51 protein-coding genes and 2 pseudogenes (2 of these 53 only partly in view) are annotated in these 57,207 nt (G+C 71.4%); 16 read left to right on the top strand and 37 right to left on the bottom strand.

Annotation, left to right across the window (positions count from 1 at the left end; genetic code table 11):
• The 3 genes from CUT39_RS01660 to CUT39_RS01670 form a co-directional block, all read right to left on the bottom strand.
• A protein-coding gene (locus tag CUT39_RS01660) for a pectate lyase family protein (protein ID WP_100444201.1) crosses the window boundary here: on the bottom strand, positions 1-808 show its 5' portion. 497 nt of this gene lie to the left of the window's left edge; only the first 808 of its 1,305 coding nucleotides appear in the window; the start codon lies at positions 806-808; the stop codon falls past the left edge of the window.
• Positions 809-984: 176 nt separating this feature from the next.
• The gene (locus tag CUT39_RS01665) at positions 985-1,449 is read right to left on the bottom strand and encodes a peroxiredoxin (protein WP_100444202.1); all 465 of its coding nucleotides are present in this window, start codon (positions 1,447-1,449) and stop codon (positions 985-987) included.
• Between the two features lie 55 nt (positions 1,450-1,504).
• On the bottom strand, positions 1,505-1,921 hold the full coding sequence (locus CUT39_RS01670; RefSeq protein ID WP_232805520.1) for a DUF3052 domain-containing protein: 417 nt from the start codon (positions 1,919-1,921) through the stop codon (positions 1,505-1,507).
• A gap of 419 nt (positions 1,922-2,340) precedes the next feature.
• On the opposite strand from CUT39_RS01670, the gene aceE reads away from it, so the two are divergent.
• Positions 2,341-5,073, top strand: coding sequence for a pyruvate dehydrogenase (acetyl-transferring), homodimeric type (aceE, locus tag CUT39_RS01675; protein WP_100444204.1), 2,733 nt, complete (start codon positions 2,341-2,343; stop codon positions 5,071-5,073).
• A 47-nt stretch (positions 5,074-5,120) separates the two neighbouring features.
• On the opposite strand, the gene CUT39_RS01680 is transcribed toward aceE, so the two are convergent.
• Positions 5,121-6,596 (bottom strand): PDR/VanB family oxidoreductase, encoded by a 1,476-nt coding sequence (locus CUT39_RS01680; protein ID WP_198586789.1) that lies wholly within the window; start codon positions 6,594-6,596, stop codon positions 5,121-5,123.
• 138 nt (positions 6,597-6,734) lie between these two features.
• Complete coding sequence (gene trxA, locus CUT39_RS01685; protein ID WP_100444206.1) at positions 6,735-7,118, bottom strand: thioredoxin; 384 nt, start codon at positions 7,116-7,118, stop codon at positions 6,735-6,737.
• Positions 7,119-7,236: 118 nt separating this feature from the next.
• On the opposite strand from trxA, the gene CUT39_RS01690 reads away from it, so the two are divergent.
• From CUT39_RS01690 to CUT39_RS01725, 8 genes and pseudogenes are all read left to right on the top strand, one after another.
• The gene (locus CUT39_RS01690; protein ID WP_100444207.1) at positions 7,237-8,406 is read left to right on the top strand and encodes a PucR family transcriptional regulator; all 1,170 of its coding nucleotides are present in this window, start codon (positions 7,237-7,239) and stop codon (positions 8,404-8,406) included.
• 93 nt (positions 8,407-8,499) lie between these two features.
• A pseudogene (locus CUT39_RS01695) lies at positions 8,500-9,399 on the top strand (ACP S-malonyltransferase); the annotation flags it as partial.
• A 14-nt stretch (positions 9,400-9,413) separates the two neighbouring features.
• Positions 9,414-10,367, top strand: coding sequence for a beta-ketoacyl-ACP synthase III (locus tag CUT39_RS01700; protein WP_100444209.1), 954 nt, complete (start codon positions 9,414-9,416; stop codon positions 10,365-10,367).
• A gap of 26 nt (positions 10,368-10,393) precedes the next feature.
• Positions 10,394-10,630 (top strand): acyl carrier protein, encoded by a 237-nt coding sequence (locus tag CUT39_RS01705; protein WP_100444288.1) that lies wholly within the window; start codon positions 10,394-10,396, stop codon positions 10,628-10,630.
• A 1-nt stretch (position 10,631) separates the two neighbouring features.
• On the top strand, positions 10,632-11,849 hold the full coding sequence (fabF, locus tag CUT39_RS01710) for a beta-ketoacyl-ACP synthase II (RefSeq protein WP_100444210.1): 1,218 nt from the start codon (positions 10,632-10,634) through the stop codon (positions 11,847-11,849).
• Positions 11,850-12,079: 230 nt separating this feature from the next.
• Positions 12,080-13,231 (top strand): DUF418 domain-containing protein, encoded by a 1,152-nt coding sequence (locus tag CUT39_RS01715; protein WP_157930424.1) that lies wholly within the window; start codon positions 12,080-12,082, stop codon positions 13,229-13,231.
• A 77-nt stretch (positions 13,232-13,308) separates the two neighbouring features.
• Complete coding sequence (locus CUT39_RS01720; protein WP_100444289.1) at positions 13,309-13,965, top strand: response regulator; 657 nt, start codon at positions 13,309-13,311, stop codon at positions 13,963-13,965.
• Complete coding sequence (locus tag CUT39_RS01725; protein ID WP_100444212.1) at positions 13,962-15,128, top strand: sensor histidine kinase; 1,167 nt, start codon at positions 13,962-13,964, stop codon at positions 15,126-15,128. Before CUT39_RS01720 ends, CUT39_RS01725 begins: the two co-directional genes overlap by 4 nt.
• On the opposite strand, the gene CUT39_RS01730 is transcribed toward CUT39_RS01725, so the two are convergent.
• Positions 15,109-15,942: a phosphoribosylaminoimidazolesuccinocarboxamide synthase gene (locus CUT39_RS01730; RefSeq protein ID WP_100444213.1), complete on the bottom strand. Its 834-nt coding sequence runs from the start codon at positions 15,940-15,942 to the stop codon at positions 15,109-15,111. The two genes, CUT39_RS01725 and CUT39_RS01730, sit on opposite strands and share 20 nt — an antisense overlap.
• 133 nt (positions 15,943-16,075) lie before the next feature.
• Here CUT39_RS01730 and lipA point away from each other — a divergent pair, with 133 nt between their 5' ends.
• Both lipA and CUT39_RS01740 read left to right on the top strand, forming a co-directional pair.
• On the top strand, positions 16,076-16,984 hold the full coding sequence (gene lipA / locus CUT39_RS01735) for a lipoyl synthase (protein ID WP_198586797.1): 909 nt from the start codon (positions 16,076-16,078) through the stop codon (positions 16,982-16,984).
• Between the two features lie 30 nt (positions 16,985-17,014).
• Positions 17,015-17,710 carry a DUF4191 family protein gene (locus CUT39_RS01740; RefSeq protein ID WP_100444215.1) on the top strand — a complete coding sequence of 232 codons (696 nt, stop codon included), beginning with the start codon at positions 17,015-17,017 and terminating at the stop codon, positions 17,708-17,710.
• A 75-nt stretch (positions 17,711-17,785) separates the two neighbouring features.
• Here CUT39_RS01740 and CUT39_RS01745 read toward each other — a convergent pair whose 3' ends face one another.
• From CUT39_RS01745 to CUT39_RS01760, 4 genes are all read right to left on the bottom strand, one after another.
• Positions 17,786-18,196: a DUF3040 domain-containing protein gene (locus CUT39_RS01745; protein WP_100444216.1), complete on the bottom strand. Its 411-nt coding sequence runs from the start codon at positions 18,194-18,196 to the stop codon at positions 17,786-17,788.
• 191 nt (positions 18,197-18,387) lie between these two features.
• Positions 18,388-19,545: a DNA polymerase IV gene (gene dinB / locus CUT39_RS01750; protein ID WP_232805523.1), complete on the bottom strand. Its 1,158-nt coding sequence runs from the start codon at positions 19,543-19,545 to the stop codon at positions 18,388-18,390.
• Positions 19,546-19,688: 143 nt separating this feature from the next.
• Positions 19,689-20,855 (bottom strand): alkaline phosphatase family protein, encoded by a 1,167-nt coding sequence (locus CUT39_RS01755; RefSeq protein ID WP_100444218.1) that lies wholly within the window; start codon positions 20,853-20,855, stop codon positions 19,689-19,691.
• A gap of 54 nt (positions 20,856-20,909) precedes the next feature.
• Positions 20,910-23,045, bottom strand: coding sequence for an MMPL family transporter (locus CUT39_RS01760; protein WP_198586791.1), 2,136 nt, complete (start codon positions 23,043-23,045; stop codon positions 20,910-20,912).
• Positions 23,046-23,167: 122 nt separating this feature from the next.
• Here CUT39_RS01760 and CUT39_RS01765 point away from each other — a divergent pair, with 122 nt between their 5' ends.
• On the top strand, positions 23,168-23,434 hold the full coding sequence (locus tag CUT39_RS01765; protein WP_232805524.1) for a type II toxin-antitoxin system VapB family antitoxin: 267 nt from the start codon (positions 23,168-23,170) through the stop codon (positions 23,432-23,434).
• On the opposite strand, the gene CUT39_RS01770 is transcribed toward CUT39_RS01765, so the two are convergent.
• From CUT39_RS01770 to hisI, 14 genes are all read right to left on the bottom strand, one after another.
• Positions 23,401-24,063, bottom strand: coding sequence for a response regulator (locus CUT39_RS01770; RefSeq protein WP_100444220.1), 663 nt, complete (start codon positions 24,061-24,063; stop codon positions 23,401-23,403). The two genes, CUT39_RS01765 and CUT39_RS01770, sit on opposite strands and share 34 nt — an antisense overlap.
• A 34-nt stretch (positions 24,064-24,097) precedes the next feature.
• Positions 24,098-25,246: a sensor histidine kinase gene (locus CUT39_RS01775; RefSeq protein ID WP_100444221.1), complete on the bottom strand. Its 1,149-nt coding sequence runs from the start codon at positions 25,244-25,246 to the stop codon at positions 24,098-24,100.
• 57 nt (positions 25,247-25,303) lie between these two features.
• Entirely contained in the window at positions 25,304-26,083 is a 780-nt protein-coding gene (locus tag CUT39_RS01780) for a methyltransferase domain-containing protein (RefSeq protein ID WP_100444222.1), read from the bottom strand.
• A gap of 20 nt (positions 26,084-26,103) precedes the next feature.
• A complete protein-coding gene (locus CUT39_RS01785; protein WP_100444223.1) occupies positions 26,104-26,868 on the bottom strand; it encodes a WecB/TagA/CpsF family glycosyltransferase in 765 nt (254 codons plus the stop codon).
• A 4-nt stretch (positions 26,869-26,872) separates the two neighbouring features.
• Complete coding sequence (locus tag CUT39_RS01790; protein WP_100444224.1) at positions 26,873-27,856, bottom strand: NAD-dependent epimerase/dehydratase family protein; 984 nt, start codon at positions 27,854-27,856, stop codon at positions 26,873-26,875.
• Between the two features lie 93 nt (positions 27,857-27,949).
• On the bottom strand, positions 27,950-28,819 hold the full coding sequence (locus CUT39_RS01795) for a hypothetical protein (RefSeq protein WP_157930425.1): 870 nt from the start codon (positions 28,817-28,819) through the stop codon (positions 27,950-27,952).
• The gene (locus CUT39_RS01800) at positions 28,816-29,310 is read right to left on the bottom strand and encodes a GNAT family N-acetyltransferase (protein WP_100444226.1); all 495 of its coding nucleotides are present in this window, start codon (positions 29,308-29,310) and stop codon (positions 28,816-28,818) included. Before CUT39_RS01800 ends, CUT39_RS01795 begins: the two co-directional genes overlap by 4 nt.
• A gap of 18 nt (positions 29,311-29,328) precedes the next feature.
• Complete coding sequence (locus tag CUT39_RS01805; RefSeq protein ID WP_100444227.1) at positions 29,329-30,483, bottom strand: FAD-dependent oxidoreductase; 1,155 nt, start codon at positions 30,481-30,483, stop codon at positions 29,329-29,331.
• Between the two features lie 37 nt (positions 30,484-30,520).
• Complete coding sequence (gene lgt / locus CUT39_RS01810; RefSeq protein ID WP_100444228.1) at positions 30,521-31,516, bottom strand: prolipoprotein diacylglyceryl transferase; 996 nt, start codon at positions 31,514-31,516, stop codon at positions 30,521-30,523.
• Between the two features lie 23 nt (positions 31,517-31,539).
• Entirely contained in the window at positions 31,540-32,328 is a 789-nt protein-coding gene (gene trpA, locus CUT39_RS01815) for a tryptophan synthase subunit alpha (RefSeq protein ID WP_100444229.1), read from the bottom strand.
• Positions 32,328-33,521, bottom strand: coding sequence for a tryptophan synthase subunit beta (gene trpB / locus CUT39_RS01820; RefSeq protein ID WP_100444230.1), 1,194 nt, complete (start codon positions 33,519-33,521; stop codon positions 32,328-32,330). Before trpB ends, trpA begins: the two co-directional genes overlap by 1 nt.
• Positions 33,522-33,534: 13 nt before the next feature.
• Complete coding sequence (gene trpC / locus CUT39_RS01825; protein WP_198586792.1) at positions 33,535-34,341, bottom strand: indole-3-glycerol phosphate synthase TrpC; 807 nt, start codon at positions 34,339-34,341, stop codon at positions 33,535-33,537.
• Entirely contained in the window at positions 34,342-34,878 is a 537-nt protein-coding gene (locus CUT39_RS01830; protein ID WP_100444231.1) for a Trp biosynthesis-associated membrane protein, read from the bottom strand. It lies immediately after the preceding gene.
• Positions 34,875-35,219, bottom strand: a complete 345-nt coding sequence (gene hisI, locus CUT39_RS01835; RefSeq protein ID WP_100444232.1) for a phosphoribosyl-AMP cyclohydrolase — start codon at positions 35,217-35,219, stop codon at positions 34,875-34,877. Before hisI ends, CUT39_RS01830 begins: the two co-directional genes overlap by 4 nt.
• Positions 35,220-35,286: 67 nt before the next feature.
• Here hisI and CUT39_RS21610 point away from each other — a divergent pair.
• Both CUT39_RS21610 and CUT39_RS21615 read left to right on the top strand, forming a co-directional pair.
• A pseudogene (locus CUT39_RS21610) lies at positions 35,287-35,940 on the top strand (RibD family protein); the annotation flags it as partial.
• 93 nt (positions 35,941-36,033) lie between these two features.
• Positions 36,034-36,996 (top strand): quinone oxidoreductase family protein, encoded by a 963-nt coding sequence (locus CUT39_RS21615; protein ID WP_198586798.1) that lies wholly within the window; start codon positions 36,034-36,036, stop codon positions 36,994-36,996.
• An 848-nt stretch (positions 36,997-37,844) separates the two neighbouring features.
• On the opposite strand, the gene CUT39_RS01845 is transcribed toward CUT39_RS21615, so the two are convergent.
• Both CUT39_RS01845 and CUT39_RS01850 read right to left on the bottom strand, forming a co-directional pair.
• On the bottom strand, positions 37,845-39,623 hold the full coding sequence (locus tag CUT39_RS01845) for an ABC transporter ATP-binding protein (protein ID WP_100444234.1): 1,779 nt from the start codon (positions 39,621-39,623) through the stop codon (positions 37,845-37,847).
• Entirely contained in the window at positions 39,620-41,395 is a 1,776-nt protein-coding gene (locus tag CUT39_RS01850; protein ID WP_100444292.1) for an ABC transporter ATP-binding protein, read from the bottom strand. The genes CUT39_RS01845 and CUT39_RS01850 overlap by 4 nt, the downstream gene beginning before the upstream one ends.
• A gap of 284 nt (positions 41,396-41,679) precedes the next feature.
• Between CUT39_RS01850 and CUT39_RS01855 the strand changes: the two genes are divergently transcribed.
• Positions 41,680-42,285 (top strand): response regulator transcription factor, encoded by a 606-nt coding sequence (locus tag CUT39_RS01855; RefSeq protein ID WP_100444235.1) that lies wholly within the window; start codon positions 41,680-41,682, stop codon positions 42,283-42,285.
• On the opposite strand, the gene CUT39_RS01860 is transcribed toward CUT39_RS01855, so the two are convergent.
• The 9 genes from CUT39_RS01860 to CUT39_RS01900 all read right to left on the bottom strand — a co-directional run bounded on the left by CUT39_RS01860 (position 42,264) and on the right by CUT39_RS01900 (position 54,413).
• On the bottom strand, positions 42,264-43,913 hold the full coding sequence (locus CUT39_RS01860) for an ATP-binding cassette domain-containing protein (protein ID WP_100444236.1): 1,650 nt from the start codon (positions 43,911-43,913) through the stop codon (positions 42,264-42,266). The genes CUT39_RS01855 and CUT39_RS01860 overlap by 22 nt on opposite strands.
• On the bottom strand, positions 43,910-45,607 hold the full coding sequence (locus CUT39_RS01865; RefSeq protein ID WP_232805527.1) for an ABC transporter transmembrane domain-containing protein: 1,698 nt from the start codon (positions 45,605-45,607) through the stop codon (positions 43,910-43,912). Before CUT39_RS01865 ends, CUT39_RS01860 begins: the two co-directional genes overlap by 4 nt.
• Positions 45,565-45,693 carry a SapB/AmfS family lanthipeptide gene (locus CUT39_RS01870; protein ID WP_100444237.1) on the bottom strand — a complete coding sequence of 43 codons (129 nt, stop codon included), beginning with the start codon at positions 45,691-45,693 and terminating at the stop codon, positions 45,565-45,567. Before CUT39_RS01870 ends, CUT39_RS01865 begins: the two co-directional genes overlap by 43 nt.
• Positions 45,694-45,715: 22 nt before the next feature.
• Complete coding sequence (lanKC, locus tag CUT39_RS01875) at positions 45,716-48,316, bottom strand: class III lanthionine synthetase LanKC (protein ID WP_100444238.1); 2,601 nt, start codon at positions 48,314-48,316, stop codon at positions 45,716-45,718.
• A gap of 133 nt (positions 48,317-48,449) precedes the next feature.
• Positions 48,450-49,226, bottom strand: coding sequence for an imidazole glycerol phosphate synthase subunit HisF (gene hisF, locus CUT39_RS01880; protein ID WP_100444239.1), 777 nt, complete (start codon positions 49,224-49,226; stop codon positions 48,450-48,452).
• A 133-nt stretch (positions 49,227-49,359) separates the two neighbouring features.
• The gene (locus CUT39_RS01885) at positions 49,360-49,770 is read right to left on the bottom strand and encodes an SCO5389 family protein (protein WP_100444240.1); all 411 of its coding nucleotides are present in this window, start codon (positions 49,768-49,770) and stop codon (positions 49,360-49,362) included.
• Between the two features lie 97 nt (positions 49,771-49,867).
• Positions 49,868-50,836: an ATP-binding protein gene (locus tag CUT39_RS01890; RefSeq protein WP_100444241.1), complete on the bottom strand. Its 969-nt coding sequence runs from the start codon at positions 50,834-50,836 to the stop codon at positions 49,868-49,870.
• A gap of 137 nt (positions 50,837-50,973) precedes the next feature.
• Positions 50,974-53,289 carry a TRAP transporter permease gene (locus tag CUT39_RS01895; protein WP_100444242.1) on the bottom strand — a complete coding sequence of 772 codons (2,316 nt, stop codon included), beginning with the start codon at positions 53,287-53,289 and terminating at the stop codon, positions 50,974-50,976.
• A 137-nt stretch (positions 53,290-53,426) separates the two neighbouring features.
• A complete protein-coding gene (locus CUT39_RS01900) occupies positions 53,427-54,413 on the bottom strand; it encodes a TAXI family TRAP transporter solute-binding subunit (protein ID WP_100444243.1) in 987 nt (328 codons plus the stop codon).
• Between the two features lie 225 nt (positions 54,414-54,638).
• On the opposite strand from CUT39_RS01900, the gene lipB reads away from it, so the two are divergent.
• Entirely contained in the window at positions 54,639-55,295 is a 657-nt protein-coding gene (lipB, locus tag CUT39_RS01905) for a lipoyl(octanoyl) transferase LipB (RefSeq protein WP_100444244.1), read from the top strand.
• A 3-nt stretch (positions 55,296-55,298) separates the two neighbouring features.
• Here lipB and CUT39_RS01910 read toward each other — a convergent pair whose 3' ends face one another.
• Positions 55,299-56,672, bottom strand: coding sequence for an alpha/beta hydrolase (locus CUT39_RS01910; RefSeq protein ID WP_100444245.1), 1,374 nt, complete (start codon positions 56,670-56,672; stop codon positions 55,299-55,301).
• A 64-nt stretch (positions 56,673-56,736) separates the two neighbouring features.
• Positions 56,737-57,207: the 3' portion of an ABC transporter ATP-binding protein gene (locus CUT39_RS01915; protein ID WP_408611086.1), read on the bottom strand. Its footprint extends 330 nt past the window's final position; only the last 471 of its 801 coding nucleotides appear in the window; its start codon lies off the right edge, out of view — the gene reads right to left on this strand; it ends in the stop codon at positions 56,737-56,739.

Below are 57,207 nucleotides of genomic sequence, written 5' to 3' on the forward strand. Positions count from 1 at the left end.
GGCTCCACGACACGGTGACCAGGTCGGAGGCCCGCACGATGTCGATGGCGCCGTCGAGGCGCTCCAGGCGGGCGTCCCAGATCACCGGCGCCTCGTAGTCGTGGGTGGACCCGTCGGTGACCGTCAGGTGGTCGAGCCACACGTGGGTGGAGCCGGTGACCTCGAAGTTGTCGAACTCGGCGTCCCAGGCGTCGCCCTCCCACTGCGGGAAGCAGTCGTAGGCCTCGTGGACGCCCAGGTTCCGGACGATCACGTTGTCGGCGTTGCCGATGTAGAACGAGCCGTGCGTGACCGAGGCGTCGCCCTCGCCCACGATGGTGGTGTTGGAGCCGATGCGCAGCAGGATGTGCTCGCGGAACGCGTCGTAGGAGCGGTCGCGGGCCTCCTCGACCGGTCCCGATGCCTCGTTCCAGCCCCACACCTCGGGGTCGAACGTCTCCAGGTACAGGTCCCAGCTGTACTCGGGGTCGTTGAAGTCTTCGCAGCTCAGCGCGTTGCCGTCGGCGTCGGTCCAGGCGTCGATGTCGCCCTCGACGTAGACGATCTTGGGCTCGTCGCCCTTGACGGCCTCCTTGAGGCCGGCCCAGTTGTCGACGGTGTGGACGTTCTCTTCGGCGGCGTCGGAACCGCCGGTGGTGCCGCCTTCGGCGGCGGCCCAGCCGTCGTTGGCTTTGAGGGTCTGCCGTCCGAGGTCGTCGTCCTTGTCGGAGGGTTTGGCCTCCGCGGTCGTCGCCAGGGCCGAGGCGGTCAGCGCGGCGGCGGCGAGCGCCGCGCCGGCGGCCGCGAGGCGTCGTTTAGGAGCGTTCATCTTCGAATGCGTCCTTTCGGGGGTTGATTGCAAGCGGTTGCACGGGCAACCGATTGCACTAGCCTGCCGCATCCATCCGAAGATGTCAATGCCTAGCTTTGGGAGGCTCCCGGAGCAGGTCGCGGCGCACGGAAAGGCCGCCGGGGCATCCCCCGGCGGCCCCGAAAGCCGGTCTCCTAACCGGCGACCTCGTCCAGCGCCTTGCGCCAGGCGGCCGGGTCGCGGGCCTTCCCCGGCGGGTTGACCTCGCTGAAGCGCACCACGCCGCCCTTGTCGATGACGAAGGTGCCGCGGTCGGCGGTGCCCCTGTCCTCGTCGAAGACCCCGTAGGCGCGCGCGACCGCGCCGTGGGGCCAGAAGTCGCTCAGCAGCGGGAACCCGAAGCCCTCGCGCTGCGCCCACACCTTGTGGGCGAGCGGGGAGTCGACCGAGACGCTGAGCACCTGGACCTCGTCGTTCTGGAAGGCGCCGAGGCCGTCGCGGATCCCGCACAGCTCGCCCCCGCACCTGCCGGAGAACGCCAGCGGGTAGAACACCAGCAGCACGTGCCGGTCGCCGCGGAAGTCCGCGAGCGATACCTCCTGCATGTTCTGGTCCTTGAGCGTGAAGTCCGGAGCGGTGCTCCCGGATCCGATCGGCATGGAGGCTCCTCGCTGGCCCCGCCGGGGCGGCGTTCGGTGGTCTGACGGGGCGACGTTAGCGCCGCGCCACCACCATCCGCGAGGCGACCCAGTCGGGAGAGACGTTCAGCGTCTTGGTGGGCTGCAGGCCCGCCAGCGTGGCCGACTCCTCGATGGTGACCGGGTCGATGTGCCCCTCGCGCCCGGACTTGGGGGTCATCAGCCAGACCGTCCCGCCGTCCGCCAGGGGGTCTCGAGCGTCCAGCAGCAGGTCGACCAGGTCGCCGTCCTCCTCCCGGCACCAGAGGAGCACGACGTCGACGATCTCGTCGGAGTCCTCGCCGAGCAGTTCGCCGACCGATTCGATCACGGCGGTGCGCAGTGCGGCGTCGACGTCGGTGTCGAAGCCGATCTCCATGACGGCGTCGACGCCGTCGAGTCCGAGTCGTTGGGCCACGCTGCTCGCGTCCACCGGGCTGCCCGGAGCGTTCACGTCGTCGCCTCCATCCGTGTGCCTCCTGTCTGAGCTTGTCCACAGCATATGGAATAGAGCATATGAGGTGCAGCATATGTGGCGCTTGCGCGCCTCTGAGGAAGCCTCGCATCTTACCGGCCCGCGGCGGAAGGCGGCTCAACTCCGGGCGTCCGGAAGGTGAGCACACGTTCACCGGTTTGTGATCTTTGATCTCCGGGAGCTCTCTGCGATGGTGCAGGTGAACGGCGTACCAGGTTGCGCGGAGTGTGGGCGTGGTCGCTCCGGGCCGGGTGGGCCGGTGACGCGCGCGGTAGATTCGATGGAAGATGGTAAGAAATCCGATAACACTCTGCGTTCATGCCTTCATGGCGACGCCTGCGGAGCCATAGATCAGCCCTGCTCAAACCAACGCGCAGCCTTAGAACGAGGGATCGCCCGTGACCACGGAACAGAACCGGCCGCCCATCAGTGACGGATTGCCGACCCAAGTACCGGACACTGACCCCGAAGAGACCAGCGAATGGCTGGAGTCTCTCGACGGCCTCCTTGACAGCGGCGGGCGAACTCGAGCCCGTTACGTCGTCCAGCGGCTGCTGGAGCACGCCAACCGGCGGCAGGTCGCCGTTCCGCCGTCGACCAGCACCGACTTCGTCAACACGATCCCTGTCGAAGCCGAGCCGCACTACCCCGGCGACGAGGAGATCGAGCACCGCATCCGCGCCTTCATCCGGTGGAACGCCGCGATGACGGTGCACCGCGCGCAGCGTCCCGGCATCGGCGTCGGCGGCCACATCTCCACCTACGCGTCGGCCGCGAACCTCTACGAGGTCGGCCACAACCACTTCTTCCGGGGCCGTGACCACCCCGGCGGCGGCGACCAGGTGTTCTTCCAGGGCCACGCCTCCCCCGGCATGTACGCCCGCTCGTACCTCGAGGGCCGCCTCACCGGGGATCAGCTCGACGGCTTCCGCCAGGAGGTCTCCCGCGAGCAGGGCGGCCTGCCCTCCTACCCCCACCCCCGCCTGATGCCCGACTACTGGCAGTTCCCCACCGTGTCGATGGGGCTGGGCCCGATCAACGCGATCTACCAGGCGATGTTCAACCGGTACATGCAGGACCGGGGCATCAAGGACACCTCGCAGCAGCAGGTATGGGCCTTCCTCGGCGACGGCGAGATGGACGAGGTCGAATCGCGCGGCGCCCTCCAGTTCGCCGCCGGCGCCGAGCTCGACAATCTCACCTTCGTGATCAACTGCAACCTGCAGCGGCTCGACGGCCCGGTCCGCGGCAACGGCAAGATCATCCAGGAGCTGGAGTCGTACTTCCGCGGCGCCGGCTGGAACGTCGTCAAGGTCATCTGGGGCCGCGAGTGGGACCCGCTGCTCGCCGCCGACTCCGACGGCGCCCTGGTGAACCTCATGAACACCACCCCCGACGGCGACTTCCAGACGTTCAAGGCCGAGAACGGCGCCTTCGTGCGCGAGCACTTCTTCGGCCGCGACAGCCGCACCAAGGCCCTGGCGCAGCACCTGTCGGACGACGAGATCTGGGACCTGCGGCGCGGCGGCCACGACGACCGCAAGATCTTCGCCGCCTACAAGGCCGCGATGGAGCACCGGGGCCAGCCCACGGTCATCCTCGCGCACACCATCAAGGGCTACCGGCTCGGATCGTCCTTCGAGGGCCGCAACGCCACCCACCAGATGAAGAAGCTCACGCTCGACGACCTGAAGGGCTTCCGCGACTCGCTGGAGATGCCGGTCCCCGACTCCGAGCTGGAGGCCGACCCGTACCTGCCGCCCTACGTCAAGCCCGAGGAGGGCAGCTCCGAGGCCGAGTACCTGCGGGAGCGCCTCGGTTCGCTCGGCGGATCGCTCCCGTCCCGCCGGAACACCGTGATCCCGCTGAACCTGCCCGGCGACGACGCCTACAAGACCGCCAAGCGGGGCAGCGGCAAGCAGAAGGCCGCCACCACCATGGCCCTGGTGCGCCTGCTCAAGGACCTCATGAAGGACAAGGAGACCGGCAAGCGGTGGGTGCCGATCATCCCCGACGAGGCCCGCACCTTCGGCATGGACGCGATGTTCCCGACCGCCAAGATCTACTCCCCGCAGGGGCAGCAGTACCTGTCGGTCGACCGGGACCTGTTCCTCTCCTACAAGGAGTCCGAGCAGGGGCAGCTCCTGCACCTGGGCATCAACGAGGCCGGCTCGCTCGCCGCGTTCACCGCCGCCGGGACCTCGGGCGACACGCTCGGCGAGCCGATGATCCCATTCTACATCTTCTACTCGATGTTCGGGTTCCAGCGCACCGGCGACGCGCTCTGGGCGGCCGCCGACCAGATGACCAACGGCTTCCTGATCGGCGCCACCGCCGGGCGCACCACGCTCAACGGCGAGGGGCTCCAGCACGAGGACGGCCACTCGATCCTCATGGCGCACACGAACCCGGCCGTGCTCTCCTACGACCCGGCCTTCGGCTACGAGATCGGGCACATCGTCAAGGACGGCCTGCGCCGCATGTACGGCGAGGGCGAGCAGGTCTTCTACTACCTGACCGTCTACAACGAGCCGATCATCCAGCCGGCCGAGCCCGAGGGCGTCGACCTGGAGGGCATCCTCAAGGGCATCCACAAGATCTCCGAGGGCGAGGGCTCCGGACCGCGGGTCCAGCTCCTGGCCTCCGGGTCGGGCATGCCGTGGGCGCAGCGGGCCGCCGAGCTGCTCCGGGACGACTGGGGCGTGACCGCCGACATCTGGTCGGTCACCTCCTGGTCCGAGCTGAACCGCGACGCGGTCGAGGCCGAGCGGCACAATCTGCGCCACCCCGAGGCCGAACCGCACGCCCCGTATGTGACCGAGAAGCTCTCGGGCGCCGAGGGCCCCTTCGTGGCCGTCAGCGACTACATGCGGTCGGTTCCCGACCTCATCAGCCGCTGGGTGCCCGGGGACTACACCTCGCTGGGCACCGACGGCTTCGGCCACTCCGACACCCGCGGGGCGCTGCGCCGCCACTTCAACGTCGACGGCGAGTCGGTCGCCGTGGCCGCGCTGCAGCAGCTCGCCGCCCGCGGCGAGGCCAAGCCCGAACTGGCGTCCCAGGCCGCCGCCAAGTACCAGATCACCGATCCGACCGCCGCCGAGGCCGGCGAAGCGGGCGGCGATTCCTAGAGCGAACGACGCGGCGGGCCGGGAGCGCAGCTCCCGGCCCGCTTTCGCTAGGCGTCCACCACCAGGTGGTCGCGGGCTCGGCCCACGCACGGGTAGAAGTAGGGGGCGCCGTCCGGGGCGACCGGTTCGGCCACCTGGGAAGGGTTGTCGGGGCGGCCGTCGACCACGCGCAGCCGGCAGGTGCCGCACACGCCGATCTCGCAGGAGGAGGGCACCTCGACCCCCGCGCCCAGCAGCGCATCGAGGGCGCTCTGGTCGGTGCCGACGGCCACCGCGGCGCCGCTGCGCTTGGCGACCAGCTCGAACGGCTCGCGCGAGGACGGCCCCGTTGCGAATCGCTCACTGCGCAGCTCCACATGGGGCGCGACGCGCTCGACCGTCTCCGACAGCGCCCGGACCATCGGATCCGGGCCGCAGGCGTACACCCCGGTCCCGCTCGGCAGCCCGGCGACCTCCGCGACCAGGTTCGGGCGCCCGGCGGTGTCGGTCGGATACAGGACCACGTTCCCCGGCCAGGTGGTGGCGAGCTGGTCGGCGAACGCCATCATCGTGCGCGAGCGTCCGGTGTAGACCAGCCGCCACGGCAGCCGTGCCCGCTCGACCTGGCAGATCATCGACACGATCGGGGTGATCCCGATGCCGCCGGCCACGAACAGGTAGTAGGGGTGCAGGCTCAGCGAGAACATGTTGCGCGGCGGCGAGATCCGGACCAGGTCCCCGTGCCGCAGGCGGTGGACCTCCCGGGAGCCGCCGCTCCCGGCGTCCTCCCGCCGGACCGCGATCCGGTAGCTCAGCCGATCGGCCGGGTCCGAGCACAGCGAGTAGTGCCGCACCATCCCCGACGGCAGTTCCAGCTCGATGTGGGCCCCGGCCTCGAACGGCGGCAGCAGCCGGTTGTTGACCCCGACCAGCTCGATCGAGCGCACCCGGCCGGCGATCAGGACGCCCCGCCGGACCCGCACGTCGAAACGGCCGTCCTCCAGCGGGACTTCGGCGCTCCGCCGGACCGGTCCCCACGGCTTGGCGTAGGACAGGACGGCGGCGAACATCAGGACCGCGAAGGCGACCGCGGCGCCGACGGTGAGCTCCAGGTGCGCCGAAGGCTCGGTCGCACCGGAATCCTCCAGGTGGCGGCCGAGGCGCGCCACGCTGGGACGCAGCACCAGGAGGCCGCCGAGCACCACCGCGAACGCGGCCGCGAGCTTGGCGATCACCCACCAGTGGCGGACCACTCCCCAGCGGGTCGACAGGCCCAGGGCCAGCCCGGTCCCCAGGACCGCGAACGAGACCGCGCCGACGCCCAGGTCGCCCAGGACCTTCACCGCCATCCACACCGCACTGGCGCGCTCGGGATCATCGGCGAAGTAGACGTATACGGACAGTGCCAGCACGAACGCGACATAGGCCAGCCATCCCACCGAGGCGAGCACGTGGCAGGCGGTCAGGGCGCGGCGGACCGAATTCGGGAGCCCGAAGCGCAGGGCGCGCCGTCGGCGCGTTTTCGGGGCGAGGTCGGCCAGCACTGCGAACTCCTCGATGAGACTCGGCTTTCGTTGCTGACCTGTACGCAAAGGTAACATGCGCCCAGACCGGACAAAACCGGGCGGACGCGTGAAACACGCGTCCGCCCCGGTAACGACTGTGAGATCGCCCCGCGGGAGTCAGCCCTCCGAGGCGTCCGCTCCCTGTTCTTCCTTCGCGATCTGCGCGCGGACATCGTCCATGTCGAGGTCCTTCACCTGCCGGATGACCTCCTCCAGAGCCTCTCCGGGCAGCGCGCCCGGCTGGTTGAACAGGAGGATGCCGTCGCGGAAGGCCATGAGCGTGGGAATCGACTGGATGCCGGCGGCGGCGGACAGCTCCTGCTGGTCCTCGGTGTCGATCCTCCCGAAGACGACGTCCTCGTGCTTCTCACTGGACGACTCGTACGTCGGCGCGAACTGCTTGCAAGGACCACACCACTCGGCCCACCAGTCGACCAGCACGATCTCGTTGCCGGTGACCGTCTCCTCGAAGCTGTCCTTGGTAAGTTCAACCGTGGCCATCGATGGCCGCCTTCCTGTCTTGGCTCTTGTGCTGCTATCCGGGCAACGATAGTGGCACCGTCCGTATTCCGCCCGAGGTCGGCGCGAGGCGCATACCACGTCTGGCAGGCTATAGGGCATGGATCTGGCCTCCACCATTCAGAACATTGAACGCTCCTCGTCGGCGCTGACGACCCAGTCGCTCACCCGCATGGACGAACGACTGCCCTGGTTCCGCGAGCTGCCGGCCGAGCAGCGCTCGATGGTGACACTGGTGGCCCAGGCCGGGGTCCGGCAGTTCCTGGAGTGGCTGCGCTCCGGGGGCGACGACCTGGGCTCGTCCGACATGGTCTTCGAGGCCGCCCCGGTCGAACTGGCCCGCGCGATCAGCCTCCAGCACACCGTGGCCCTGATACAGGTGGTCATCGACGTGGTCGAGGAGCAGGTCCCGGCGCTGGCCGCCGACGACGAGGAGAAGGCCCTGCGGGAGTCGGTCCTGCGGTTCTCCCGCGAGATCGCCTTCGCGGCCGCCCGCGTCTACGCCCGCGCCGCCGAGACCCGCGGCGCCTGGGACGCCAGGCTCCAGGCGATGCTGGTCGATTCGCTGCTGCGGGGCGACTCCTCCGACGAGCTGATCGGGCGCGCCGCGGCGCTCGGCTGGTCGGAGACGCAGTCCATCACCGTGGTGTGCGGCAACACCCCCGGCGGCGAGGCCACGCTCGTGCTCCACAGCGTCCAGCGCGCCGCGCGCCGGCTCGGGCTCGACGTGCTCGCCGGGGTCCACGGTGCCCGCCTGGTGATCCTGCTCGGCGGCGTGGGCGGGCCGATGGAGATCGTCGAGAAGCTCACCGGCCAGTTCGGCGAGGGCCCCATCGTGGTCGGACCGACCGTGAACGGCCTCGCCGAGGCTTCGACCTCGGCGCTGGCCGCGGTCGCCGGGCACCGGGCGGCCCCGGCCTGGCCCGACGCGCCGCGCCCGGTGACGGCCACCCAGTTGCTGCCCGAACGGGCCGTCGCCGGCGACGAGGCCGCCCGGCGCCATCTGCGCGAGGTCGTGTACGTGACGCTCCGCCGCGCCGGCGGGGAGCTGCTGGAGACCATGGACGCGTTCATCGCCTCCGGCGGGGTCCTGGAGGGCACGGCCAGGGAGTTGTACGTGCACCCGAACACCGTGCGGTACCGCCTGCGCCGGATTCAAGAGGTGACCGGTTTCTCCCCCACCGACCCCCATGAGGCGTTCGTACTGCGTGTGGGGTTGACCATAGGACGCCTGGAGACCGCTCCGGGAGCCCGGCGTTCCCGCAGTTGACAACGATCGTTGTAGACTTCCCACAAGAACCGGGCGGGCTTTCGGTCTCCCCGCCGCTCCCGTTTCGGGTGTTCACTGAGCGAAGGTCTAAGTGTGCTTGCCATTCTCGCTCCCGGGCAGGGCTCCCAGAAGCCCGGGTTCCTCACGCCATGGATCAATTCGGATCCCTCCGCGGCCGGTCGGCTGCGCGAGTGGTCCGAACTAGCGGACCTCGACCTGGTGCGCCTCGGCACCGAAGCCGACCAGGCCGAGATCACCGACACCGCCAACACGCAGCCGCTGCTGGTCGCCGCCGGGCTCCTGGCGGCCGAACGGCTCCCGGTCGCCGCGGCGAGCGTCGTCGCCGGGCACTCGGTGGGCGAACTCACCGCCGCCGCCCTGGCCGGGATCCTCACCCCCGAGGCCGCTGTCGAGCTGGCCGCGGTCCGCGGCCGGGAGATGGCCGCCGCCTGCGACCTCGAGCCGACCACCATGGCCGCCGTACTCGGCGGTGCGGAGGCCGACGTCCTGGCCGCCATCGAGGCCGCCGGCGCCTGGCCGGCCAACCGCAACGGCGCCGGCCAGATCGTCGCCGCCGGTCCGGTCGCCGCGATCGAGAAGCTCACCGAGAAGGCCCCCGAGCGCGCCCGGATCATCCCGCTGAAAGTCGCCGGCGCCTTCCACACCCCGCACATGGCCCCCGCCAGGGCCGCCCTCGAAGCGGCCGCCGGCGGGATCGGCACCGCCGATCCCGAGCGGACGTTCCTGTCCAACCTCGACGGAAAAGCCGTCGAAGGCGGAGCGCAGGCCCTCGGTCGGCTGGTCGAGCAGGTCACGTCTCCGGTCCGGTGGGACGCCTGCATGGGTACCCTGGGAGACCTGGGCGTCACGGCGGTCATCGAACTGCCTCCGGCAGGGACGCTCACCGGGTTGGCCAAGCGGGCTCTCAAGGGCGTTGAGCGACTCAACGTCAACACCCCCGAGGACCTCCAGGCCGCCGCCGAACTCGCCGCCAGTGAAGGAGTCCAGTGAGCGCCAACGGTTCCCGCGTCATCAGCGTCGGCCACTACCAGCCCGAGAAGGTCCTGACCAACGACGACCTCGCCAAGATGGTCGACACCAGCCACGAGTGGATCGTCAGCCGGGTCGGCATCGAGGAGCGCCGCATCGCCGCCGAGGACGAGACCGTCGCCGACATGGCCGTAGGCGCCTCGCGCCGGGCCCTCGCGGACGCCGGCCTCGGCCCCGGCGACATCGACATGATCATCGTCGCGACCGTCTCGGCCAAGGACGTCTGCCCGAACACCGCCTGCCGGATCGCCGACACCCTCGGGGTCGCCGCGCCCGCCGCGATCGACGTCAACACCGCCTGCTCGGGCTTCGAGTACGCCCTGGCCCAGGCCGACATGGCGATCAGGACCGGGGGCGCCACCCGCGCGCTGGTGGTCGGCGCCGAGAAGCTGACGGCGGTCACCGACTGGGAGGACCGGTCCTCGTGCGTGCTGTTCGGCGACGGGGCCGGAGCGGTCGTCGTGGAGGGCACCGACGACCCCGATCTGGCCGTCAGCCCCGTGGTGTGGGGCTCCGAACCGTCGATGAGCGATGTGATCCGCATCGAGGAGGACGCGCCGTACATCAAGCAGGCCGGCCAGACCGTGTTCCGCTGGGCCACCACCCAGTTGGCCCCCCTCGTGGAGAAGGTCGCCGAGTCCGCCGACGTCAAACTGTCGGATCTGGCCGCATTCATCCCCCACCAGGCGAACCTGCGCATCATCCAGGGCATCGCCAAGCGCCTCGACTTCGGCGACGACTGCGTCGTCGCCGATGACATCATCTACTCCGGCAACACCTCGGCGGCATCGGTGCCGCTGGCGTTGTCGAAGCTGATCCAGGATGGCAAGATCGCCTCCGGCGCCCCGATCCTTCTGTTCGGGTTCGGCGGCGGGCTCACCTACGCCGGGCAAGTCATCCGCTGCCCGTAACAACCGAGAGGAAATAACTCATGGCTCTGTCTCGTGACGAGATCCGCGAAGGACTGTCCGACATCCTCGAAGAGGTCGCGGGTGTCAACCCCGACGACGTCGCGGACGACAAGTCCTTCACCGACGATCTCGACGTCGACTCGCTTGCGATGGTCGAGGTCGTGGTGGCCGCCGAGGAGAAGTTCGGCGTGAAGATTCCCGACGACGAGGTCGCCAACCTGAAGAACGTCGGCGACGCCGTCTCCTACATCGAGAAGGGTTGATGTGACAGAGGTAGTCGTCACCGGGCTCGGCGCGACCACTCCCCTCGGCGGGGACGTGGCGTCGACCTGGGAAGCACTCGTGGCCGGGAGATCGGGTGTGGGCCCGCTCGAACAGGAGTGGGCGCAGGAGCTTCCGGTGCGCATCGCCGCGCAACTGGTCGTCGAGCCCTCCGAGGTGCTGCCTCGGGTGAGGCTGCGCCGCCTCGACCGCTCCGAGCAGATCGCACTCATCGCCTCCCAGCAGGCGTGGGAGGACGCGGGTCTGAGCGACGACCTCGACACCGAACGCCTCGGGGTGGTGTTCGGTTCCGGCATCGGCGGCGCGCTGACACTGCTGGAGCAGGACGACATCCTCGAGGAGAAGGGCGCCCGACGGGTATCGCCGTTCACCGTGCCGATGCTCATGCCCAACGGCCCGGCGGCCGTGGTCGGCCTGGAGTTCGGCGCCCGGGCCGGGGTCCACGCCCCGACCAGTGCCTGCGCCACCTCGGCCGAGGCGATCTCCTGGGCGACCGACATGATCCGAGCCGGCCGCTCCGACGTCGCCATCGCCGGCGGCGCCGAAGCGGTCATCGGCGGCCTGCCGATGGCGGGCTTCGCGTCGATGAAGGCCATGTCGACCCGCAACGACGAGCCCGAGCGGGCCTCCCGGCCGTGGGACACCGACCGCGACGGCTTCGTCATGGGCGAGGGCGCCGGGGCGCTGGTGCTCGAGCGCCGGGAGCACGCCGAGGCCCGCGGAGCGACGATCTACGCGGTCATCGCCGGATCGGGCATGACCTCGGACGGCTTCGACATCGTGCAGCCCGATCCCGAATGCCACGGCGGCGGGCGCGCCATGCGCGCGGCCATCCGGCAGGCCGGGGTCGACAAGCGGGACGTCGGCCACGTCAACGCCCACGCCACCTCGACCCCGGTCGGGGACATGGCCGAGGTCAAGGGCGTCAAGCGGGAGATCGGCGACCACGTGGTGCTCACCGGGACGAAGTCCATGACCGGGCACCTGCTAGGCGGCGCCGGCGCGGTCGAGTCGATCGCGACGATCATGGCCCTCCACGATGGTGTCATCCCACCCACCATCAACCTGGAGAATCCCGACCCGGAGCTCGATCTCGACGTGGCCGCCAACGAGGCCCGCAAGGTCGACCTCGTCGCCGCGATCAACACCGGTTTCGGGTTCGGCGGGCACAATGCCGCCGTGCTGTTCACGAAGCCGTGAGGTCGAGCGACCTGAAGCAGGGAACCCGGCCGTAGGTGACCATGCCTTGGGCCCCACCGCATTGCGGTGGGGCCCTTTGTTATCGCCCGATCGTCCGCTGGTGACGCCCGAGGTCGAGCGCGGGCTTAGGCTGTGGAGAGGAAACCCACACCCGACCTCACCCGGAGACCCGCATGGCGGCAACACCCAAGGCGACGCGTCCGCCGTCGACATCCGCCCCACCCTCCCCGATGACCAAGTCGGAGCGCTCATTGGCGCCCGACATCGCCAGAGGCGCGATGCTGCTGTTCATCGCCCTGGCCAACGTCCCCCTCCACCTGTCGGGCCACTCGGTCGACCAGTACGGCTATTTCGCCGACGCCTCGGCCCCCGACCGGATAGCGCTGTTCGTCGAGCAGCTCCTGGTCGCCGAGCGGTCGCGGCCGATGTTCGCCATCCTCTACGGCTTCGGCTTCGCGGTGATGGCCTCGCGGATGTCCGCGCGCGGCATGGGGGCCAAGGGCGTCCGCAAGGTCCTGCGGCGCCGCTCGTGGTGGCTGATCGCGTTCGGCTTCGCGCACGCCTGCCTGCTGTTCTTCGGCGACATCCTCGCCCCCTACGGCGCCACCGGGCTCATCGCGCTCGGCTTCGTCCACCTGTCGGACAAGGCGCTGCGGCGCTGGCTGCTGATCAGCACGGCCTATGTGACGGTCGTCGGCATCCCGGTGTTCACCCTCGCATACGGCCCAGGGAGCGGGCCGCCGGTCCCGGTCGGCCTGCCGGCGTACGCGGATCAACTGCTGACGGGCGCGATCGGGGCCATCGGGGCCACCGTCGCGGCGGTGGTGCTGGCGATATTCGTTCCACTGGTGATCGTCGGCATGATGCTCCAGCGGTCCGGCTGGATCGACCACCCCGAGCGGCACCTGCCGAAGCTGCGGCGCGTCTTCGTCTCCGGCATGGCGGTCAACGTCCTCAGTTCGCTGCCGATCGCGCTGGTGGCCCTCGAGGCCTGGCGGCCCTCCGAGGCGCTCTACCGCGTCGCCGTGGGGGTGACGCTGCTGGGCGGCATGTACGCCGGGCTCGGCTACATCTGCGGGTTCGCGCTGCTGGCGCACCGCCGGCGTTCGCGCGGCCGGCGCGGCGTCCCCGGGGCGGCCGCGGCACTGGGCGAGCGCTCGCTGACGTCCTATCTGCTGCAGTCGGTCATCATGGCGCCGCTACTGGCGGTGTGGGGCCTCGGATTCGGCGAGGGCATGGGCTACCTGGCCGCGTTCGGCGTCGCCGCCGCCGCGTGGGCGGCGACGATCGCCTTCGCGGTGGCACTGGACCGGGCCGGCAGGCGCGGTCCGTTCGAGGCCGTGCTGCGGCGGCTCACCTACGGCTCCGCCCGGTCGGGTTAGGCGGCGGCCGGTCGCGGATGGAGGCGGGCCGCATCGTGAGTAGGCTTCTGATGACTCGCCTGGAGAGGAGCGCCCTGTTGATCCGTGTGCTCATCGTCGACGACGAGGCCCTCATACGCTCGGGGTTCACCCACATCCTCGACACCGCCGAGGACATCGAGGTGGTCGACGCCGTCTCGGGCGCAGAGGCGATGGACAAGATCATCGCGCTCCGCCCCGACGTGGTCCTGCTCGACATCCGCATGCCCGACGTCGACGGCCTGGCCATCCTCGAGCGGCTGCGGGACCTGTCGCGGCCGCCGGTCACGGCGGTGCTGACCACCTTCGACACCGACGAGTACGTCGACGCGGCCCTCCGGCTCGGAGCCGCCGGGTTCCTGCTCAAGGACACCGACCCGGAGCATCTGATCTTCCAGGTGCGGTCGCTGATGACCGACGGCTCGGCCCTGTCGTCGAAGGTCACCCGGACGATCATCGCCGGCTACCTGTCGGGCGCCGCCCCGGTCCAGCCGAATCCGCTGGTAGAGCGGCTCACCGCCCGCGAGCGCGACATCCTGGTGCTGCTGGCGCAGGGCCGGTCGAACGCCGAGATCTCGGCGGAGGTGTTCCTGGGGGTGGGCACGGTCAAGGACCACGTAAGCTCGATCCTCACCAAGCTCGAGGTCTCCAACCGGGTGCAGGCGGCGCTGATCGCCGAGCGCTCCGGGCTGCTGGCCGACCGGGCCGGGCCGTGAGCCTCCGGGCGGTACCGCAGTGGGCCTACGACGCGGCGGTCCTGGCGGTGGCCGCGGTCCACCTGCTGGTGGTGATCCGGATACACAACCAGCCCGCGGCGGCGTTCGCGATCGCCGGGGTGGCCGCCCTGGTCTTCCGCCGCCGGTTCCCGCTGCCGGTGTTCCTGGTGACGCTGCCGGCGGCGGCGATGGTGACCGAGAAGGTCGCCTCGCTGCTGGCGATCTACGCGCTCGCCTACCGCGCCCGCACTCGGTGGATCCCGATCGCGGCGATCGGGCTGCTCACCGCCGCGTTCTGCTATTCCGACCCGGAGCTGTGGCGGTACCTGGCCGAATCCCCGGGGTCCGGCTCCGGGCCGGAGTTCTTCCTGTGGATGAGCCGCGACGAGGTCGCCGGGGTGCGGCGGGTCCTCTACTACTGGGCGATCTCGACCGTCCCGGCGACGCTCGGCTATCTGATGCGGACGCGGCGCATGCTCTACGACCGGATCGAGGAGATCTCCGAGGCCCGCGAGCACGAGCAGCGGCTGCTGCTGCAGCAGGCGCTCGCGGCGGACCGGGCGCAGTTGTCGAGGGAGATGCACGACGTGGTCTCGCACCAGGTGAGTCTGATCGCGGTGCAGGCGGGGGCGCTGCGGATGCAGGCGAAGGACGACCGGACCCGGGAGGCGGCCTCCACGATCCGGCGGCTGAGCGTCCGCACGCTCGAGGAGCTGCGGCACATGGTGCGGGTGCTGCGGGCCTCGGGCATCCGGGCGACCGAGCTGACCCCGCAGCCGACGATCGCGGAGATCGAGTCGCTGGTCGGCGGCAGCGGCATCGAGGCGGGCCTGGTGATCGAGGACCTGCCCGAGCTCGAGCCGCCGGGGCAGCGGGCGGTGTACCGGGCGGTGCAGGAGGCGCTCACCAATGTCCGCAAGCACGCGCCGGGGGCGAGCGCGCGGGTGCGCATCGGCCCGGTGGCAGAGGACGTCGAGGTCGAGGTGGTCAACTCCGCGCCGACGCGGCCGGTGGTGGATCTGCCGAGTTCCCGGCACGGCCTGATGGGGCTGCGGCAGCGGGCCGAGCTGCTGGGCGGGAGCCTCGACTACGGCCCGACCGGCGAGGGCGGCTGGAGGCTGCGGCTGCGGCTGCCGGCCGCGGTCACCAGCGGTGACCGGTGAGGCGCTCGTAGGCGGCCACGTAGCGGGCGCGGGTGGCGTCGACGACCTCGCCGGGGATCTCGGGGGCCGGGCCGGTTCCGGGCTTCCAGCCGGTCGAGCGGGCCCAGTCGCGCACGTACTGCTTGTCGAACGAGGCCTGGGGGCGGCCCGGCTCCCAGGCGGCGGCGTCCCAGAACCGGGAGGAGTCGGAGGTGAGGACCTCGTCGGCCAGGCGGAGCGTGCCTTGGTCGTCGGTGCCGAACTCGAGTTTGGTGTCGGCGATGACGATGCCGCGCTCGGCGGCGATCTCGGCCCCGCGCCGGTAGACGGCGAGGGTGAGGTCGCGGACGAGTCCGGCCCGGTCGGCGCCGAGGTCGTCGGCGACCTTTTCGAAGGTGATCGCCGCGTCGTGCTCGCCGTCGGGGGCCTTGGTGGTGGGGGTGAAGATCGGTTCGGGCAGCCGGGAGCCGTCCACCAGGCCGGGCGGCAGCTCGACGCCGCAGACCGTTCCGGTGGCGTCGTATTCGGCCAGGCCGGAGCCGGTGAGGTAGCCGCGCGCGATGGCCTCGACCGGGAGCATGTCGAGCCGGCGCACCCGGAGGGCGCGGCCGGCGAACTCGGGGGGCACGTCGGTGGTGGAGACGAGCTGGTTCGGGACGAGGTCGGCCAACTGCTCGAACCACCACAGGCTCAAGGCGGTCAGGAGCTTGCCCTTGTCGGGGATCTCGGTGGGGAGGACGACGTCGTAGACGCTGATGCGGTCGGAGGCGACGAGGATCAGGTCGTCGCCGTCGGCGTAGAGGTCGCGGACTTTGCCTCGGTAGATCGGCTTCACCGGTTCATTACAGCAGGCCGGTGTCCGTCGGACGTCTGTTTCGCACGTCGTCTGTGCCGAGCGACACCTGCCGTGCGGCGCGGTCGCGGCGTAGGCTGGGGCCGTGACTTCCGAACAGCCCAAGGGACGCCGGATGCTGCGTCTCGAAGTGCGCAACGCCGAGACCCCGATCGAGCGGAAACCCTCCTGGATCAAGGTCAAGGCCAGAACCGGGCCGGAGTACACCGAGCTCCAGCGCCTGGTCAAGGACGAAGGCCTGCACACGGTCTGCCAGGAGGCGGGTTGTCCCAACATCTACGAGTGCTGGGAGGACCGCGAGGCGACGTTCCTCATCGGCGGGTCGCAGTGCACGCGCCGGTGCGACTTCTGCCAGATCGACACCGGCAAGCCCTCCCCGCTCGACCGCGACGAGCCGCGCCGCGTGGCCGAGTCGGTCGAGAAGATGGGCCTGCGGTACGCCACCGTCACCGGGGTGGCCCGCGACGACCTCGACGACGGCGGCGCCTGGCTCTACGCCGAGACCGTCCGCCGGATCCACGACGCCCTCCCCGGCTGTGGGGTGGAGCTGCTCATCCCCGACTTCAACGCCGAGCCCGAGCAGCTCGCCGAGGTATTCTCCTCCCGGCCCGAGGTGCTGGCGCACAACGTCGAGACCGTGCCGCGCATCTTCAAGCGGATCCGGCCCGCGTTCGATTACGACCGCTCGCTCGGGGTGCTCACGCGCGCCCGCGAGGACGGCCTGGTCACCAAGTCGAATCTGATCCTCGGCATGGGCGAGACCCGCGAGGAGATCTCGCAGGCGCTGCGCGATCTGCACGGGGCCGGCTGCGAGCTGGTCACCATCACCCAGTACCTGCGTCCGACCCAGCGGCACCACCCGGTCGACCGGTGGGTCAAGCCCGAGGAGTTCACCGAGCTGTCGGCGGAGGCCGAGGAGATCGGCTTCGCCGGGGTCATGAGCGGGCCGCTGGTGCGCTCCTCGTACCGGGCCGGGCGACTGTACCGGCAGGCGATGGACGCCCGGGCCGAAGCCCTCGCCTGAGGGCGCCGACCGCACACTAGACTGGTAGCCATGGCAAAGCAGCAGGGAAAAGAGACATTCGGGTCACGTCTGAAGACCATCGGGATGGCCTTCAAATTCACGGCCCAGCGGGACAAATGGTTCCTGCCGGTCGAGGCCGCGGCGATCCTGCTGCCGTTCATCGCCGTCACCGCGCTGGTCATCTTCGGCGGTTTCTCGCTGATCTGGTTCGCCAGTGCGGTGTTCGTGGCGCTGCTGGCCGCGATGATCGTGCTGAACATGCGCACCAGCAAGGTGGTGAACCGGGAGGCGGTGGGCCGGCCGGGCGCCGCCTTCGCGCTCATCGACGGTATGCGCGGGTGGCACGTCACCGCGGGCGTCGCGGCCGTCTCCGAGACCCAGATGGTGCACCGCGCGGTCGGCAAGCCGGGCGTGGTGCTGCTGGGCGAGGGGGGCGGCAAGGTCCGCAAGCTGCTCGGGCAGGAGAAGAAGCGGATCTCCCGCGTGGTCGGCTCGACGCCGATCTACACCTTCACCGTCGGTGAGACCCAGAACGACGACCTGTCGGTCACGAACGTGCGCAAGCGCCTGTCGCGGCTGCCGCGCAACGTCAGCGCCAAGGACGCCAACCATGTGGTCAAGCGCCTGGACGCGCTGGGCATGGGCATGGGTATCCCGAAGGGGCCGATGCCGACCAGTGCCAATCAGGGCCGCGCCGCGCGCCGGGCGATGCTCCGCGGCCGGTAGACGAAGACGCCGAAGGCGGGCCGAGCCGGTGGCTCGGCCCGCCTTCGCTGCGTCTGCGGGTTCGGGGAGGCCGGGTCAGAACATTTCGCCGCTGTCGCGGCGGCGGCGCCATCGTTCTTCCATGCGGGAGGTGAAGCCGCCGGGTTTGGGGGCGCTGTTTCCTCCGCTGCCGGTGGTGCGGCTGGCCTTGCCGTCGACGGCCTGGAGCTTGCCGGTGGTGCCGCGTCGCTGGGCCCAGAGGCCGATGATGAGACCAGTGAACATGAGCACTGCGCCGACGGGAGCGCCCCAGATGGCGGCGCCTGCGATGACGGTGCCGACGACGACGCCGATCCCAATGACGGTGACCACGCCGGCCACGATGAGGCGGCGGCGGGTCACATGCGCCGGATCCTGGGCGCGCACAGCAGAGGCGAACTGCGGGTCTTCAGACAAGGACTGTTCGATTTCCTCGAACAGGCGCTGTTCGTGATCGGAGAGCGGCACGACACTCCTCCTGCGCTAGTCTCGGCAGGTCCGCCGCTCGGCGGGCCTTAGTGCTTGTGCATTCAAGTCTACGAGCCTTTCGCCCGGGGCGAAAGGCGGTTCGTCCTTGAATCTGTCCCTCGCAACCCTACTGAGCGTGGATACCCTCGCGAGCTCGGTCTTATGCTTCCCGCTTCGTTCCCGGTGTCCCATCACGACTCCGAGCGGCGCAGTCGCCCGCCCGAGCGGATCGAGTCCTTGCCGAACCGGGCGGCGGCGTCGTCGATGGCGGCCTCTATCTCGCGCCAGCCGCGGTCGGGCTCGTCGAGGGCGACCTGGCGGCCGACGGCGGCGTATTCGACCAGGTGGTCGAGCCGGACGCCGATGAGCCGGACGGGCGCGGTCGCGGCCTCGTCGGCGAGCTCGCGGGCGGCGGCGTGGATCTCCTGGCCGACGTCGGTCGGGGCCGGGAGCATGCGGGAGCGGGTGATGGTCTTGAAGTCGCCGAAGCGGAGCTTGACGGTCACACCGCGGCCGGCGAGCCCTCGGGTCCGCGCGCGGGAGGCGACCTTGCGGGACAGTTCCAGCAGCGTGGGGCCCCAGATCGAGGCGTCGGGGGCGTCGTGGCCGAAGGTGGTCTCGTTGCTGATGGACTTCTCGACCCGCTCGGGGCGGACCGGCCGCGGGTCGATGTTCCGCGCCAGCGCGTGCAGGTGTTCGGCGCTCGCGGTGCCGACCGAGGCGGCGAGCCGGTCGACCGAGAGCCGGGCGATGTCGCCGACGGTGCGCATGCCGAGCCGGCCGAGTTTCTGGGCGGTCTTCTCCCCGATGCCCCACACCGACCGGATCGGGAGGGGGTGCAGGAACCGCAGCTCGGTCTCGCGCGGGACGATGCCGAGGCCGTCGGGCTTGGCGTGCTCGGAGGCCAGCTTGGCGAGGAACTTGGTGGAGGCGATGCCGACGGTGCAGGTGATGCCGTGCTCGTCGCGGACGCGGGCCCTGATGGTGCGGGCGATCTGGGCGGGGGTGCCGATCATGCGGCGGGCGCCGGCGACGTCGAGGAAGGCCTCGTCGACCGAGATCGGTTGGACGTGGGGGGTGTACTCGCGGAAGATCGCCATGACCGACCGGGAGACCGCCCCGTAGGAGGCGGTGGGTTTCATGAACACGCCGCGCGGGCAGCGGCGGCGGGCGACGGCGGTGGGCAGCGCGGAGTGGACGCCGTACTCGCGGGCTTCGTAGGAGGCGGCCGCGACCACGCCGCGGGGTCCGAGGCCGGCGATGATGACCGGTTTGCCGCGCAGGCTCGGGTCGCGGGCGATCTCGACGGACGCGAAGAACGCGTCCATGTCGACATGAAGGATATTCACTCCCTCATCGGACAATCCGGGACCGAAGAAATCGGACTCTACACTGGCCACGCCCGTATCGTAGCCAGCGCTTCCGACACTCGCTGTATTGAACGCCGAGGTGCTCCCCGCCCACGCGCGGGGCTCGATCGCCCGCGAGGCGCTCAGCCGGGCCGGTAGGTCCACAGCGGGACGGCCATCTCGGCGGCGGTGAGGCCGCCGTGCTGGCCGATCAGGCGGGCGATGTGCGGCGGCTCCCCTTCGACGCCGACCACGGCGAAGGTCTCGCTGCAGGCGACCACCAGGTCGCCGATGCGCTCCCGGCTGTCGTCGGTGGTCTCGGGACCGAACCATCCGCGGTCGATCGCCTCGTCGCGCCCGATGATCTCGGCCCGCCCGGCGACCGCCTCGCTCCAGGCGGCGGTCACCTCGTCGGCGGCTCCCGGTTCGACGTGCAGGTACCGCATCCGGCCGTCCCCGGCGACGGCCTCGACCCCGGCGAGCAGCTCGGGGCGCTCGTCCACGTGCAGGCGCTCGGTCAGGTTGACCATGCCGTGGTCGGCGGTCACCAGCAGCGCGGCATCGCGCGGCAGGTCGGTCAGGAGGTCGTCGACGGTCGCCGCGACCGAGGCGACCGCGTGCAGCCATTCGGGCGAGCCGATCCCGTGGAAGTGCCCGGCGGTGTCGACGTTCGGCAGGTAGGAGTAGACCAGGCTGCGGTCGCCGCGGGACAGCGCGTTCAGCGTCTCGGCGGCGACCTCTCCGGGGGTGGTGGCCGGCAGCCAGTCGGCGCCGCGGTAGATGGCCCGGGTCAGGCCCGTGTCGCGGAAGGCCCCGTTGGAGACGGCGGTGCACGCGACCCCGTCGGCGGCGGCCCGTTCGAAGACCGTGGGATGGGGCTGCCAGGTCTCGGGCTCGGGTCCGCCCTCCCAGCGGATGTGGGTCACCAGGTCCCCGGTCTCGGGGACCCGCAGCGTGAAACCGATGATGCCGTGCCGCCCCGGCGGCATCCCGCAGGCCAGCGAGGCCAGGCTGATCGGCGTCGAGGAGGGCACGGTCGCCGTGATCGGGGCGAGGGTCCCCAGTTCGCCGTTGTGGATCGCCTCGACCGTCGCGCTCGCCTGCGCGGCCTGTCGCAGCAGGTGGTACCCGAAACCGTCGAGCAGCAGCACCGCGATGCGGCGCACCCCCTCGAGCCGCCCGTCGCGCAGGAGCAGCGCCTCGCCGTCGCCGGGCACCCCGAGGGCCGCCAGCGCGGCGGGCATGACGTCGGCGAGGGTGCCGGTGGCGTAGGCGGGCCGCATGGCCTCCAGGTGCGGGCTCGAGCGCATGGCCCGAGGCTAGCCGGTGGCCGCGTGCGGCTCGCCCACGGTGCCGGTGTCGGGTCAGGCCGAGGCGCCGGCCGGTTCACGGCGTTCGCCGGCCCGCTCCCGGCCCGGTGGCCGGGCGGTGGGGCCGGGCCACCACATGCGCTCCCCGATCCACAGCGTCAGGGCCGGGACCAGGAGGCTGCGGACGATGATCGCGTCCACCAGCACGCCGAGCGCCACCACGACGCCGATCTGCATCAGGAAGGTGAGCGGCATCAGCGCCAGTACCGCGAAGGTGGCGGCCAGGACCAGCCCGGCCGAGGTGATGACCCCGCCGGTGAGGGTGAGCGACCGGAGGACGCCGACGCGGTGGCCCCACGCGGGGACCTCCTCTCGGGCGCGGGTCATCAGGAAGATCGTGTAGTCGACCCCCATCGCCACCAGGAACAGGAAGCCCAGCAGGAAGAAGCTGTAGTCGACCGTGCCGTGGCCGAGGGCGTCGAGGACGAGTCCGGCGGCGCCGACGGCGGCGGCGTAGGACAGGACGGTGCACAGGGTGAGCACCACCGCCGCCGTCACGGCCCGCAGCAGGGCCCCGATCACCGCGAGGACCACGGCGAAGATGAGCGGGATCAGCAGCGCCGCGTCGCGGGCGTTGGCCTCGTCGAGATCGAGGCGGGTGGCGGTCGCGCCGCCGACCAGGGCGTCGGCGGCGGTGTCGTCCAGTGCGGCCCTCAGTTCGGCCACGGTGTCCTGGGCGGCGGCGGTGGAGGCCTCGTCGACCAGGACCGCGTCGATGCGGACCCAGTCCGAGGTGGGCGAGGCCTGCGGCTCGGGCACTCGGGCCACGCCGTCGTCGGCGTCGAGGACGGCGGTCACCGCCTCGGCCTCGGAGGCGGGGGCGTAGACCTCGGCGGGGCTGCCCGCGCCCGCCGGGAAGTGCTCGGCCATCCGGTCGGCGACGCGCTGGGACTCGGTCTCGGTGGTGAGGATCCGGGACTGGTCGAGCCCGGCCGAGACGCCGGTCGCGCCGACGGCGAGGGCGCCCAGGCCGAGCGCGACCGCGGCCGCGACGGTGCGGGGCCGCGCCGAGACCAGGCGGGCCACGCCGCCCCAGATGCGGTGGCGGCGCTGGGCCGGCACCAGGTCCTCGCCGGGTTCGTGGCGCGGGATCACCGGCCAGAACACGGCCCGGCCGAAGAGCGTCAGGGCCGCCGGCAGGAGCGTGGTCGAGGCGAGCACGGCGCTGACGACGCCGACGATGAGCACCGGGCCGAGGGCGGCGGTGCTGGAGACCGCGGCCAGCGGCAGGACCGCGAGCGCGAGCACGACGGTCCCGGCCGAGGCGGCCACGGCCGGGAGGGTGCGCGAGAGGGCCTCGCTCATGGCCTCGAACCGGTCGGCCCGCCGCCGCAGCTCTTCCCGGTAGCGGGAGACGAGCAGGAGGGTGTAGTTGGTGGAGGCGCCGAATACCAGCACCGTCAGCACACCGGTGTTCTGGTTGTTGAGGGTGGCCCCGGCGTACTCGCCGAGCAGGTAGGCCGCGCCGGAGGCGAGCTGGGAGGCGATCGCGATGCCGGACAGCGGGAGGAGCAGCAGCAGCGGGGATCGGTAGCTGAGGGCGAGGACGAGCGCGACCACGCCGACGCTCATCCAGGTGAGCGGGCCGTCGAGCTGCGAGAACGCCTCCTCCATGTCGGCGGCGATCGCGGCCTCGCCGGTGAAGCCGGCTTCGAGGGAGCTCGGGAGGCCGTCTTCGACGATGGCGTCGGCGTCGGCGATGACGGCGTTGTCTTCGTCCTCGATGGCGGCGGCGTCGACGGGGACGGCGAGCATGAGCGCCCGTCCGTCCTCGGACGGGACGGGTCCGGCGGTGGTCTCGCCCGGTGCGGCCAGGTCGTCGAGGGCGGCGCGGTCGGCTTCGACGGCCGCGTATTCGGCGTCGCCTACCTGCTCTTCGGCGGTGTAGAGCACCAGGAGTCCGGCGGTGTCGGAGTCGTCGAACTCGGCTTCGGCCAGTTCCATGGCGCGGGTGGATTCGGCGTCGGCCGGCAGCCAGTTGACCCGGCTGTCGTCGACGGCGCCGGACAGTTGCGGTCCGAGGGTGAAGCCGACGGCGGCGAGGGCGGCCCACAGGGCCAGGGCGGGCCACCGGCCGCGTCGGGTGCCCGCGAACGCGAGCTTCGAGCGCTTCGGGGGTGCGGGAGACATCAGCGGTTTCCTTTCGGTGGAACGGATCGTCACCTCGAATCTCGGCCCGGTAAGCCGAATCCACATCGGCCCGGCAGCGTGCCTCCCCGTACGCCGCAGCGACTATGGCACGGTCGAGCATCATGGACTCGCCACCTGATCGCGGCCCGGAGGAGATCGCCATAGGCACCACCCCCGTGGAGGTGGACGAAGCGCTGCTCGAAAGGGTCCTCAGGATCTCGGGAGCCCGCACTGTGCGGGATGCGGTGGACTCGGCCCTGCGCGAGTACATCGAGCGCCGCGAACGAATTGCGCCGGAGCCGGGCGCATCACGCTCAAGGATCGGCAATCGGCGTTCGAGCGGCCGTGGAAGGTTTCAGGGTTCGGGGACTTCCAGGCCCGATCGGTAGGCGATGGCGACCAGGCCGGCCCGGTCCCTCGCCTCCAGCTTGGACAGCAGGCGGCCCACGTGGGTGCGCACGGTGGCGGGGCTGATGAACAGGTGGCCGCCGATCTCGTCGTTGGTCAGCCCGGTCGCCACCCAGCGGAGGATCTCCAGTTCGCGTTCGGTCAGCTCCCCCAGCCTCGGGTGGGGCCTGCCGGGACCGGTCCGGTTCTCGGCATGGGCGTCGATCACCTTGCGGGTCACGTCCGGAGACAGCAGCGAGTCTCCCGCCGCCGCCAGCCGCACCGCCCGCAGGATCTCGGCGGGGTCGGTGTCCTTCATGACGAACCCGGCCGCACCGTTCGAGAGGGCCTCGAAGATGTAGGAGTCGATCTCGAAGGTCGTCATCATGACCACGCGCGTCCGGTCCAGGCCGGAGTCGCGGCCGATGCGCCGCAGCACTTCGAGGCCGTCGACGCCGGGCATGCGGACGTCCAGCAGCGCCACGTCGGGCCTGATCCGGCGGATCTGCTCCCAGGCCTCTTCGCCGTCGGTGGCCTCGGCGGCCAGGCGCACGTCCGGTTCCTCGGCGACGAGGGTGCGCAGCGCCATCCTGATCAGGTCCTGGTCGTCGGCGACCACGAGTTCGATCATCCGCGTCCTCCGTCTCGGCGAAGCCTGCGGGCTGTCAGTCGGCATCGCCTGCATAGGGAATCTCGGCGTGGACCGCGAAGCCGCCGCCGGGGCCGGGTCCGGCGCGGAACGTCCCGCCGTGGGCCTCCACCCGCTCGATCATGCCCGTGATCCCCTGGCCGGCGGCAGCGGGGTCGATCTCCCCGCCACGGCCGTCGTCGGTCACCTCGATCGCCAGCCCCTCGGCCCCGCAGTCGATCCGCACGCCCGCGCGGCTCGCCTCGGCGTGGCGGATGACGTTCGTCAGCGACTCCTGCACCACCCGGTAGGCCGCTGCGGCCGGGCGCGGCGGCACGGCCGCGGCGTCGCCGCCGATCGCGCACTCGACCGGCAGGCCGCCGCCCCGCACGTCGTCGACGAGGGCCGGGATGTCCTCGATCGTGTAGGCCGGCCGCAGCTCGGGGGCCTGGCCCTCTCGCAGCGGCGCCAGCGTCGCCCGCAGGTCGTCGAGGGCGCGGGTCGAGGTGTCGCGGATGGCCCGGAGGTTCTCGACCTGGCCGGCGGCGGCCTCCGGCCGCTTCTCCAGCATGTGCAGCGCCACCCCGGCGTTCATGCTGACCACGGCCAGGCTGTGGCCGACCACGTCGTGGATCTCGCGGGCCATCGCCACCCGCTCGTCGGCCCGGTGGCGCTCGCGCTCGGCGGCCGTCTCCCGGGCCCGTGCCCGCCGCGCCTCGCGCACCACCCGCCCGATCGTGGCCGGGATCGCCAGCCAGACCACGGTGATCGTGGCCTCCACCAGCGGATCGGGCCCCCGATCGGGGTCGAGCCCGTAGGCCTGGAAGACCGTGTTGGCGACCCACAGGAGCGCCAGAACGAACAGGGTCGCCTTGAGTGACCGGGCGAAGGCGTAGAAGAAGACTCCGATCGCCGGCATCACGTAGACCGGCCCCTCCGGGAAATCCAGGGCCAGGTAGACCCAGAGGACCGCCATGGTGCCGAACAACGTCGCTTCCGGCCAGCGCCGCCGCACCGCGAGCAGGGCCGTGGAGAGTCCGATCAGCGCGAACGCGCCGAGCCCCGGGGCGTGGTCGGCGGTCGCCCCGATCGTGGCCCCTGCGGTCCCGGCGCCGATCATGAGCGCGACGCCGACGTCGAAGACCAGCGGCTGGGCCCTCCAGCGGTTCGCGATAGCTTCGGTCACCGCTCCAGCCTAGGGCCGAAGCCGCCTCCGGGAGGTCGGTGCCGCAGCGTATCCGGCCTACGCGTCCGGGCGTATGGGCTTGCGCGCGAGCAGGTGGATCTGGGTGGCCATGTCGCGGAACGGGATCCTCGCGGCCGTGGCGAGTTCGAACTCGCGCAGCTCTTCGCCGGCCCCGGCGTCGGTCTCGGCCACCGAGCCCGGGATCAGGTCGCCGACGACGCCGACGCCGTGGACCTGCTCGGTGACCAGGCCGGAGCCGCCGACGAGGGCGGTCAGGGTCGCGGTCTCGAACCGGCGCTTGAGGGTGTCCTTGCCGTCGACGATCCCGTCGACGTGGACCAGCAGGTCCAGGGCCGTCGAGAAGTGGCCGGTGAGGGCCTTGCTGAGCACGGCGGCGATGCGGTTGGCGACCAGGACGCTCACGGCCCCGCCCTGGGCGCAGACCGACGACAGCGCGTCGAGCGCGACGTCGGGGTCGTCGATCATCTCCAGGACCGAGTGGCACAGCACCAGGTCGGCCGATTCGGGCTCGATCGCGCCGGGCAGCTCGTCGGCGTCGGCCTGCACGGCCTCGACCCGGTCGGTCACGCCCGCGTCGGCGGCCCGCTGCTGCAGCGACGCCAACGCGTTCGCGCTGGGTTCGACGACGGTGACCTCGTGGCCGAGCTCGGCCAGCGGCACGGCGAAGCCGCCGGAGCCGCCGCCGACGTCGACGATCTTCATGCGCGCGCCGGTGCCGGCTGCGAAGCGTTCGATCTCGGCCGACAGCACCGACCACACCACGGCGACGCGGGGATGGTGCGTGGTGTCGGCGCTCTCCCTGGGTATGTCGACCATGAGGATTACCTTATCTTCGGCTAGTCGCGCAGGTACGGCGGATTGCGGCGGACCGCCCGCAGGTAGGCGGGGTTGTTGCGCAGGTAGCGGCGCCACAGCCGTCTCGGTTCCTTGGCGAGCCGGTAGAGCCATTCGAGTCCGTTGCGCTGCATCCACGGCGGGGCCTGCGGGATGAGACCGGCGTGGAAGTCGAAGGCGGCGCCGACGCCGAACAGGACCGGCGCGTTCAACCGGTCGCGGTGGGCGGCCATCCAGCGCTCCTGCTTGGGCGTGGAGAGCCCTACCCACACCAGTTGCGCCCCCGAGTCGTTGATCCGCTCCACGATCTCGGTGTCCTCGGCCTCGCTCAGGGGGCGGAACGGCGGCGAGTAGGCGCCGGCGATCTTGACGCCGGGGATGCGCTCGGCCAGCTTCTTCGACAGCAGTTCCGGGATGCCCTCCTTGCCGCCGTAGAGGAACGACGACCAGCCTCTCTCGGCGGCGCGTTCGAGGACGTTCAGCATCAGGTCGGGCCCGTAGACCCGGTCCATCCATTCGGCGCCGGCCCTGCGGCCGGCCCACACCATGGGCATGCCGTCGGGGGTGGTGAGCCCGGATTCGTTGTGGATGGTCCGCAGCTCGGCGTCGCGCTGGGATTCCATGACGCCGTGGACACCCGTGACGCACACGTAGCGGCGCCGTCCCGAGTCGATCCAGCGGGTGATCTCGGCCAGGGCCATCGACTGGTTGACGGTGGAGACGCCGACGCCGAGGACGTCGACGCGGCGGAGCCTGGGATCGGTCATGGCGCTACAGGTTGTACTTGGCCTTGACCTGGTCGTAGACCCATTCGTAGGTCTTGGCCATGCCGTCGCGCAGGCTGATCGAGGGCTCCCACCCGAAGTGCTTCTGGATGCGGGTGTTGTCGGAGTTGCGGCCGCGCACGCCCAGGGGACCGTCGATGTGCTTGAGCTCGATCTCGATGCCGGCGATGTCGGCGACCAGGTAGTAGAGGTCGTTGATGGTGGTCAGCTCCGAGGAGCCGAGGTTGAGCGGCTCGGTGACGTCGGAACGGGCGATGGTCTTGGTGCCTTCGACGCAGTCGTCGATGTAGGTGAACGAGCGGGTCTGCTCGCCGTCGCCCCAGATCTCGACCTCGCGCTCGCCGGTGAGGGCCGCGAGGGCGATCTTCCGGCAGGTGGCGGCGGGGGCCTTCTCGCGGCCGCCGTCCCAGGTGCCTTCGGGGCCGTAGATGTTGTGGTAGCGGGCCACGCGGGTCGCCAGGCCGAAGTCCTCGCGGAAGTGTCGGGCCATGCGCTCGCTGAACAGCTTCTCCCAGCCGTAGCCGTCCTCGGCGTCGGCCGGGTAGGCGTCCTCTTCCTTGAGGGGGGCGATGTCGGCGTCGGTCTGCTTGTAGCCGGCGTAGACGCACGCCGAGGAGGAGTAGAAGAAGCGCTCGGCTTCGGCGTCCCTGGCGGCCATGAGCATGTGGGTCGAGGGCAGGACCGAGAGCATGCACAGGGCCTTGTTGTTCTCGATGAAGCCCATGCCGCCCATGTTGCAGGCGAGGTTGTAGACCTCGGCGGCGCCGCCGTCGACCGCCTCGTTGCAGGCGGCCAGGTCGGTGAGGTCGCGTTGGAGGTTCCGGGACTCGGCGTGCATCTGGTACCACTGGTCGAGCGGTTTGGAGTCGACCGCGCGCACGGTCTTGCCCTCGGCGAGCAGGCTCGCCACCAGGTGACCGCCGATGAAACCACCGGCTCCCGCCACTACCGCGTCCACGCCTCGCGCCATCGTGACTCCTCCTGCTGTCGGCTACGGGTGAAGAGGGTCTTCAGCCTACCCGGGGGCGGACCGGGCCCACCAGTCGGGAAACCGGGGCGCGCCTCAACCTTTGAGCAGATGGGCCGGGCCGACCCGGAACAGGTTCGGGTCCTCGTCGGCGGCGATGCCGCCGTCGACGCGGGGCGCGATGCAGACCAGGCTCGCGGGCGGGTCGCCGAGGAGCCGGCGGACGTGGCGCAGGCGCCGGAGCTGCCGGTGGTGCATGAGCAGCCCCCAGCGGAGGGTGCCGAGGGCGACCGGTTCGCCGTCGGCGTTCCAGGCGGCGACCTCCAGGGTGCGCATCTGGCGGTGGCGCGGGTCGGGCACGACGATGCGGGCGGCGGCCACGGCACCGGGGGCGCCGAGCGCCCACTCGCGGGCGAGGTCGGCGAACTCGGCGCGGCAGACGTAGCGGTCGAAGCGGGCATGGGTCATCCGCCACAGCCGGTCGGTGATGTAGCCGCGGCGCCACCGGGGCAGGTGCTCGGCCATCACCGCGTAGTAGAAGCGCGCCGGCCGGTCCGTCATCATCCAGAAGGGATCGTCCGGTTCGAGGGGGTTGGGGTGGGCGCGCACCAGGCCGGCCTCGGCCAGATGCTCCAGGGTCGGCCCCAGGTCCTCGAAGCCGGTGACGGAGGACAGCTCCCGGGCGGTGCGCGGCCGGATCGTCAGGCGGTCGAGGAGGCGGTCGACCCGCTCGTCGGGCTCCTCCCCCAGCGCCTCGGCGACGGCGCGCTCGGCGATCCCGAACAGGGGGTTGCCGGGGTTGAGGACGGTCGCCTTGACCCAGTCGGGGACCTCGCCCAGGGTCGCCGGCAGCCGCCCGGCGTGGGCTAGCAGGCCCGGGTCCGAGCCCAGGACGGCGTGGGCGGCGATAGCCGCCTCCGGATCGGCGATGCCCAACGCGCGCATCCCAGTTGCCAGTTCGCTCATAACTTCAAGAGCCTATACATGATGTGCATCCCCACCAGGCCGTGCACCGGGTGCCGGAAGCCGTCGGGGACGACCGCGAGCGTCTCGAAGCCGAGCGAGTGCCACAGCTTCACCGCGCGTTCGTTGGTCTCGACCACCGCGTTGTACTGCATCGCGTGGAAACCGTCGGCGGCGGCCCGGGCCAGCGCGGCCTCGCCGAGCGCCCGCCCCACGCCCCGGCCGCGGAAGGCCGGGTCGACCATGAACCCGGCGTTCGCCACGTGCGAGCCCTGCCCGGGCTGGTTGGGATGGATCTCCACGGTCCCGGCGACCCGCCCGTCGAGCTCGGCGACCTGCACCGACGCCGGCGGTTCCTTCTCGATCCAGAACGAGCGCGCCCACTCCTCGGAGGTGTCCCGCGGCCACGGGTAGGTCTCCCCGGCTTCGATGATCGGCCTCGCGAAGGCCCAGATGGCGGGCCAGTCGGCCGCCTCGGCGTCACGTATCCGCATGGTTCGAACGGTAGGGGCTCATCGCGGCGGCTGCCAGTCCGAGAGCGAGGTGGCCCGGCCGGCGATCACCGAGTCGGGCATCGCCCGCAGCAGGCCGCGGGTGACCCCGGGCCCGCCCGAGGCGACCATGTGGACCCGCCGCGACAGCCGCGCGACCTTCCTCACCCGGGCCATCCGGGTCCGGTCGTAGGCGTGGAGGGCGTCGGGGATCGACTCGGGGTTGCGTCGCAGCGCCCAGCCGAGGGTGACCGCGTCCTCCAGCGCCAGGCTGGCGCCCTGGGCCAGGATGGGGGCGGTGCCGTGGGCGGCGTCGCCGACCAGGACCACCCCGTGGTCGCCCTCGGCGTGGTGGAGCCTCGGCGGCAGCGGCCACACGAACCGGACCGGCTGCTGGCTCAGCTCCGAGGGGCGGGTCGCGGCGATGAACTTGCCGACCGGGCCGGGCCAGTCGGCGAACCAGCGGTTGATCAGCTCGTGCTGGATCTGCGGCGACTCCGGGCGCATCCCGCCGGGCACGGTGGCCCACCAGCAGGCACCGGAGTGCCCGAGGTCGGCGTAGCCGAAGCGGCGCCGGTCGGGTCCGTAGATCTCGGCCGCCTCGGCGCCCCGTTCGGGGGCGCGGTGGGCCGGGATGGTGGCGCGGAAGGCCACCACGCCGGCGTCGACGGTGGGGGCGCCGGCGGCGATCATGCCCCGGGTGGGGGTGTCCATGCCGTCGGCGGCGACGATCAGGTCGGCGTCCCAGCGGCGGGTGGCGTCCCCGGCGGCCAGGTCGACCAGGTCGATCCGGGACACCTGGGTCGCCGGGTGGATCTGGACGTCGCGGTCGAGGTGGCTCACCAGCGCCTCGTAGAGCACGGCGTTGTGGACCATGACCGAGGGCGTGCCGTCGTCGGCGCCGAGCAGCGCGGCCGAGAACGAGTTGGCCAGGCGCTCCTCGTGGCGCAGCTCGAACCGGTCGACCGGGGAGCCTCCGGCGTCGAGGGCGGCGTCGATGCCGAGCGCGCGCAGGGCGCGGACGCCCGAGGCCCACAGCAGCGTGCCGACGTTGTCGCCGCGCAGCCGCTCGCGGCGCTCGAGCAGCGCCACCCGCCAGCCGAGCTTGGACAGGACGAGGGCGCTGGCGAGCCCGGCGATGCCGGCACCGACGACTACGGCTCTACGGTCATGCACGTTGCACCTGCCCGGGGGGAAGCGGTGGAGGGGTCGGTCAACTGTCGTCGCGGGTCCGGCCCGCGTCGGGTTCGTCTTCGGAGGCGTCGTCCTCGGCGGCCTCGCCGTCGTCGTCGGGCGTTTCGGATTCGCGCGGTTCGGCGCCCTTGGGAAGGCGCCCGGCGGTGTATCCGGCGACCTCGGCGGCCGCGGAGTCCCAGTCGACGGTGACGCGCTCGCCGTTCTCCAGCACGTAGACCAGGCGGGTGCCGCGCGCCCGCAGCAGGTAGATGACCGCGCCGACGATGACGACCACGCTCATCCACTGGTTGAGGCGCATGCCCGCGAAGGCCTCGGCGGGGTCGATGCGCAGGCCCTCGATCCAGAACCGGCCGATGCCGTAGAGCAGCACGTAGAGCGCGAAGGCGCGCCCGGCGCCGAACTTCCGCCTGCGGTCGGCGCCCCACACGATCAGGGCGACCCCGACGTTCCACAGCGCCTCGTACAGGAAGGTCGGGTGGAACGTGGCGTACTGGCCGTAGTCGGCGATGCGGTGCTGGGGATCGATCTCGACCGCCCAGAACAGCTCGGTCGGCTTGCCGTAGAGCTCCTGGTTGAACCAGTTCCCGAGCCGACCGACCGCCTGCGCGACCGGCAGGCCGGGGGCGAGGGCGTCGGCCACCATGGCGAAGGACAGGCCGAGCTGGCGGCAGGCGAACCAGACGCCGACGGCGCCGAGCACCACCGCGCCGGGGATGCCGAGGCCGCCCTCCCAGACGGCGACGATCTTCCAGGGGTCGCCGTCGGCCCCGAAGTAGGGGTCGGGGCTGGTGAACACGTGGTAGAGCCGGCCGCCGACGATGCCGAAGGGCACCGCCCACACGGCGATGTCGAGCACGGCCCACTTGGGGGCGCCGCGCGATCGCAGCCGAGCCTCGGTGATCCAGCAGGCGGCGGCGATGCCGGCGATGAGGGCGAGCGCGTAGGCCCGGATCGGAATCGGTCCGATGTGCCAGACGGATTCACTCGGGCTGGGTATGAATGCGAGGTCCACGACGTTAAACCGTATAGGAGTCGCTATCGGCGCACTCCCGCGGCCAGGTCGGTCGTCAGATCGGCCAGGCGCTGGTGCCCGGTGGGCACGTCGTCGGTGCTCAGGTAGCAGCCCACGATGGCCGAGCCGACGATGACCGCGTCGCCGTAGGCGGCGACCTCGGCGGCCTGGTCGCCGTCGCGGACGCCCAGGCCGACGCCGATCGGCAGATCGGTGTGGGCGCGGGTGCGCTCGACCAGCGCTGGGGCGGCCGCGGAGGTGGCGGTGCGGGCGCCGGTGACGCCCATGACCGACTGGGCGTAGACGAAGCCGCGGCTGGCCGCGGCGGTGGCGGCGATGCGGTCGTCGGTCGAGGACGGTGCGACCAGGAAGACCCGGTCGAGGTCGTGGGCCTCGGAGGCGGCGAGCCAGTCCTCGGCCTCGTCGGGGATGAGGTCGGGGGTGATCAGCCCCGCGCCGCCGGCGGCCGCGAAATCGCGGGCGAAGGCCTCGACGCCGTAGCGTTCGACGAGGTTCCAGTAGGTCATCGACAGGATCGGGACGCGCCCGGCGACCGCTTCGGCGACCTCGAACAGTTGGCGGGTGCGGAAGCCCCCGGCGAGGGCCCGGTCGGCGGCGCGCTGGATGGCGGGGCCGTCCATGACCGGGTCGGAGTAGGGGATGCCGACCTCGATGAGGTCGGCGCCGTGGTCGATCATGATGTCGATGGCCTTGATCGAGTCGGCCAGGGTCGGAAAGCCCGCCGGGAGGTAGCCCACGAGCGCGGCGCGGTGCTCGGCCCTGGTCACGGCGAAGGTGTCGGCGCTCTTCATCACTCAGTTCCCCGATCGAAGCCGAAGTAGTCCACTACGGTGCCCATGTCCTTGTCGCCGCGGCCGGACAGGTTGACCAGCACGGCCGCGCCCGGTTCGAGGTCCGGCGCCAGCCGGAGCGCTCCGGCCACGGCGTGGGCGGACTCGATGGCGCAGATGATGCCCTCGGTGCGGGCGAGCTTCTCCAGCGCGGCCATGGCCTCGGCGTCGGTGACCGGCTCGTAGACGGCGCGGCCGGCGGCGGCGAGGTGGGCGTGCTCGGGGCCGACGCCCGGGTAGTCGAGGCCGGCCGAGATCGAGTGCGACTCGATGGTCTGGCCGTCCTCGTCCTGGAGCACGTAGGTGCGGGCGCCGTGGAGGACGCCGACCTCCCCGGCGGTGATGGTGGCGGCGTGTCGGCCGGTGTCGTAGCCCTCGCCGCCGGCTTCGAAGCCGTAGAGCTTGACTTCGTCGTCGAGGAAGGCGGTGAAGGTGCCCATGGCGTTCGAGCCGCCGCCTACGCAGGCGGCGACGACGTCGGGCAGCTTCCCGGTCCGCTCCAGCATCTGGGCGCGGGCCTCGTCGCCGATGCCGCGGCAGTAGTCGCGCACGACCTTCGGGAACGGGTGGGGACCGCCGACCGAGCCGATGAGGTAGTGGGTGTGGTCGACGGTGGCGACCCATTCGCGGAGCGCCTCGTTCATGGCGTCCTTGAGGGTGCGCGAGCCCGTGGTCACCGGGACGACCTCGGAGCCGAGCAGGCGCATGCGGGCGACGTTGAGCGCCTGGCGGCGCATGTCCTCCTCGCCCATGTAGACGGTGCATTCGAGGCCGAGGTAGGCGGCGGCGGTGGCGGTGGCGACGCCGTGCTGGCCGGCACCGGTCTCGGCGATGACGCGGGGCTTGCCCATGCGCTTGGTCAGCAGGGCCTGGCCGAGGACGTTGCGGATCTTGTGCGCGCCGGTGTGGTCGAGGTCCTCGCGTTTGAGCCAGATGTCGACGCCGGCCTCGGCCGAGAGACGCTCGGCCTTGTACAGCGGCGAGGGCAGGTTCCCGTAGTCGCGGAAGAGCCGGTCGAGTTCGGCCTGGAAGCCGGGGTCCTCGATCGCCTTGTGGTGGGCGGCGTCGAGCTCCTCGAGCGCGGCGATGAGCGCTTCGGGGACGAACCGGCCCCCGAATTCGCCCCAGTGCCCCTTCAGATCCGGGTTCGGCACGGTTGCATCGCTCCTAGATGGGTCGCGGCGTGGCCGGGTGGGACCCGGCCGTGACTAGTTCGGCGACGACGTCGCGCGGGCTCTTCTGCTTGACCAGGCCCTCGCCGACCAGGACCGCGTCGGCGCCGGACGAGGCGTAGCGGATCAGGTCCCGGGTGTCGCGCACGCCCGACTCGGCCACCTTGACCACGTCGCGGGGCAGGCCCGGGGCGATGCGCTCGAACACCGAGCGGTCCACTTGGAGGGTGGTCAGGTCGCGGGCGTTGACGCCGATGACTTTCGCCCCCGCCGCGAGCGCCCGGTCGGCCTCGGCCTCGGTGTGCACCTCTACCAGCGCGGTCATGCCGAGGCCGGTGACGCGCTCGTGGAGGGAGACGAGTGTGTCCTGGTCGAGGGCGGCGACGATCAGCAGCACCAGGTCGGCGCCGTGGGCGCGGGCCTCCAGCACCTGGTAGGGGGAGACGATGAAGTCCTTGCGCAGCAGGGGGACGTCGACCTTCTCGCGGATGGTGTCGAGGTCGTCGAGGCTGCCCTTGAAGTAGTTGGGTTCGGTGAGGACGCTGATGACCGCGGCGCCGCCGGCGGCGTACTCTGCCGACAGCACGGCCGGGTCGGGGATGTCGGCGAGGGAGCCCTTGGAGGGTGAGGCGCGCTTGACCTCGGCGATGACACTCACTCCGCCGCCGTTGAGGGCGGCGTAGCCGTCGTGCGGGGCCTCGGCGCGCTCGGCGGCCTCCCGGATGGCCTCCATGGGCACCGCGCTCTCCCGGCGCTCGAGGTCGGCGCGGACTTCGGTGATGATCTGTTCGAGCACGTTCACCTAAGATCGTCCCTTCTCCTGCGCCGTTGCGGTGATATTAGGCGACGACGGGTCCCGGCCGGAGTCGAGGGCGTTCCACAGTTCGGCCGGGTCCTCTGCTATGGCACCGCCATCGACCGGATTCGAAGCGTAGCGGGCCGACGGTTCCGGCCAGCGACCGGAGCGGATCGCCGCGACCAGGGCCGCGGCGGTGATGAGGACACCGGCGACGGCCAAGCCGACCGGGGCGGGGCCCTGGGCGGCGTGGAGTCCGCCGGCGAGGGCGACGGCCGCCCCGGCGGCGGCGGCGAGCACGCCCAGGCCGCGGCGGGTGCGCCGGCCGGCCGCGAGCATCGCCAGGAAGGCGGCCCCGGCGGCGAGCGCGCAGGGCAGCGCCCAGGCGGCCAGTTCGGAGCCGGGCCGGGCGACGGTCGAGGCGATTCCGGCGGCGTTCTCGACCGTCTCGGAGGTCCAGTCGCTGGTGGCGGCCAGCGCGGCGCCGCCGACGGCGGCGAGCCCGACCAGGACGGTCCGGGCGCGTTCGGCTGAGCCGGTCATGCGATCCGCCTTCCGGTGAAGCAGGTCCGGGTGCCGGTGTGGCAGGCCGGTCCGGTCTGCTCGACCTGGAGCAGGACCGTGTCGCCGTCGCAGTCGATCGAGACCGACTTGACCGCTTGGTGGTGGCCGGAGGTCTCGCCTTTGACCCAGATCCGGCCGCGGCTGCGGGACCAGTAGGTGCCCTTGCGCGTGTCGATGGTGCGGCGCAGTGCCTCGGCGTTCATCCAGGCGTGCATGAGGACTTCGCCGGTGTCGTGCTGCTGTGCGATCGCGGGCACGAGCCCGTCGGCGTTGAACGCCACGCCCGCCAGGGCGTCGTCGCTGGTCTGTCGGCCTTCCACGTCTACCGATTCTGAACGCTGCCGTGACCGGTCCGCCACCCGGCCCCGGGGTAAGGCGGATCATGGGATGGTGGTGGCCGTGAATCGACCGCATGTGATCGTTTCGGCCGCAATGAGCATCGACGGCTACCTCGACGACGACTCGGGCCGGCGCCTGATCCTGTCGAACGCGGCCGACCTGGACCGGGTCGACGAGGTGCGCTCGGGGGTGGACGCGATCGCGGTGGGCGCCGGGACGGTCCGGGCCGACGATCCGCGGCTGCTGGTGCGCTCGGCGGAGCGGCGGGCGCTGCGGGAGGCCGCGGGGAGGCCGCCGTCGCCGCTGCGGGTGGTGTTCTCCCGGTCCGGGGAGCTGGATCCGGGCGCGAGGCTGTTCAACAGCGGCGAGCCGGTCCCGATCGTGTACACCGGCGAGGCGGGGGCGGAGCGGTGCCCGCTGGTACGGCGCGGGTCCGGTCCGGCCGCCGAGGTGGTGGTGGCCGGTGGGAGCTCGGTGAGTCTGCCGCGGGCTTTGGAGGACCTGGCGGCCCGGGGCGTGCGGCGGCTGCTGGTGGAGGGCGGCGGGGCGCTGCACACGGCGTTCCTGTCGGCGGATCTGGTCGACGAGATGCATCTGGCGGTGGCCCCGTTTCTCCTCGGCGCCCGGGGCGGGGCGCGGCTGGCCGGCCCGGCGAGCTTCCCGCAGTCCCCGGAGCGGCCGCTGGAACTGGTCGAGACCCGCCCGATCGGAGAGATCGCGGTCATGGTGCACCGCCGAAGGGGCGAGACGGACGCTGCTACGTTAATTCATGACCAAGCGGCGGAAGGATTTTTCATGAAGGCGATCGTGGTCGAGCAGACCGGCGGCCCGAACGTGATGCGACTTCTGGAGGGCGAGGACCCCGGCCCGCGCCCGGGCCAGATCGCGGTGCGGGTGGCCGCCGCGGGGGTCAACTTCATCGACACCTACCACCGGTCGGGGGTCTATCCGCTCCCGCTGCCGTTCACTCCGGGCCTGGAGGGCGGCGGGACGGTGGCGGCCGTCGGCGAGGGGGTCACCGAGTTCGAGCCCGGCGACGAGGTCGCCTGGCCGCAGGTGCCCGGCTCCTACGCCGACACGGTGGTCGGCCGGGCCGAGGACTTCGTGCCGGTACCGCCGAAGGTCTCGGTCGAGAGCGCCGCAGCGGTGATGCTCCAGGGCATGACCGCGCACTACCTGTGCAACAGCGTCTACCCGGTGCAGGAGGGCGACACGGTCGTCGTACACGCCGCCGCCGGCGGGGTGGGACTCCTGCTCACCCAGATGGTGAAATACAAGGGCGGCACCGTGATCGGTACGGTGAGCACCGACGCCAAGGCCGAGCTGGCCCGGTCGAACGGCTGCGACCACGTGCTGTTCTACGAGGGCTTCGCCGCCCAGGCCCGCGAGCTGACCGACGGCGCGGGCGCCGCGGCGGTCTTCGACGGGGTCGGAAAGGACACCTTCGAGGAGAGCCTGGACGCGCTGCGCCCCAGGGGCATGATGGCCCTGTTCGGGCAGTCGAGCGGCCCGGCCGGGCCGCTCGATCCGCAGGCCCTCAACCGCAAGGGCTCGCTGTTCCTGACCCGCCCGACCCTCGCCCACTACATGGCGACCCGCGAGGAGTACCGGAGCCGGGCCGCCGAGGTCTTCCAGATGATCGAGGACAACAACCTCCACGTCCGCGTCAGCGAGACCTTCCGCCTCGACGAGGCGGTGGAGGTCCACCAGGCCCTGGAGAGCCGCAAGACCACCGGGAAGGTGCTCCTGATCCCCTGATCGCATCATCAGGGAGGTCATTGCGCTCCGGACCGGCCACTCGCGGAGAGACACGAACCCCGGGACGAACTCGCCGAAGAGGTCCACAGACCCCGGCCCGCACCCGCCGAAGTGGTCTACGAGCCTTGAGCCTCACCCGCCGAACCGATCCGCGGGCCTCGGCCTCGCGCGCCGGAGTGGTCCACGAACCTCGGGATGAACCCGCCGAAGTGGTCTACGGGCCTGGGCCTCACGCGCCGAACCGGTATTCGGTCCGGGTCACACGGGGGTTCTACGGTCCGGGCCACCCAGAAAAGTTGCGTACGAGCGGCTTCGCCGCTTTCGGAAGCATTACGCACGATTCCGTGCCATGTGGGTCGATGAAGCCCGTTCACCCTTACTAGCACTGGGGACCCGAGTCGGGTCCGGCGCGGCGTGCCCTGCGACCGGCACTGTGGGTCCGGCTTGGCCGGTCGGGCGACCGACGCCCGAGCCCCGTCCTGTGCATCGTCGTGGCCTCCGGCCGGGGCCGACTCGGCTGCCAGATGCGGGACCAGGTTCGGGGCGTCATCGACCACTACCGGGCTAATTCGTGCGTAATGCTTCCGAGACGGCGGAGCCGCTCGTACGCAGCCTTTTTGGGTGGCCCGGACCGTTGAACCCCCGTGTGGTGCCGGTGCGTGGATCGGCCCCGGGGTGCGGGCCGGGGTCAGTGGACCGGCTCGACGGGTGCGGGCCGGGGTCCGTGGGCGACTTCCAGAGTCCCGGGTTTCGATAATACGGATTCCGGTTTTAGATTCTCCGCAGTCTCGTTTTCGATTTTACAGGCGTGAACCGACGCTCTAACAGTGAAAACGGGTGGTACTCGGCTATCCGGAGCGGGTCTGTTCGATCCAGGAGCCGTGCAGTCCGGCATAGACCGAGCCGCCGGCCTCGACCAGTTCGTCGTGCCGGCCGTGCTGCACCAGGTTCCCGTCGTCGAAGACCAGGACCTCGTCCGAGGTCTCGGCCGTCGACAGCCGGTGGGCGATGATCACGGTGGTCCGGCCGCGGGTGACCGCGTCGAGCGCCGCCGACAGGCGCAGCTCGGTGGCCGGATCGACCGCGCTGGTCGCCTCGTCGAGGACCAGCAGGTCCGGGTCGGCCACGTAGGCGCGCACCAGCGACACCAACTGGCGCTCGCCGACGCTCAGGTTCGCGCCGCTCTCGCCCAGTTGGGTGTCGAGGCCGTCCGGCAGGGCGTCGATCCAGTCGCTCAGCCCCAGCTCGGAAAAGGCCACGTAGATCTCGGCCGCGCTGATGTCGGGCCGGGCGAAGCGGATGTTGAACGCGAGCGTGCCGTTGAACAGGAAGCCCTCCTGCGGCACCATCGTCACGCGCCCCCGCAGCGAAGCGAACCGGACGTCGGTCAGCGGCGTCTCGCCGAGCACCACCCGCCCGGAGGTGGGGTCCATCAGGCGGGTGAGGAGCTTCGCGAACGTCGTCTTGCCCGAGCCGGTCTCGCCGACGACCGCGACCTTCGAATGCGGCCGGATCTCGACGTCGATGCCGTGCAGCACCTCCTCGCCGCCCGGATAGGCGAACCGCACGTCCTCGAACCGGACCCCGAGCGGGCCGTCGGGCAGGTCGACGCCGTCGACCGGGTCGGCCACGTCCGGTTCGGTGTCGAGGACGTCGAGCACCCGCCGCCAGCCCGAGACCGCGTTCTGGGCCTCGTTGAGCATCTCGGTCGCGGTCACGACCGGCTGGATGAACAGCACCACCAGGAACAGGAACGCGGTGAGCTGCCCGACGGTCATGGTGCCGTTCGCCACCAGGTACGCGCCCAGGACGATCACCACCGCGTACACGCCGAAGTGGACGATTTCACCGGCCCCGAAGGAGAACGCCGACCGCCGGATGGCCTTGGCCTGGTCGCGGCGGTGGTCCTCGATCGCGGCGTCCAGCCGCCGACTGGTGCGCCCGCCGATCCCGTAGGAACGCACCACGCCCGCGCCGACGACCGCCTCGGACACGGCCGAGAGCATCCTCCCCACGCTCCTGCGGACGTTGGTGTAGGCGGCGGCCAGGTGCGTCTGGAGCCACTTGATCAGCCACGTCACCGGGACGAACACCACCCAGACCGCCAGCGCCAACTGCCAGGAGTACACGAACATGACCACCGTGGCCACCAGGATCTGGGCGCTGGAGGTGACCAGCATCATGCCGCCCTGCTGGAGGAACTGGCTGATGGTGTCGACGTCGGTGGTCACGCGGGCGGTGAGCGCCCCGCGCCGCTCCCCCTGCTGGTGCAGCATCGACAGGTCGTGGATGTGGCGGAAGGTGCGCCTGCGCAGATTCGCCAGCGAGGTCTCGGTGACGATGAACAGCCGCCGGTTCATCCAGAAGTTCGCGGCCGTGGTCAGCCCCAGGACGCCGACGGCGAGGGCGGTCACCCCGAACACGTACGGCAGGTCCGGTCCCCCGTCGGCGAAGAGGCCGTTGTCGAGCACCTGCTGGGCGCTGATCGGCACCACCAGGCGGCCGACGGCGGTGACCGCGGCCAGGAAGATGGTGAACGCGAGCCCGCGGCGCAGCTCCGGCGAGAGCTTCAGGCCGCGTCCGAGGGTCTCGAACGGTCCGGGTTCGGTCTTGGCGTCCAGGCTCATGCGGCGGGCTCCTCGTCGAATTCGCGTTCGGCCTCGGCCTGCTCGTAGGCGGTGACGAGATCGGCGTAGGGCCGGTGGCGCTCCAGCAGCTCGCGGTGGGTGCCGCGGGCGGTGATGCGGCCGCCTTCGAGGAAGACGACCTCGTCGGCCAGCGCGATGGTGGCGCGCCGGTAGGCGACCACGAGGACGCTCGCCGAGTCCGAGGAGTTCTTGAGGCCGGCGAGGATCCGGGACTCGACCTTGGGGTCGACGGCGCTGGTGGCGTCGTCGAGCAGGAGCAGCCGCGGCGAGCCGGCGAGGGCGCGGGCGAGGGTGAGGCGCTGGCGCTGGCCGCCCGAGAGGGTGGTGCCGCGCTCGCCGACCTCGGTGTCGAGGCCGTGTTCGAGGTCGCCGACGAATTTGTCGGCCCCGGCGGCGGCGAGGGCCTCCCACAGCCGGGTGTCGTCGAGGCCGGGGCGGTCGAGCGAGAGGTTGGCCCGGACGCTGTCGTCGAAGACGAAGGGGATCTGCGGGACGAGCGCGGTGGTGGCCGCAAGGCTGGCGTGGTCGAGCTCGCGCAGGTCGGTGCCGTCGAGGCGGACCGCGCCGCCGGTGGGGTCGGTGAGGCGGACGGCGAGGTGGGCGAGGGTGGATTTGCCCGAGCCGGTGGCGCCGACCAGGGCGACGGTGCGGCCGGGTTCGACGGTGAAGGAGACCTCGCGGATGGCTTCGCCGCCGCCGGGGTAGCGGTAGGCGACCGAGTCGAATTCGAGGCGGGCCGGTCCGGCCGCGCGGAGGTCGCGGTCGCCGTAGGACATGTCGCCGGTGGAGGTCAGGACGTGGTCGATGCGGCGGCGGCCGACCACGGAGGTGGGGAGGTCGCCCAGGACCCAGCCGATGGCGCGGATGGGGAAGGCGAGGATGGAGAACATGAAGGAGACGGTGACCAGTTGCCCCAGATCGATGGCGCCGGCCTGGTAGCGGGCGAGCCCCACCAGCAGGGCGATGAGGGTGCCGAGTTCGGGGAGCCCCTGGATGGCCGGTTCGAAGGCGGCGCGGAGGCGCCCGACGCCGATCATCGCGTCGCGCAGTTCGCCCGCGGTCCGGGTGAACCGCTCGGTCTCCTCGGTTTCGCGGCCCATGGCCTTGACGACCAGGGCGCCGTCGAAGGATTCGTGGGCGTCGGAGGAGACTTCGGCGCGCAGCTCCTGGGCGCGTTTGGCGCGGGGGGCCATCTTGGAGGCGAAGACGGCGTTGAGGGTGAGCAGGATGGGGAACATCGCGAGCGCCACCAGGGCGACCGCCCAGTCGATGGTGAAGAAGACGCCCATGGAGACCAGGATCATGAACAGGGTGCCGCAGGCGAACGGGAGCGGGGCGAGCGGCCGGGTGGCGGCTTCGACGTCGGCGTTGGCGTTGGACAGCAGGGTGCCGGTGGGGTGCTTCTGGTGCCAGGAGACCGGCAGGGCCAGGTACCGGCGGGTCACTCGGCGGCGCCAGTGGGCCTGGACCCGGAACATCTGGGTGCCCGAGCCGATGCGTCGGGCGCACATGGAGGAGAACCGGAGGGCGGACATGCCCAGGAGGGCGCCGATGCCGAGGGCGACCGATCCGACGGTGACCCGGCCGTCCTCGTAGGCCGGGACGGCGACGCGGGAGACGACCCAGCCGACGATGAAGGCGACCGACAGATGCATGGCGGTGTTGACCATCGCGCCCGTGACCGCGACGCTGAATCGCTTGGGCTCGATCCGGATCATGTCGCCGATGTTGCGCAGCCCCTGGCGGAGGATGCTGGAATCGACGGCAGCGTCTGTCATGGGGTTCTCCGGAGGTGGGTGCTCGGCTCCGCCCTTGCCGTGCGGCAAGGAACCGCCTGCAATCATGCCTCGCGGGTGCGACGGTTGCCAACCCGCCTCCGCGGCCGGTCGGCGGGAGGTTTCCGACAACCTGGTGTCGCCATTGCGACATAAGTCGTTTGTCGGTTTAACGGCACTTTGACCTGGACATATCGAAAGTGTATGCCTCTCGCGGGCAGCTCGAAGTCAACCCCGTCGAGCGACAGGCAGGTGGCCCGATGATCCAGGTACTCATGAAGTACGGTCCGTCTTTGCTCGGTACCGCGCTCGAGCGCGTGCTCGCCTTCGAACCGGATATGACCGTGGTCGGCAGGCTGACGTGGAGCGACGCTCTGGAGCCGGCCGGCGGCGATCCGCCGCCCGACGTCGTCGTGCTCGACGCCCGCAAGGCCGAGAAGGTGGAATCCGAATGCCGGGCGCTGTCCGAGGCGCTGCCGGCGGCGAACCTGCTGGTGATGATCCCCGCGGACGGGCCGGCGGTCCAGCCGGACCTGGCCCGGATGGCGCCGCGCGTGGGCTTCATTACCACCGACGAGAGTTGGGAGCGCTTCACCGACGCGATCCGCCGCCTCGCAGGCGGCGGCGCGGTGATCGGCCCCGATGTGGCGTTGGCGGCCCTGAAGGCCAAGGACAATCCGCTGACCGAACGCGAACGCGAAGCCCTCGCCCTGATGCTCACCGGCGCCTCTACCCAGGAGGTCGCCGACCTGCTCTACCTGCGCGTCGGCACCGTCCGCAACTACCTGTCGAGCGCGATCGGCAAGACCGGAGCACGGACCCGCATCGACGCGATCCGGATCGCTCAGGAGGCCGGCTGGATCTGAGCGGGCTCGCGCTCGCCGACGGCCGCGCCGTCGAGGACGAGCACGCGGCGGGCGCGCTCGGCGCTGCCGGTGCGGTGGGCGATGACGATCAGGGTCCCCGGGCGCTCGGCGAAGGCGGCCTCGGCCCGCCGCTCGGCGACCGGATCCAGGTGGCAGGTGGCCTCGTCGAGCACGCAGATCGGCGCCGGCGACAGGTGAGCGCGGACGAGCGCGAGCTGCTGCCGCTCCCCCGCCGACAACTCCGACGGTTCGACCGTCGCCGCCGGCCCGCCGATCCGCTCGACCAGATCCGAGGCGCCCACCGCGTCGACCGCCGAGGCGATCTGCCCCGGACCGGCCTCGGGCCGCAGGTAGGCCAGGTTGTCGCGGACGGTGCCGGCGAAGACGTACGCCTCCTGCGGGATCAGTACGCGGAACCGCGCGAGTTCGAGCGGCGACAGTCCGGCGACGTCGCGGCCGCCGACCGAGACGGTGCCCGAGTCGGGCGGCAGCAGGCCGCACAGCAGTCCCGCCAGTGTGGACTTTCCAATGCCGCTGGCGCCCACGATCGCAAGGTGGTCGCCCGCTGGAATGCGCAGGTCCAGGTTGTGGACGATCGGCTCCGAGTGCGGCCCGTAGGCGAAGGTCAGGCCCCGGGCCTCCAGGTCGGGCGGCGCGGTCGGCGCCGCCGCGGCCGACCGGACGGGTTCGGGGGGGCCGGTGGAGTCGAGGATGCGGCCGAGGGTGACGACGAATCGGAGGCCGCTGCCGCCGACACCCGAGATGAAGCTGTTCAGCGCCGGTTGGAGTCCGTACAGAATGTACAGCAGCCCGCCGGTGATGGTGCCGGCGCTGAAGCCGGCCTCGACGAGCCGGCCGCTCGCGGCCAGGACGGCGATCAGCGGCAGCCAGCCGCCGACCACGAAGCACAGCGATCGCAGTGCCGCCACCCATGCCAACGCTCGCTCGGCGCGGGCCTGTTCGGCGATCGGCCCGGCGACCAGGGAGCGGCCGTGGACCTCGCCGCCGCAGCCGGACAGGTCGACCGTGCCGGCGAGCACGGAGGCGGCCCGGTCGGCGAGGCGCTCGTCGGCCCGCACCGCCCGCCGTTGCCGCGCCGCCGAGACCCCGAGCGTGGCGACGAACAGGAGAAGCCCCAGGAAGAACGGCGGAAGGATCATCATCGCCAGCCGGGGCGAGAGCGACATGAGACCCGCGGTGACGCCGAGAGAGGTGACGACGAATCCCCGCACGGCGACGATGAGCCCGGCGTAGGAGTCGCGGACGATCTCGACCTGGCGGGTCAACTGCGCGACCGCCCCCTCTTTCGCCTCTCCGGCGACGGCCGCACTCAACGACCCGCCCACGACCCGCCGCACCAGCCGGTCGCGGAACGGTTCGACCAGGTCCCCGATGCGGAGGAAGACCATTCGGCCGCCGACCGCACCGAGCACGGCGGCCAGGAGCAGCGCGGCGAGCCAGGCCGCGCCGGTCCACGGCCGACCGGCCCCGAAACCGTCGTCGACGGCCCTGGCGACCACGATCCCCGAGATTGTCGCGGGCAGGGTCTGCGGGACCGACCAGCCGATCACGGCGGCCGTGGGGCGCCGTCGAAGACCGCTCAGGCCGTATCGGATCTCGCGTCTCATGCGAACACCTCCCGGTAGGCGGGCGATTCGGCCCACAGGCGCTCGTGCGGCCCGACCGCGCGGACCCGCCCGGCCTCCAGCCAGACGACGAGTTCGGCGCGGGCGGCGGTGGCGGCGCGGTGAGTGACCAGCAGCCTGGTGCGGGCCGCCTCGGGGGCGGTGAGCGCGTCGACGATCCGCCGCTCGGTCACGGTGTCGAGGCTCGACGTGGCGTCGTCGAGCACCAGCAGTCGTTCGGCGTGCCAAGCCCGGGCCAGACCGATCCGCTGGGCTTCGCCGCCGGACATGGGGGCCTGGTCCAGCGGGGTGCCGTAGCCGCGGGGCAGGCGGCGGATGAAATCGTGGGCGTCCGCCGCCCGCGCGGCCGGCCGCGGCGAGCGCCCCGGCGCGATCGCGTCGGCAACGGTGGCGCCGACCAGGACCGGGCGCTCGGGAGCCCACGCGACGGCCCGGCGCAGCGCTTCGCGCCGCAAGCGGCGCAGCGGCACCCCGTCGAGCAGCACCTCGCCCGCATCCGGGGCGCGCAGCCCGGCGGCCAGCTCCGCGAGGACCGACTTTCCGGCCCCCGAGGCGCCCACCACCGCCGCGACCGTTCCGCCCGGCAGGATCAGGTCGACGCCGTCGAGCGGGCCCTCGACCGAGACCGCCCGGAACTCCAGGCGGCCGTCGCCGTCGGGCAGGTCGAGCTCGCCGTACTCCGCCACCGGGACACCGGTGACCTCGGACAGGCGCCTCACCCCGGCGCGCGACCGCGCCAGGGTGGCGAACACGCCGGTCAGCGCACCGATTCCGGCGCCGCTCATCGCGTACTGGGCCGAGGCCAGCATCTCGCCGGGGCTCAGCCTCCCGGACGACAGCGCCAGACCGGCCGCGAGCAGCACGCCGACGGTGGTCAGGGGACCTACCAGCGCGGACTGGGCACCGGTCGCCGCCAGCACCCGCCAAGTCTCGACCCCGTGCTCTCTGAGCCGCGGCAGCTCGGCCAGCACCCGGTGCCGTTCCCGCTCGACCGTGCCGGCGGCGGCGATGGTGCGCCTGCCGGCCAGGGCCTCGGACAGGCGCGCGGCGATGGCGCCCTGGATCCGCTGGTAGGCGGCGACCGCCGCCGTAGTGCGGGAGGTGAACACCCGCAGCACGACCGCCACGAGCGCGAGCCCGGCGATGAAGGCGGCGGCGAGCCACCAGTCCAGATAGGCCAGCATCGCCAGGCTGCCGATCGACGGGAGCAGTCCCGTGGCCGCCCCGACCGCGGCGGGCCCGGCACGGGCGGCGTCGGCGCAGTTGGCCGACACCCGCGCCGTCAGGTCGCCGGTGTCGAACCGGCGCAGCCGATGCGGATCGAGGGCCAGCACGTGGCGCACCATCCCGCGGCGCAGCCAGGCCGTGGTGGCGGCGGTGCAGGCGGCTCCGGCGAACGCGTCGACCAGTTCGCAGGCGGCGCTCACGATCACGAGTCCGGCCGCCGCCGCCATCGGCGCGGCCACACCGCGGCCGGCGACGGCCGCGTCGACGGTCTCGGCCAGTACGAGCGGCAGCGCCAGCATGGACAGCGTGCCGAGCACCGAGGAGCCGCCGATGAGCGGCAGCCAGCGGCGGGCCCGGGCGACGGCCGCCCCGAAGGACAGTCCGCGCCCGGACCCGCTCGATTCGGCTACTCGCAGAGCAGCACGCTCAGGCGGCTCGTTCCGTCGCACAGCGTGACGCTCAGGTTGCTGTCCTTGCCCTTGTCGTTGGACAGCTCGTCCTTGCTCTCCATGCCTTGCAGGTCGAGAAGTGCCATGATCGCCTCTCCTTTCTTCGGGTCAGGGGAATCTCTTCTTCATCGGCGCCGTCGGCGCCGACGCCTGTGGGCTCGCCGGCCAGGAGGCCGGGAGCAGGGGCATCGCCACCGGATCGGACCGCAGGACCGATCCGAGCGCGAGCAGGACACCGGCGCCGCCGGTCGCCAGGTCCATCGACAGCCGCAGCAGGCCCGTGCCGGGGAAGGCGACGCCGCCCTCGTAGGGCAGGGCATGCCACGACAGCGCGCGGACCTGGTCGCGGACCACCGGGTCGGCCAAGGGCTCGGCGCTGCGACCGGCCCGGTACAGCAGCATGCCGGCGCGGCCGGTGAACAGGCCCGGAAGGATGTACATCGGCGATTCGGCGGCTCGAGCGATGCGGTCCGAGGCGGCGGCGAAGGACTCGCTGCGGCGCCGGGCCGCGAAGGCGTCGAGCGCGATGCCGACGCCGGCGGCGCCGACTTCGAGATAGGGCATGGTGCGCCAGCCCTCGTCGACCTCCATGGAGCCGTTGCCGCGGACGGTGCACCGCCGCAGATCGAGTTCGATGGCCGCTTCGGCGGCGTCGAGGTAGGCGCCGTCGCCGGTCTCGTCGTAGGCGCGCATGAGCAGCAGCGACCGTCCCGCGCCGCCGCGCATGAGCCCCGCGTAGGCGCCGTCACCGCCGCTGACCTCGCCGACCGCCTCGAACGGCACCCGTTCGGCGACCAGTTCCGCGCACCGCAGTCCGGTCTCGCGCAGCTCGGTCTCATCGCCGTCGGCCGTGCGCGCCAGGTGCAGCAGATTCAGACCCGCCCCGGCCAGGCCGCCGTCGAGATCGGCGCTCAGGGTCTCCCACCGCTCGTCGAGGAAGAGATCCACGATATCCAGCGCCGCCTGGCGGTGGCCGAGGTGGTCGAGGGTGAACGCCGCGCCGTGCAGGCCGTCGTACAGGCCCAGCCTGGTCCCCGGGGGCGGGGCGAGGGAGCGGTCGAGCAGCCAGCGCTCGAAGCGCTCCCAACGACCGGCCCCGCAGGCCGCCAGCGCATAGAGCACACCGGCCGCACCGAAGGCGAGTCCGAGGCCGCCGGTCGAGAACTGCCGGATGTCGCCGGGGAAGAGCCGGTCGTCGCGTTCGGGGGTGGCGCTGGCGACGATGGAGCGGGCGATCCGGTCGCGCAGCGCCGGCCAGCGTCCGGTGTCCGGTTCGATGCTCGGGGCGGGTTCGGCCGGGAGGCCGGACGGCGCGATGCGCTCGACCGCCTCGTCGAGGTAGTCGGCGGCCACCGGGAAGCGCTCCCGGATGATCGCCGCCAAGTGCCTGGCTTTGGGCCGGTGGAGGCCGAGCAGGTTGGTCAGCGGCAGGAACAGGGCGAGCTTGAGACACGCCAGGGAGTAGCGGTCGGCTTCGGCTCCGGCCATCGAGCGCGGGGCCGCGAAGCCCTGGTTGCCCAGGCCCGCCGGGCGGGTGGCGTCGGCCGGTCCGGCGACCTCGAAGTCGAGCAGGCAGATCCCGCCTTCGGCTCGTTCGATGACGTTGAACAGGTGCAGGTCGCCGTAGGCGAGACCTCGCCGGTGGATCGCTTCGAGGACGCCTGCGACGCGATCGTGAGTCGAGCGTGCCCACTCGGTGAAGCGGCGGTAGTCCTCGGGGGTCGCGGTGGGGTCGGCCAAGGGGTAGCGGTCGACCAGGGCCGAGCTGAGGACCTCGCCGTCGACGTGCTCCATCGCCATGAACCGGTGCTCGCCGAGCCAGAACAGCTCGTGGGCGCGGGGCACGCCGTCGATGCCTTCGAGCCGACGCAGGATGTCGTATTCGTGCTCCACCCGCTGGACGGCGTCATGGCTCCTGGCGTCGATGCCCGCGTGCGGGCGTCCCTCCTTGAGCACCACCTGGTCGCCGGAGCGTTCGTCGCGTGCGAGATATATGCCGCCGCCGTTGGAGAAGTGCAGGACCCGCTCGATCTCGTAGGGCAGGTCGGTCACGGTGACTTCGTTGCGGGCCTTGAGGTGCGGGACCAAGAAGTCGGGCAGGTCGACCCATTCGGGGGTCCGGAAGACCGGTTCCCTGATGTCGGGAACGAGGAGGCCCTCGGGGTCGGTGATCGCGGGGACCACGTCGCCGCCGTCGGTGACGGTGTAGCGGTCGGCGAAGGCCCCGTAGCGGACGTGGAGCGGGCCGGAGCCCCAGCGCAGGTCGCTGAGGATGTAGGGGCCCGGCACGCCCTCCAGCAGGGCGCCGAGTTCGTGGAGGATCCGCTCGCAGGCGTCCTCGTCGGGCGGGTAGACGGTGGCCAGTTTGCCGCTGGAGTCGCGCGGTGCGTACTTGGAGAGCCTGGCGGTCAGGGCGTTGGGCGAGCGCAGGAACTTGAACTGGACACCGTGGTCGACGCAGTAGTTCCACACCGTCTCGAGGACGCGTTCGGCGCTGTGGGCGGCGGCCGAGGCGTGGATCTTCCAGCCTTGTGAGGGTAGGGGCCGGTGCGAGCGGACGGTGATCCAGTCGTCCTGTTCGGCGCATTCCCAGCCGTCCGGGAGCGGCCGCTCGGCGATGGCGAAGGAGGGGCCGGCGGAGGTCGCCGAGTGCATGGCGTCGTAGAAGGTCCGATCGGCCATGCTGTACTTCTCGTAGTGGTCGCCCATTGCCGCTCCCATCGAGTCCGGAAGGTCCGGTTCTCATCGTGACGGGTGAGCGAGAGCTGGTATAGACGGGTTTGTCACCGATCGGCCGTGAATTTCTCACGGTCGTGCCGTGAGACGGGCGTGTTCGGCCCGGTCAGGCGGGCGGCGGAAGGCGCACGGGGTGTCCGGCTTCGTCGAGATCCCGTTTGATCTCGGCGATGGAGACTTCGCCGAAGTGGAGGATGGAGGCGGCGAGCACCGCGTCGGCGCCGGCTTCGACGGCGGGCGCGAAGTCGGCGGCCTTGCCGGCGCCGCCGGAGGCGATGACGGGGATGTCGACCGCGTCGCGGACGGCGACGATGAGCGGCAGGTCGAAGCCGGCCTTGGTGCCGTCGGCGTCGATGGAGTTGAGCAGGATCTCCCCGGCGCCGAGCTCGGCGGTGCGCTCGCACCATTCGACGGCGTCGATGCCGGTGCGCCGGCGGCCGCCGTGGGTGGTGACCTCCCAGCCCGAGTCGGTGTCCGATCCGGAGGCGACGTCCGCCGAGAGCACCAGGACCTGGTTGCCGAAGCGGTCGGCGATCTCGGCGATGACCTCGGGGCGGGCGATGGCGGCGGTGTTGACGGCGACCTTGTCGGCTCCGGCGCGCAGCAGCCGGTCGACGTCGTCGGGGGTGCGCACGCCCCCGCCGACCGTGAGCGGGATGAAGACCTGCTCGGCGGTGCGGGCCACCACGTCGTACATGGTGGCGCGGTCGTCGGAGGAGGCGGTGACGTCGAGGAAGGTGAGCTCGTCGGCCCCGGCGTCGTCGTAGGCGGCGGCCAGCTCGACCGGGTCGCCCGCGTCGCGGAGGTTCCGGAAGTTCACACCCTTGACGACCCGCCCGGCGTCGACGTCGAGGCAGGGGATCACGCGCACGGCAACAGACACGCGATAAGCGTACAAGGCTCGGCGTGTTGATGCGCGTCCGATCCGTGGGCGGACACTACGACTCAGGTTGCGAGAACGGTGGGGCCGGAGCCGGTTCCGGCCCCACCGGCCGTTTCGACTTCGGGCGGCAGGTTCAGCAGTCGCGCAGTTCCGGCGACTGGTTGAGCAGTTGGCCGCGCGGCGAGATGAACTTGCGATAGCTGTCGGAGTCGACCTCGGTCGGCGGGAAGGCGGCCACGCGGTGGCAGTTCTGGAAGGCCAGCTTCACTCCGAAGTGGCGTTCGAGCGCCCCGCGCATCGAGTCCGAGGCCAGCACGCGCAGGAGCTGTCCCCGGGCCTGCTCATCGGGCGGCGGCGTGGTGTTGTCGGCGAACCGGGTCGACCCGGTCGACGCCGCTACACCCTGCTTGAGGTCGGCCACCACCTTGCTGATGAGCTGCCAGGCGTAGGGCAGCGACTGCTTCACGCAGTCGACGAAGTCCGCATCGCCGATATCGCCGGTTTCGGCCTTGGCGAGCAGGTCCTCTGAGACGTCAAGGGACATGCCGTATCTCCTCTCGGTTCGGATCACTCAGTCTGCGCCGATCGGTCACCCTCCGCTGTCGGATAGTCGACGCAGGCAGTTCTCAGATGCATTTCGTCTAGACAGTCTGGGCGCCCAGCAAGTGCTCGCCGAGCTCGAAGTCCGGGACGATCTGCTCGGCCAGGTCGATCCCGGTCCGGTCGTTGCCCCAGGCAGCGGCGGCTTTGCGGTGGAATTCGCGGGCCTGCCGGGTGAACTTCTCCCAGTCCTTGCCGGCGGCCGCGGCCCGCTCGCGGGCGGCGTCGAGCACAGCGAGGTTCTCCGGCTCCAGCTCCCCGATCGGTCCCACCCGGCCGCGCTCGGCGGCCTTGACGTACCCCGAGCGCGAGCACCAGCCGATGAGCGCGTCGCCGACGTGCTCGCGCAGGAAGGCCACGTCCTCGTCGTCGTCGATCTTGTTGCCGATCACGGCGATGTTCACCTCGTAGTCGGCGGCGTATCCGGCGTACTGCTTGTAGACGCCGACGCTGCGCAGGGTCGGCTCGCACACCAGGAAGGTGTGGTCGAATCGGGTGAACATCCCCGATGCGAAGGCCTCGGCTCCGGCGACCATGTCGACCACGACGAATTCGTCGCGCGCGTCGATGAGGTGGTTGAGCAGCAGTTCGACGGCGCCGACCTTGGAGTGGTAGCAGGCCACGCCCAGGTCGTCGTCGACGAACCCGCCGGTGGCTGCGAAGCGGATGCCGTCGATCTCGGTGAACGCCCGATCGTAGATCGGGTTCGACTCGCGGACGGTCAGCAGCCGCGAGCCCGGCCCGGGCGGGGTGGTCTTGAGCATCAGGTCGGCCGACGGCACGAGCGGGTTGGATCCGCGCAGGTAGTCCTTGATGAGCGGCATGTTCTCCCCGAGCGCGGGCCCCATGGCGGCGGCCTCGGGGTCGAGGCCGAGGGCGGCGCCGAGGTGCTGGTTGATGTCGGCGTCGACGGCGATCACGGGGTGCCCGAGCCCGGCGGCCCGGCGGGCGAACAGCGAGGCCAGCGTGGTCTTGCCGGATCCGCCCTTGCCGACGAAGGCGAGTTTCACTGGTGCAGCCTCCAGATGGTAATGATAATGATTGTTGATTTCAGATGGAGGCTACCAGTGCCGCGAGACGACGGTGTCTCACATGCAGAACGGCCCCGCCCGTAACCGTGTCCGGGCGGGGCCGCAGGGGCTCGGAGTCAGTCGGCCGGGGCGGCCGCCCCGGCGTTCTCCGGCTCGGGCGGGGCCGGGGTCCGGTCGCGGCGCCGGTACTGCAGCGCCAGCATCGCCGCCGCCAGCGCCAGGCCGGCCAGGTCGGTCGTGGTGTCGGCGCTGAGCAGCATCAGCGCGGACACGAACAGTCCGATCCGCTCCCACCAGTGCAGGCGGGCCTGGAGCTGCCCGGCCACGGAGCCGCCGAGCAGGAACGCCGCCAGCACCGCCGTGGCACAGGCGAGGATCGTCCCGGCCCAGTCGTCGCCGAGCAGCAGCAACTGCGGGGCGAACACGAACGCGTAGGGCACGATGAAGCCGGAGATCGCCAGGCGCACCGACTGCACGCCGGTCTTGATCGGGTTGCCGCCCGAGATGCCGGAGGCGGCGAAGGCCGCCAGGCACACCGGCGGGGTGATGTCGGCCAGGACGCCGAAGTAGAGCACGAACATGTGCGCGATGAGCGTGTACTCCCAGGTCGGCTGGCCGAAGTAGCCGCCGGCCTCCGGCAGGCCGAGGCCGACGTACTGGCCGTCGATGAGGGCGATGATCGCCGGGGCCGCGACCACGGCCATGACCACGTAGTTCGCGGTGGTCGGCAGGCCGATGCCGAGGATGAGGCAGGCGATCATCGTGAAGAACATGACCATCATCAGCTCGGAGCGCTCGAACGGCAGGAACGCCGACAGGTTCGTGCCGAGGTTGATGAGCCCGTCGGCGATCTTCAGCCCCAGGCCGGTGTTGTTGATCGCCCCGGAGATGATGCCCGCCGCGGCGGTGGCGGCCACGATCGGCAGCGCCATTCTGGCGGCGTCGATCAGACCCTCGCCGAGGGTCTTGATCGTGAGCTTGTCCGCCATGCTCTTCCAGCCGTCGATGCCCTTGAAGGCCAGGAACAGCAGTTGCACCGTGATGTTCAGGCCGATGGTGGCCAGGACCGCGTAGAAGGCCGCGGTCATCGGCGTGAGGCCGGTCGACAGCAGCACGAAGATGACGATCAGCGGCAGCAGCAGGTAGCCCTTGGAGACCAGGAGCGGGCCGAGCTTCGGCAGCTCCGACCGGGGCAGGCCCAGAATGCCCTCGCGGCGCGAGACGTAGTGGACGACGATGAACTGCGAGCCGAAGAACAGGATCGCCGGGATCAGGGCGGCGACCATGATGTTGGCGTAGGAGATCTCCTTGCCGATGGTCTCGAGCATGATGAACGCCGCCGCGCCCATGACCGGGGGCATGATCTGGCCGCCGGTCGAGGAGGAGGCCTCGACGGCGCCCGCGAACTCGCGCTTGTAGCCCGAGCGCTTCATCATCGGGATGGTGAACGCGCCGTTGGAGACGGTGTTGGCGACCGAGGAGCCGGTGATGGTGCCGGAGAACACCGAGGTGATGATGCCGACCTTGGCGGTGCCGCCGACGCGGCCGCCGGCCAGGCCCAGCGCCAGGTTGGTGAAGAACCGCTCCATGCCGGTGCGCTGCAGCAGGGCCGCGAAGATCATGAACAGGAAGATGAAGGTCGAGGAGACCCCGAGCGGGATGCCGAAGACGCCCTTGGTGCCGAGCCAGGCGTCCGAGAGGATGCGGTCGGGGTCGAGGCCGCCGAAGTTCAGGAAGCCCGGCATGTACGAGCCGTACAGCATGTAGGCGATCATCAGGACGCACACGACGGTGAGCGCCATGCCGACCGCGCGGGCGGCGGCCACCAGGACCAGCAGCGTGCCGACCGACGCCGCGGCGATGCCCGCGGTCGGCCAGGTGCCGCCGACGAACTGGTTGAAGTCGCCGGCGTTGGCGTAGACCCACCAGCAGGCCCAGACGCCGAGCGCGGCGAGCACCACGTCGGGCAGGGGCACGCCTCCGACGTCGAGTCGGATGTAGCGGGTGATCTGAACGAGCACCAGCAGCGCCGCCGCCGGGAGCATGATCGCCGGGTCGGAGACGCCCACGGCGTAGAAGTAGCCGATGACCGCCAGGCCGGCGGCGGTCCAGATCAGGCCGTTGCGCCGCTCCTTCTCGGCGCGGCGCTTGCTGTTGTAGATCAGGAAGATCAGCGCCAGGCCGAACGCGAGGTGGACGACCTGCTGCCGGGGCGTGGCCAGGGTGCCCTGCCAGGCGGTGTAGAGGTGGAACAGCGACATCGACAGGGCGATGACGCCGACGATCCACCGCCAGGCGGGGTGGTACTCGCTGCGGACCGGTCCGACCGAGGCGGTGATCGGCTCGGCCTCGCGCATGGCCTTGATGTCGGCGGCGGCCTGGTCGGTGTCGTAGGCCACCGCGGTGTCGGAGCGTGGTGGTTGGGCGCTCATCGGGTGCTGGTGCCTTTCGGGATGTCGACCTCGGGGGTGGCGACGAGCTGGGCTGATGGCACTTGCGGCGAGCCGGCACGAGGCCGGCTCGCCGCAAGTGTGGTCTTGCTTACGCGAATCGTACGCCAGGTCGAACGCTAGAGGACGCCCTGCTCCTCGAAGTAGCGCTCCGCGCCCGGGTGCAGTTCGACGTCCACCTGGCCGTCTAGGGCGGTGTCGAGCGAGATCGAGGCGGCCACCGAGTGGTCGATCTGATCGGCGTTCTCGTACATCGACTGGACCAGCTCGTAGACCTGGTCCTCGTTCAGGCTCGGCAGCGCGTACAGCGTGGCCCAGCCGGTGACGGTGGTGGCGTCGTTGTCGATCCCGTCGTAGGTGCCGCCCGGGATGTCCAGGCTCGACAGGGTCTGGTCGTCCTCGGTCAGCGTGCTCAGCACGTCGTCGGGGATCGAGACCATGGTCAGGTCGGTGCCCTGGGCGGCCTCGGTGAGCGAGGCGGCCGGCAGCGAGAGGATGCCGAAGGCCGCATCGATCTGGCCGTCGCGCAGCTTCGCGGCGGCGTCGCCGAAGCTGTCGGCGAACGTGTCACCGGGCTCCACACCCGCGGCGTCGAGGATCTGCTGGGTCATGCCCTGGGTCCCCGAGCCGTCGGGGCCGATGGCGACCCGCATGCCTTCGAGGTCGGCGATGGTCTCGATCTCGGCGTCCTCACGCGCCACGATCTGCATCACCTCGGGGTAGATGTTGCCCAGCATGGACAGCTCGACATCGGTGTCGCCGAACTCGCCCTCGCCGTTGACCGCCTGGGTCGCGGTGCCGTTGACGGCCATGGCCAGGTTGATGTCCCCCGACTGCAGCAGCCTGATGTTCTCCACGGAGGCGCCGGTCGAGATCGTCGAGACCCGCAGGTCGTCGAAGTTCGACGACCACATCTGCGCGATCGCGCCGCCCAGCGGGTAGTAGGTCCCGCCGACCGACCCGGTGCCGAGCACCATGGACGACATGCGCTCGCCGTCGTCGCCGCCGCCACCGTCGTCGCCGCCATCGGACCCGACGCCGCAGCCGGTGGCCAGCAGCGCGGTCGCGGCGACCGGCGCGACGATACGCGCGATCCTCCTCAGCATCTGTTACTCCGTTCAATCGAGATGTGTACGCGCCGCACAGCGGCGGGCACGGGCTGTTCTTAATCCACGGCTGGAAACGCCGCCGTAGGGGTGGGATGAAAGCACTCTACGACGCCGGAACCACACAGACAGCAGTACGCGCCGTGATGAGGCCGCATAGTATCCGAACCGTTATGTTCTTCCCGTCGCTGGTCCTCCGCGCCGATCGGGATTATTGTCGTCGACATGAGCGTGTCCGCACAGCCGGGGAAGATCACCGTCCGAAAGCTCGGCCTGATCGACTACCGCGAGGCCTGGGACTACCAGAAGGAGTTGCAGCGCCGACGCATCGACGACGAGATCGACGACACCGTCCTGCTCCTCCAGCACCCGAGCGTCTACACCGCCGGCAGGCGCACCGAGACCTGGGCGCTGCCGCGGGACGGCACCCCGGTGGTGACCGTCGACCGGGGCGGCCAGATCACCTGGCACGGACCGGGGCAACTGGTCGGCTACCCGATCGTCAAGCTGCGCAAGAAGGTCGACGTGGTGGCCTACGTGCGCCGGGTCGAGGACATGATCTCGGAGGTGTGCCGGGAGTTCGGGGTCGGTTCCGCGCGGGGCCGGCTGCGCGACCGCACCGGCGTATGGCTCCCGGCCGACGATCGGGGACCCGAGCGCAAGATCTGCGCGATCGGGGTGCGCGTGCGGTGGGCGACGACGATGCACGGCTTCGCGCTCAACTGCAACCCGGACATGGGCGCCTGGGACCGGATCGCGCCGTGCGCGATCACCGACGCCGAGGTCACCAGCCTGTCGGCCGAACTCGGCCGGGAGGTCACCGTCGACGAGGTGACCCCGGTGGTCGAGAAGCACCTGCCGATGCTGCTCGAGGGGGACTGAGCCTCAGCAGCCCCCGATGGGGGGCGGCTGCTCCTCGGCCGGTTCGGGCCGCTCGCCGAGCATCACCGCCAGCAGGTTGTCCCACGCGTCCGACTCGGGGTAGAAGATCTCCGAGTGCGAGTGGACGCCCTCGACCTCCTTGCCGGAGATGCCGCGGTCGACCAGGCTCACGCCGACGTCGTCGGTCGCGTCCGGTGAGTCCGGGAGGCTACCGGTGAACAGGGTCTTCGTGCCCGGAAAGTCGTCGGGGTCGGCGCCGTGGCCGAGCAGCGGCACGTACGGCGCGCCCTGGATCCATTCGATCGGGTCGCCGGGCGCGGTCATCGAATAGCGCGGGCGGCACGGCTCGGCCAGATCGGCGGGTTCGTAGACGTCGTTGCCCATACCGGCCGAGGCGATGTGGAGGATCCGGTCGGCCGCCAGCTCGTCGGTTTCGGCCAGACCGATCACGGCCCCGCCGTACGAGTGCCCGGCCAGGGTGATCGGGACGTCCTCGCCCACCTGGGCGCGCAGGTCGGCGGTGAACGACGACAGGCCCGCGGCCGCGACCGCGGCCCAGGAGGCCCACGACTCCTCTATCCAGCCCGAGGGCCAGGAGGCGCCGGCCCACACCACGACCGCCAGCCGCCCGTCCGAGGCCTCGGAGAACGACTTGGCGCGCTGGTAGTAGATGTCGAAGTTGGCGCTGGTCAGCACCGCCGAGCCGCCGGGCACGAGCACGGTGACCGTCTCGGCGGTCGCCAGGTCGCCGACCACCTCGATCCAGGAGCCGTCCCCCGAGTTGTTGTAGGGGTCGAAGTAGAGGAACTCGCGGTCGCCGCCGGCAAGCTCGGCGATCTCCTCGCGCGGCGGGCGCTCGGCGCCGGCCGTCCAGGGCCGCTCCGGGCCGTCGAACCGGGTGGAGGCCTCGCCGGCGGCCTCGATGACGAGCCGGTTGGCGGTCGCGCGCGCCTCGAACGGCGCCCCGGGCAGATCGCCGATGACCGACGGGTACAGCACCGACAGCCACGCCGTGTGCTCCTCGCCGAGGCCGGTGAAGAACTCCCCCACTTCGACCGGGTCGAACTCGCCGGCGTCCTCGGCGAACGCGGCCAGCGCGGCCGACAGTTCGCCCGCGTCCGGGTCGGGGCGGGCCTCGACCAGGTCGAGGGCCAGGTCGGCGTCGTCGAGCGCGGCGGTCAGGAGCGCCTCGGGGTCGTCGGCGCCTACCGGCGCGTCGGCGCGGAAGTCGGCGATCTCGGCGCCGGGGTCGGAGGCGACCGCGGGCACGGGCAGGGCGGGTTCGGCCTCGGCCTCGCCGAGCTGGGTGACCCCGGCGAGGTACACCAGGGCCATCGAGCTCACCGCGAGCAGGCTGGACGCCCGCCACCACCGCATTCTCACGGGCAATAGGGTAGCCGAGGCCCGCGCCGTGTGCGAGCCCTTGGCGCGTCCCATGGCCCTAGACGGCGACCGCGGTGTACCGGCCTCCGCTCGCGTTCAGCGTGAGCGGGAGGCCGAAGGCCTTGGAGAGGGTTTCGGAGGTGAGCGCCTGGTCGAGCGGGCCGGCTGCGACGACGCTGCCGGCCGACAGGATCAAGGCGTGGGTGAATCCCGGCGGGATCTCCTCGACGTGGTGGGTGACCAGGATCAAGGCCGGCGAGGATTCGTCGGTGGCGAGCCCGGAGAGGGTGGAGACCAGGGCCTCGCGGGCGCCGAGGTCGAGTCCGGCGGCGGGTTCGTCGAGCATGAGCAGCTCGGGGTCGGTCATGAGGGCACGGGCGATCTGCACACGCTTGCGCTCGCCTTCGGAGAGGGTGAAGAACTGCCGGTCGGCGAGCTGGGCGACGCCGAGCCAGCCGAGCAGCGACATGGCGCGCTCGTCGTCGATCGGGTCGTAGTCCTCGCGCCAGCGGCCGACGCGGCCCCAGGC

The organism is Glycomyces xiaoerkulensis, assembly GCF_002798405.1.
Taxonomy (GTDB): domain Bacteria; phylum Actinomycetota; class Actinomycetes; order Mycobacteriales; family Micromonosporaceae; genus Glycomyces; species Glycomyces xiaoerkulensis.

Bases quoted from the DNA above. Each gene is read 5' to 3' on its own strand.
- CUT39_RS01665 (WP_100444202.1), bottom strand. From the start codon at position 1,449: ATGCCGATCGGATCCGGGAGCACCGCTCCGGACTTCACGCTCAAGGAC.
- trxA (WP_100444206.1), bottom strand. From the start codon at position 7,118: ATGGCCACGGTTGAACTTACCAAGGACAGCTTCGAGGAGACGGTCACC.
- CUT39_RS01690 (WP_100444207.1), top strand. From the start codon at position 7,237: ATGGATCTGGCCTCCACCATTCAGAACATTGAACGCTCCTCGTCGGCG.
- CUT39_RS01715 (WP_157930424.1), top strand. From the start codon at position 12,080: ATGACCAAGTCGGAGCGCTCATTGGCGCCCGACATCGCCAGAGGCGCG.
- lipA (WP_198586797.1), top strand. From the start codon at position 16,076: ATGCTGCGTCTCGAAGTGCGCAACGCCGAGACCCCGATCGAGCGGAAA.
- CUT39_RS01740 (WP_100444215.1), top strand. From the start codon at position 17,015: ATGGCAAAGCAGCAGGGAAAAGAGACATTCGGGTCACGTCTGAAGACC.
- CUT39_RS01755 (WP_100444218.1), bottom strand. From the start codon at position 20,855: ATGCGCTCGAGCCCGCACCTGGAGGCCATGCGGCCCGCCTACGCCACC.
- CUT39_RS01760 (WP_198586791.1), bottom strand. From the start codon at position 23,045: ATGTCTCCCGCACCCCCGAAGCGCTCGAAGCTCGCGTTCGCGGGCACC.
- CUT39_RS01765 (WP_232805524.1), top strand. From the start codon at position 23,168: ATGGACTCGCCACCTGATCGCGGCCCGGAGGAGATCGCCATAGGCACC.
- CUT39_RS01770 (WP_100444220.1), bottom strand. From the start codon at position 24,063: ATGATCGAACTCGTGGTCGCCGACGACCAGGACCTGATCAGGATGGCG.
- CUT39_RS01780 (WP_100444222.1), bottom strand. From the start codon at position 26,083: ATGGTCGACATACCCAGGGAGAGCGCCGACACCACGCACCATCCCCGC.
- CUT39_RS01785 (WP_100444223.1), bottom strand. From the start codon at position 26,868: ATGACCGATCCCAGGCTCCGCCGCGTCGACGTCCTCGGCGTCGGCGTC.
- CUT39_RS01790 (WP_100444224.1), bottom strand. From the start codon at position 27,856: ATGGCGCGAGGCGTGGACGCGGTAGTGGCGGGAGCCGGTGGTTTCATC.
- CUT39_RS01795 (WP_157930425.1), bottom strand. From the start codon at position 28,819: ATGAGCGAACTGGCAACTGGGATGCGCGCGTTGGGCATCGCCGATCCG.
- CUT39_RS01800 (WP_100444226.1), bottom strand. From the start codon at position 29,310: ATGCGGATACGTGACGCCGAGGCGGCCGACTGGCCCGCCATCTGGGCC.
- trpA (WP_100444229.1), bottom strand. From the start codon at position 32,328: ATGAAGAGCGCCGACACCTTCGCCGTGACCAGGGCCGAGCACCGCGCC.
- CUT39_RS01830 (WP_100444231.1), bottom strand. From the start codon at position 34,878: ATGACCGGCTCAGCCGAACGCGCCCGGACCGTCCTGGTCGGGCTCGCC.
- CUT39_RS21615 (WP_198586798.1), top strand. From the start codon at position 36,034: ATGAAGGCGATCGTGGTCGAGCAGACCGGCGGCCCGAACGTGATGCGA.
- CUT39_RS01845 (WP_100444234.1), bottom strand. From the start codon at position 39,623: ATGAGCCTGGACGCCAAGACCGAACCCGGACCGTTCGAGACCCTCGGA.
- CUT39_RS01855 (WP_100444235.1), top strand. From the start codon at position 41,680: ATGATCCAGGTACTCATGAAGTACGGTCCGTCTTTGCTCGGTACCGCG.
- CUT39_RS01860 (WP_100444236.1), bottom strand. From the start codon at position 43,913: ATGAGACGCGAGATCCGATACGGCCTGAGCGGTCTTCGACGGCGCCCC.
- CUT39_RS01870 (WP_100444237.1), bottom strand. From the start codon at position 45,693: ATGGCACTTCTCGACCTGCAAGGCATGGAGAGCAAGGACGAGCTGTCC.
- lanKC (WP_100444238.1), bottom strand. From the start codon at position 48,316: ATGGGCGACCACTACGAGAAGTACAGCATGGCCGATCGGACCTTCTAC.
- CUT39_RS01885 (WP_100444240.1), bottom strand. From the start codon at position 49,770: ATGTCCCTTGACGTCTCAGAGGACCTGCTCGCCAAGGCCGAAACCGGC.
- CUT39_RS01895 (WP_100444242.1), bottom strand. From the start codon at position 53,289: ATGAGCGCCCAACCACCACGCTCCGACACCGCGGTGGCCTACGACACC.
- CUT39_RS01900 (WP_100444243.1), bottom strand. From the start codon at position 54,413: ATGCTGAGGAGGATCGCGCGTATCGTCGCGCCGGTCGCCGCGACCGCG.
- lipB (WP_100444244.1), top strand. From the start codon at position 54,639: ATGAGCGTGTCCGCACAGCCGGGGAAGATCACCGTCCGAAAGCTCGGC.
- CUT39_RS01910 (WP_100444245.1), bottom strand. From the start codon at position 56,672: ATGCGGTGGTGGCGGGCGTCCAGCCTGCTCGCGGTGAGCTCGATGGCC.